This window comes from Pseudomonas purpurea, assembly GCF_039908635.1.
GTDB classification, from domain to species: domain Bacteria; phylum Pseudomonadota; class Gammaproteobacteria; order Pseudomonadales; family Pseudomonadaceae; genus Aquipseudomonas; species Aquipseudomonas purpurea.
Genome location: NZ_CP150918.1, coordinates 3,917,672 through 3,973,131, shown reverse-complemented (window position 1 = coordinate 3,973,131; position 55,460 = coordinate 3,917,672). Strand labels below are relative to the sequence as shown.

51 protein-coding genes and 9 pseudogenes (2 of these 60 running past the window's edge) are annotated in these 55,460 nt (G+C 59.9%); 29 read left to right on the top strand and 31 right to left on the bottom strand.

Annotated features, from left to right (window positions below; genetic code table 11):
* Positions 1–1,094, bottom strand: the start of a protein-coding gene (locus tag AABM54_RS17785; RefSeq protein WP_347901316.1) for an ABC transporter permease. It extends 1,411 nt beyond the left edge of the window; only the first 1,094 of its 2,505 coding nucleotides appear in the window; it begins with the start codon at positions 1,092–1,094; its stop codon lies beyond the left edge, outside the window.
* Positions 1,094–1,777, bottom strand: coding sequence for an ABC transporter ATP-binding protein (locus AABM54_RS17780; RefSeq protein WP_347901314.1), 684 nt, complete (start codon positions 1,775–1,777; stop codon positions 1,094–1,096). The genes AABM54_RS17785 and AABM54_RS17780 overlap by 1 nt, the downstream gene beginning before the upstream one ends.
* 10 nt (positions 1,778–1,787) lie before the next feature.
* On the opposite strand from AABM54_RS17780, the gene AABM54_RS17775 reads away from it, so the two are divergent.
* From AABM54_RS17775 to AABM54_RS17765, 3 genes and pseudogenes are all read left to right on the top strand, one after another.
* The gene (locus AABM54_RS17775) at positions 1,788–2,393 is read left to right on the top strand and encodes an arylesterase (protein WP_347901312.1); all 606 of its coding nucleotides are present in this window, start codon (positions 1,788–1,790) and stop codon (positions 2,391–2,393) included.
* 58 nt (positions 2,394–2,451) lie between these two features.
* Entirely contained in the window at positions 2,452–2,745 is a 294-nt protein-coding gene (locus AABM54_RS17770) for a hypothetical protein (protein WP_347901311.1), read from the top strand.
* A 97-nt stretch (positions 2,746–2,842) separates the two neighbouring features.
* Positions 2,843–3,809, top strand: a pseudogene (locus AABM54_RS17765) (L,D-transpeptidase family protein).
* Between the two features lie 128 nt (positions 3,810–3,937).
* Here the strand turns inward: AABM54_RS17765 and oprI are convergent.
* Positions 3,938–4,189, bottom strand: coding sequence for an outer membrane lipoprotei OprI (gene oprI, locus AABM54_RS17760; RefSeq protein WP_003183784.1), 252 nt, complete (start codon positions 4,187–4,189; stop codon positions 3,938–3,940).
* A 611-nt stretch (positions 4,190–4,800) separates the two neighbouring features.
* Here oprI and AABM54_RS17755 point away from each other — a divergent pair.
* Entirely contained in the window at positions 4,801–5,082 is a 282-nt protein-coding gene (locus AABM54_RS17755) for a GNAT family N-acetyltransferase (RefSeq protein WP_093422070.1), read from the top strand.
* A gap of 68 nt (positions 5,083–5,150) precedes the next feature.
* Here AABM54_RS17755 and AABM54_RS17750 read toward each other — a convergent pair whose 3' ends face one another.
* Positions 5,151–6,227: a 3-deoxy-7-phosphoheptulonate synthase gene (locus AABM54_RS17750; RefSeq protein WP_347901310.1), complete on the bottom strand. Its 1,077-nt coding sequence runs from the start codon at positions 6,225–6,227 to the stop codon at positions 5,151–5,153.
* A gap of 132 nt (positions 6,228–6,359) precedes the next feature.
* Positions 6,360–6,803 (bottom strand): PilZ domain-containing protein, encoded by a 444-nt coding sequence (locus AABM54_RS17745; RefSeq protein ID WP_347901309.1) that lies wholly within the window; start codon positions 6,801–6,803, stop codon positions 6,360–6,362.
* Between AABM54_RS17745 and AABM54_RS17740 the strand changes: the two genes are divergently transcribed.
* The 5 genes and pseudogenes from AABM54_RS17740 to cysB all read left to right on the top strand — a co-directional run bounded on the left by AABM54_RS17740 (position 6,802) and on the right by cysB (position 10,751).
* Positions 6,802–7,188, top strand: a complete 387-nt coding sequence (locus AABM54_RS17740; RefSeq protein WP_347901307.1) for a thioredoxin family protein — start codon at positions 6,802–6,804, stop codon at positions 7,186–7,188. The two genes, AABM54_RS17745 and AABM54_RS17740, sit on opposite strands and share 2 nt — an antisense overlap.
* Positions 7,185–8,149, top strand: a pseudogene (locus tag AABM54_RS17735) (putative 2-dehydropantoate 2-reductase). The gene AABM54_RS17740 and the pseudogene AABM54_RS17735 overlap by 4 nt, the downstream one beginning before the upstream one ends.
* Positions 8,150–8,173: 24 nt before the next feature.
* A complete protein-coding gene (locus AABM54_RS17730; RefSeq protein ID WP_347901305.1) occupies positions 8,174–9,079 on the top strand; it encodes a 5'-nucleotidase in 906 nt (301 codons plus the stop codon).
* An 83-nt stretch (positions 9,080–9,162) separates the two neighbouring features.
* A complete protein-coding gene (locus AABM54_RS17725; protein ID WP_347901303.1) occupies positions 9,163–9,663 on the top strand; it encodes a universal stress protein in 501 nt (166 codons plus the stop codon).
* A gap of 113 nt (positions 9,664–9,776) precedes the next feature.
* Complete coding sequence (cysB, locus tag AABM54_RS17720; RefSeq protein WP_123342067.1) at positions 9,777–10,751, top strand: HTH-type transcriptional regulator CysB; 975 nt, start codon at positions 9,777–9,779, stop codon at positions 10,749–10,751.
* Here the strand turns inward: cysB and AABM54_RS17715 are convergent.
* Entirely contained in the window at positions 10,748–11,230 is a 483-nt protein-coding gene (locus AABM54_RS17715) for a GreA/GreB family elongation factor (RefSeq protein ID WP_347901302.1), read from the bottom strand. The two genes, cysB and AABM54_RS17715, sit on opposite strands and share 4 nt — an antisense overlap.
* Before the next feature lie 2 nt (positions 11,231–11,232).
* Positions 11,233–11,628, bottom strand: coding sequence for a hypothetical protein (locus tag AABM54_RS17710; protein WP_347901300.1), 396 nt, complete (start codon positions 11,626–11,628; stop codon positions 11,233–11,235).
* 121 nt (positions 11,629–11,749) lie between these two features.
* Between AABM54_RS17710 and earP the strand changes: the two genes are divergently transcribed.
* Positions 11,750–12,883 (top strand): elongation factor P maturation arginine rhamnosyltransferase EarP, encoded by a 1,134-nt coding sequence (gene earP, locus AABM54_RS17705; protein ID WP_347901298.1) that lies wholly within the window; start codon positions 11,750–11,752, stop codon positions 12,881–12,883.
* A gap of 48 nt (positions 12,884–12,931) precedes the next feature.
* Positions 12,932–13,501, top strand: a complete 570-nt coding sequence (locus AABM54_RS17700) for an elongation factor P (RefSeq protein ID WP_160388943.1) — start codon at positions 12,932–12,934, stop codon at positions 13,499–13,501.
* Positions 13,502–13,577: 76 nt separating this feature from the next.
* Here AABM54_RS17700 and AABM54_RS17695 read toward each other — a convergent pair.
* The 3 genes and pseudogenes from AABM54_RS17695 to AABM54_RS17685 all read right to left on the bottom strand — a co-directional run bounded on the left by AABM54_RS17695 (position 13,578) and on the right by AABM54_RS17685 (position 15,959).
* A pseudogene (locus AABM54_RS17695) lies at positions 13,578–13,998 on the bottom strand (organic hydroperoxide resistance protein).
* A gap of 329 nt (positions 13,999–14,327) precedes the next feature.
* The gene (locus AABM54_RS17690) at positions 14,328–14,789 is read right to left on the bottom strand and encodes a MarR family transcriptional regulator (RefSeq protein WP_347906240.1); all 462 of its coding nucleotides are present in this window, start codon (positions 14,787–14,789) and stop codon (positions 14,328–14,330) included.
* A 213-nt stretch (positions 14,790–15,002) separates the two neighbouring features.
* Positions 15,003–15,959, bottom strand: coding sequence for a LysR family transcriptional regulator (locus AABM54_RS17685; protein WP_347901295.1), 957 nt, complete (start codon positions 15,957–15,959; stop codon positions 15,003–15,005).
* 106 nt (positions 15,960–16,065) lie between these two features.
* Between AABM54_RS17685 and AABM54_RS17680 the strand changes: the two genes are divergently transcribed.
* Positions 16,066–16,815 carry a sulfite exporter TauE/SafE family protein gene (locus AABM54_RS17680; protein ID WP_347901292.1) on the top strand — a complete coding sequence of 250 codons (750 nt, stop codon included), beginning with the start codon at positions 16,066–16,068 and terminating at the stop codon, positions 16,813–16,815.
* Here the strand turns inward: AABM54_RS17680 and AABM54_RS17675 are convergent.
* Positions 16,805–17,660 (bottom strand): annotated as a pseudogene (locus AABM54_RS17675) (LysR family transcriptional regulator). The gene AABM54_RS17680 and the pseudogene AABM54_RS17675 sit on opposite strands and share 11 nt — an antisense overlap.
* A gap of 97 nt (positions 17,661–17,757) precedes the next feature.
* Here AABM54_RS17675 and AABM54_RS17670 point away from each other — a divergent pair.
* Entirely contained in the window at positions 17,758–17,979 is a 222-nt protein-coding gene (locus AABM54_RS17670) for a DUF1127 domain-containing protein (protein ID WP_347901291.1), read from the top strand.
* 64 nt (positions 17,980–18,043) lie between these two features.
* Positions 18,044–19,273 (top strand): winged helix-turn-helix domain-containing protein, encoded by a 1,230-nt coding sequence (locus tag AABM54_RS17665; protein WP_347901289.1) that lies wholly within the window; start codon positions 18,044–18,046, stop codon positions 19,271–19,273.
* A 104-nt stretch (positions 19,274–19,377) separates the two neighbouring features.
* Here AABM54_RS17665 and AABM54_RS17660 read toward each other — a convergent pair.
* Positions 19,378–20,725: pseudogene (locus AABM54_RS17660) on the bottom strand (class II 3-deoxy-7-phosphoheptulonate synthase).
* 156 nt (positions 20,726–20,881) lie between these two features.
* Here AABM54_RS17660 and AABM54_RS17655 point away from each other — a divergent pair.
* Positions 20,882–21,637, top strand: coding sequence for a spermidine synthase (locus tag AABM54_RS17655; RefSeq protein WP_347901288.1), 756 nt, complete (start codon positions 20,882–20,884; stop codon positions 21,635–21,637).
* 139 nt (positions 21,638–21,776) lie between these two features.
* On the opposite strand, the gene AABM54_RS17650 is transcribed toward AABM54_RS17655, so the two are convergent.
* Positions 21,777–22,568 carry a crotonase/enoyl-CoA hydratase family protein gene (locus AABM54_RS17650; protein WP_347901287.1) on the bottom strand — a complete coding sequence of 264 codons (792 nt, stop codon included), beginning with the start codon at positions 22,566–22,568 and terminating at the stop codon, positions 21,777–21,779.
* Positions 22,569–22,988: 420 nt separating this feature from the next.
* Here AABM54_RS17650 and AABM54_RS17645 point away from each other — a divergent pair, with 420 nt between their 5' ends.
* Positions 22,989–24,662 (top strand): DEAD/DEAH box helicase, encoded by a 1,674-nt coding sequence (locus tag AABM54_RS17645; protein ID WP_347901286.1) that lies wholly within the window; start codon positions 22,989–22,991, stop codon positions 24,660–24,662.
* A gap of 188 nt (positions 24,663–24,850) precedes the next feature.
* On the opposite strand, the gene AABM54_RS17640 is transcribed toward AABM54_RS17645, so the two are convergent.
* Positions 24,851–25,618: a class III extradiol ring-cleavage dioxygenase gene (locus tag AABM54_RS17640; RefSeq protein WP_347901284.1), complete on the bottom strand. Its 768-nt coding sequence runs from the start codon at positions 25,616–25,618 to the stop codon at positions 24,851–24,853.
* 103 nt (positions 25,619–25,721) lie between these two features.
* Here AABM54_RS17640 and AABM54_RS17635 point away from each other — a divergent pair, with 103 nt between their 5' ends.
* A complete protein-coding gene (locus AABM54_RS17635; protein WP_347901283.1) occupies positions 25,722–26,378 on the top strand; it encodes a thiopurine S-methyltransferase in 657 nt (218 codons plus the stop codon).
* A gap of 64 nt (positions 26,379–26,442) precedes the next feature.
* Here the strand turns inward: AABM54_RS17635 and htpX are convergent, their stop codons facing one another.
* Complete coding sequence (gene htpX, locus AABM54_RS17630) at positions 26,443–27,333, bottom strand: protease HtpX (protein WP_347901281.1); 891 nt, start codon at positions 27,331–27,333, stop codon at positions 26,443–26,445.
* A gap of 314 nt (positions 27,334–27,647) precedes the next feature.
* On the bottom strand, positions 27,648–28,859 hold the full coding sequence (locus tag AABM54_RS17625; protein ID WP_347901279.1) for a pyridoxal phosphate-dependent aminotransferase: 1,212 nt from the start codon (positions 28,857–28,859) through the stop codon (positions 27,648–27,650).
* A gap of 224 nt (positions 28,860–29,083) precedes the next feature.
* Here AABM54_RS17625 and msrB point away from each other — a divergent pair, with 224 nt between their 5' ends.
* The 3 genes from msrB (at position 29,084) to AABM54_RS17610 (ending at position 30,681) form a co-directional block, all read left to right on the top strand.
* Entirely contained in the window at positions 29,084–29,479 is a 396-nt protein-coding gene (gene msrB, locus AABM54_RS17620) for a peptide-methionine (R)-S-oxide reductase MsrB (protein ID WP_347901278.1), read from the top strand.
* A gap of 258 nt (positions 29,480–29,737) precedes the next feature.
* Positions 29,738–30,223, top strand: a complete 486-nt coding sequence (locus tag AABM54_RS17615; RefSeq protein WP_347901276.1) for a glutathione peroxidase — start codon at positions 29,738–29,740, stop codon at positions 30,221–30,223.
* Entirely contained in the window at positions 30,220–30,681 is a 462-nt protein-coding gene (locus tag AABM54_RS17610; protein ID WP_347901275.1) for a MarR family transcriptional regulator, read from the top strand. Before AABM54_RS17615 ends, AABM54_RS17610 begins: the two co-directional genes overlap by 4 nt.
* Here the strand turns inward: AABM54_RS17610 and AABM54_RS17605 are convergent.
* A complete protein-coding gene (locus AABM54_RS17605) occupies positions 30,665–32,986 on the bottom strand; it encodes a response regulator (protein ID WP_347901274.1) in 2,322 nt (773 codons plus the stop codon). The genes AABM54_RS17610 and AABM54_RS17605 overlap by 17 nt on opposite strands.
* 166 nt (positions 32,987–33,152) lie before the next feature.
* Here AABM54_RS17605 and AABM54_RS17600 point away from each other — a divergent pair, with 166 nt between their 5' ends.
* Both AABM54_RS17600 and AABM54_RS17595 read left to right on the top strand, forming a co-directional pair.
* On the top strand, positions 33,153–34,043 hold the full coding sequence (locus tag AABM54_RS17600; protein WP_347901273.1) for an ATP-binding protein: 891 nt from the start codon (positions 33,153–33,155) through the stop codon (positions 34,041–34,043).
* Entirely contained in the window at positions 34,040–34,522 is a 483-nt protein-coding gene (locus AABM54_RS17595; protein WP_347901271.1) for a GAF domain-containing protein, read from the top strand. Before AABM54_RS17600 ends, AABM54_RS17595 begins: the two co-directional genes overlap by 4 nt.
* Positions 34,523–34,670: 148 nt before the next feature.
* Here AABM54_RS17595 and AABM54_RS17590 read toward each other — a convergent pair.
* The 8 genes and pseudogenes from AABM54_RS17590 to AABM54_RS17555 form a co-directional block, all read right to left on the bottom strand.
* A pseudogene (locus AABM54_RS17590) lies at positions 34,671–36,449 on the bottom strand (HAMP domain-containing protein); the annotation flags it as partial.
* Positions 36,450–36,625: 176 nt separating this feature from the next.
* The gene (locus AABM54_RS17585; RefSeq protein WP_347901270.1) at positions 36,626–40,267 is read right to left on the bottom strand and encodes a transporter substrate-binding domain-containing protein; all 3,642 of its coding nucleotides are present in this window, start codon (positions 40,265–40,267) and stop codon (positions 36,626–36,628) included.
* Positions 40,268–40,275: 8 nt separating this feature from the next.
* On the bottom strand, positions 40,276–40,902 hold the full coding sequence (locus tag AABM54_RS17580; RefSeq protein ID WP_347901269.1) for a response regulator transcription factor: 627 nt from the start codon (positions 40,900–40,902) through the stop codon (positions 40,276–40,278).
* Between the two features lie 262 nt (positions 40,903–41,164).
* Positions 41,165–41,578 (bottom strand): response regulator, encoded by a 414-nt coding sequence (locus tag AABM54_RS17575; RefSeq protein ID WP_347901268.1) that lies wholly within the window; start codon positions 41,576–41,578, stop codon positions 41,165–41,167.
* 250 nt (positions 41,579–41,828) lie between these two features.
* Positions 41,829–43,157, bottom strand: a complete 1,329-nt coding sequence (locus AABM54_RS17570) for a deoxyguanosinetriphosphate triphosphohydrolase (protein WP_347901267.1) — start codon at positions 43,155–43,157, stop codon at positions 41,829–41,831.
* 222 nt (positions 43,158–43,379) lie between these two features.
* Entirely contained in the window at positions 43,380–43,724 is a 345-nt protein-coding gene (locus AABM54_RS17565) for a hypothetical protein (RefSeq protein ID WP_347901266.1), read from the bottom strand.
* Positions 43,721–44,104, bottom strand: coding sequence for a phage holin family protein (locus AABM54_RS17560; RefSeq protein ID WP_347901265.1), 384 nt, complete (start codon positions 44,102–44,104; stop codon positions 43,721–43,723). Before AABM54_RS17560 ends, AABM54_RS17565 begins: the two co-directional genes overlap by 4 nt.
* A 1-nt stretch (position 44,105) precedes the next feature.
* A complete protein-coding gene (locus tag AABM54_RS17555; protein WP_347901263.1) occupies positions 44,106–44,420 on the bottom strand; it encodes a YqjD family protein in 315 nt (104 codons plus the stop codon).
* Positions 44,421–44,743: 323 nt separating this feature from the next.
* Here AABM54_RS17555 and AABM54_RS17550 point away from each other — a divergent pair, with 323 nt between their 5' ends.
* On the top strand, positions 44,744–45,952 hold the full coding sequence (locus AABM54_RS17550) for an ammonium transporter (protein ID WP_347901262.1): 1,209 nt from the start codon (positions 44,744–44,746) through the stop codon (positions 45,950–45,952).
* A gap of 58 nt (positions 45,953–46,010) precedes the next feature.
* Here AABM54_RS17550 and AABM54_RS17545 read toward each other — a convergent pair.
* Positions 46,011–47,971: pseudogene (locus AABM54_RS17545) on the bottom strand (cation:proton antiporter).
* Positions 47,972–48,183: 212 nt separating this feature from the next.
* Between AABM54_RS17545 and AABM54_RS17540 the strand changes: the two are divergent.
* From AABM54_RS17540 to AABM54_RS17530, 3 genes and pseudogenes are all read left to right on the top strand, one after another.
* Positions 48,184–48,420 carry a glutaredoxin family protein gene (locus AABM54_RS17540; protein ID WP_347901261.1) on the top strand — a complete coding sequence of 79 codons (237 nt, stop codon included), beginning with the start codon at positions 48,184–48,186 and terminating at the stop codon, positions 48,418–48,420.
* Positions 48,421–48,670: 250 nt separating this feature from the next.
* Positions 48,671–48,991 carry a transcriptional regulator gene (locus AABM54_RS17535; RefSeq protein WP_347901260.1) on the top strand — a complete coding sequence of 107 codons (321 nt, stop codon included), beginning with the start codon at positions 48,671–48,673 and terminating at the stop codon, positions 48,989–48,991.
* Between the two features lie 77 nt (positions 48,992–49,068).
* Positions 49,069–49,960 (top strand): annotated as a pseudogene (locus tag AABM54_RS17530) (pseudouridine synthase).
* 50 nt (positions 49,961–50,010) lie between these two features.
* Here the strand turns inward: AABM54_RS17530 and AABM54_RS17525 are convergent.
* Positions 50,011–50,232 carry a YgdI/YgdR family lipoprotein gene (locus AABM54_RS17525; protein WP_347901259.1) on the bottom strand — a complete coding sequence of 74 codons (222 nt, stop codon included), beginning with the start codon at positions 50,230–50,232 and terminating at the stop codon, positions 50,011–50,013.
* Positions 50,233–50,309: 77 nt separating this feature from the next.
* Entirely contained in the window at positions 50,310–50,912 is a 603-nt protein-coding gene (gene mobA, locus AABM54_RS17520; protein WP_347901258.1) for a molybdenum cofactor guanylyltransferase MobA, read from the bottom strand.
* A gap of 81 nt (positions 50,913–50,993) precedes the next feature.
* Here mobA and moaB point away from each other — a divergent pair, with 81 nt between their 5' ends.
* The gene (gene moaB / locus AABM54_RS17515) at positions 50,994–51,533 is read left to right on the top strand and encodes a molybdenum cofactor biosynthesis protein B (protein ID WP_347901257.1); all 540 of its coding nucleotides are present in this window, start codon (positions 50,994–50,996) and stop codon (positions 51,531–51,533) included.
* Positions 51,534–51,555: 22 nt separating this feature from the next.
* Positions 51,556–52,743, top strand: coding sequence for a gephyrin-like molybdotransferase Glp (gene glp / locus AABM54_RS17510; RefSeq protein WP_347901256.1), 1,188 nt, complete (start codon positions 51,556–51,558; stop codon positions 52,741–52,743).
* 63 nt (positions 52,744–52,806) lie between these two features.
* Here the strand turns inward: glp and AABM54_RS17505 are convergent, their stop codons facing one another.
* Complete coding sequence (locus tag AABM54_RS17505) at positions 52,807–53,115, bottom strand: hypothetical protein (RefSeq protein ID WP_347901255.1); 309 nt, start codon at positions 53,113–53,115, stop codon at positions 52,807–52,809.
* Positions 53,116–53,451: 336 nt separating this feature from the next.
* On the opposite strand from AABM54_RS17505, the gene yegS reads away from it, so the two are divergent.
* The gene (gene yegS / locus AABM54_RS17500; protein WP_347901254.1) at positions 53,452–54,369 is read left to right on the top strand and encodes a lipid kinase YegS; all 918 of its coding nucleotides are present in this window, start codon (positions 53,452–53,454) and stop codon (positions 54,367–54,369) included.
* On the opposite strand, the pseudogene AABM54_RS17495 reads toward yegS, so the two are convergent.
* Both AABM54_RS17495 and AABM54_RS17490 read right to left on the bottom strand, forming a co-directional pair.
* Positions 54,353–55,013, bottom strand: a pseudogene (locus tag AABM54_RS17495) (response regulator). The gene yegS and the pseudogene AABM54_RS17495 overlap by 17 nt on opposite strands.
* A protein-coding gene (locus tag AABM54_RS17490; RefSeq protein ID WP_347906237.1) for a sensor histidine kinase crosses the window boundary here: on the bottom strand, positions 55,010–55,460 show its 3' portion. The gene runs 443 nt beyond the window's last position; only the last 451 of its 894 coding nucleotides appear in the window; the start codon falls outside the window, past its right edge; the stop codon is at positions 55,010–55,012. Before AABM54_RS17490 ends, AABM54_RS17495 begins: the two are co-directional and overlap by 4 nt.

Sequence of the window (55,460 nt, the reverse complement as noted above, 5' to 3'; positions counted from 1 at the left end):
GCGACCAGCCCGGTGCCGATCCCGGCAATGGCGGGCAACAGGCCACCGGGTGGCACGGCCGTCGGCAACAGGTCGTGGAGCAGGGCAAACAGTCCCAACTGCGCCAGCCAGCCGAGGAGGGCGCCGCTCAGGCTCGCCATCAGGCCCAGCACGGTCAGTTGCAGGCTGAACAGCAGCATGGTTTCGCGGCGGGACAAACCCAGGCAGCGCAGCAAGGCACTGGCGTCGAAGCGTCGCGTTGCAAAGCGGTTGGCCGAGAGCGCCACTGCCACGCCGCTCAGCAGGACGGCGACCAGGCTGGCCATGTTCAGGTAGCGCTCGGCCTTGCCCAGTGCTCCACCGATCTGCCGGTTGCCGTCACGAGAGTCCTGCAACCGCTGGTTCGCCGCGAGGCCTGGCTTGATCAGCTCTCGATAGGTTTCCAGCGCCGGTGCTGCACCGCGCCACAGATCGCGATAACTGACCCGGCTGCCGGGCTGCACCACGCCAGTCGCCGAAAGGTCTGACAGGTTGATCAGTACGCGGGGTGTGAGGCTGTAGAAGTTGCCGGCGCGATCCGGTTCATAGGTCAGCACCCGCGAGAGCTTCAGGGTTTTCATGCCGACGTCGATGCTGTCGCCGATCTTCAGGTTCAGCGCCGTCAGCAGGCGCGCCTCGGCCCAGGCTTCGCCGGATTGAGGGCCGCCGCCGGACTCTTCTGGCGCAAAGGGTGCAGCGGCGCTTTTCAGTTCGCCGCGCAGTGGATACACCTCGTCCGCAGCCTTGATGCTCGACAACTGGATACCGTTGTCGGTGGCAATGACGCTGGAGAACTCGACGACCCGGGCATGTTCAAGCCCCAGCTCGGTGCCGCTTCTGATCTGTTCCGGGCGCGCGGGTGAGCTGCCTTCGAGTTGCAGGTCGGCGCCCAGGAACTCGGTGGCGCGCAACAGCATGGCGCCATTGAGGCGGGCGCCGAAGTAGCCGATGGCGGTGCTTGCCGCTACCGCCACCAGCAAGGCGAAGAACAACACTCGCAACTCACCGGCGCGGGCGTCGCGCAGTAATTGGCGCAGGGAAAGACTGAAAAGACGCAACAGCGGCAACCGTGCCATCAAGGCTCCAGGGGGGCGACCAACAGGCCGGCTTCAAGGCGGATCAGGCGCCGGCAGCGATGCGCCAGGCGTTCATCGTGAGTGACCAGCACCAGGGTCGTGCCGCTTTCCTGGTTGAGTTCGAACAGCAGGTCGCTGATGTGCTCGCCGGTATGGGTGTCGAGGTTGCCGGTGGGTTCATCGGCAAACAGCACATCGGGTTCGGCGGCAAAGGCCCGGGCAATTGCGACCCGCTGTTGTTCACCGCCGGAGAGCTGGCGCGGTGAATGGCTCAGGCGCTGGCCCAGGCCGACGCGGCGCAGTAACTCGGTGGCACGTTCGCGGGCGTCTTTGCGGCCATCGAGTTCCAGCGGCAGCATGACGTTTTCCAGCGCATTGAGGCTGTCCAGCAATTGAAAAGACTGAAAGACAAAGCCGACATGCTCGGCGCGGATGCGCGCCCGCTGGTCTTCATCCAGTGTGCTCAGGGCCTGGCCCGCGAGGACGACTTCGCCGCTGCTCGGCAGGTCGAGGCCGGCCAACAGGCCCAGCAGGGTGGATTTTCCGGAACCGGACGCGCCAATAATGGCCAGGCTGTCGCCCTTGTTCAGTTCCAGGCTGAGTTCGTGCAGGATGGTCAGTTCACCTTCCGCGCTGGGAACCACTTTGCTAAGGTTCCGCGCAGTGAGAATGCTTGCGCCCATGGAGAGTCCGATGCGTGTGTGGTTTTTGAGTGCTGGCCTGGCCTTGATGTGCATGGCCCAGAGCGCAGCGGCGGGTACAGTCCTGATCGTTGGCGATAGTATCAGCGCGGGTTTCGGCCTGGATACCCGGTTGGGGTGGGTGTCGCTGCTTGAGCAACGGCTCAAGCACGAGGGATTCACCGATCAGGTGGTCAACGCGTCCATCAGTGGCGACACCAGCGCAGGCGGTCAGGCGCGGCTGCCGGCGCTGCTCGTGGAGCATAAGCCTGCGCTGGTTATCCTCGAGCTGGGAGGCAATGACGGGTTGCGTGGTCAACTGCCAACGCAATTGCAACAAAATCTTGCATCGATGATCGACAACTCCCGCGCCAGTGGAGCGAAGGTGCTGTTGCTGGGCATGCAGTTGCCGCCCAACTACGGGGTTCGTTACACCAAGGCGTTTGCCGAGGTTTACAGCAACCTGGCCGAGCAGAAAAACGTGTCGTTGGTGCCGTTTTTTCTTGAGGGCATCGGTGGTCATCCCGAGTTGATGCAGGCCGACGGGCTGCACCCGACCGCCGCCGCTCAGGGCCAGTTGCTGGAAAATGTCTGGCCGACACTAAAACCGCTGCTTTGACGCTTTTCTAGCGGCAGTCTTTCGGCTAAGGTGGCGCCCCCCCGATTTGGAGCCCCCGATGCCGCGTTCTGCCTGGTCCCTGTTTGCCTATCAACTGATCGAGCCTGACGAGCAGTTGGATCTGTTCGCCTGCCAGGAAGTCCGGGTGCATCTGGTGACGCGTCAACTGGAGCTCGGCGGTTCGGCCGACCGTACGTTGTGTGGCACCTTGCTGCCGGCTCAGCCGCGCTGGTCGAGCGTTGACCGGACGATCTTTCAGGACCAGCGCCTGTGCTCGCTGTGTCGGGCGATCCTTGAATCGCAAAAGCGCGGCACCTCGCCGATCTGGCCGGAACTGCGCTTCGAGCTTTGACTGCGGGCGCGCGCGTCCATCCGCTGCCTCCCCGATTCCACAGGCGGCGGTGTACAATCGCGTTTTTTACCCGTTAATCATGCGAAGGATTTTCCGGATGTTGCCGCGTTTTCCTGCCGTCACCCGCTGCCTGTCTCTTGCCGCCCTGTGCGTGGCAGGTCCCGTTGCCGCACTGGAGTTGCCTCTACCGCCACCGGGCGAAGACATTGTCGGTCAGGTGCAAGTGATCAAAGCCAAGTACGAAGACACCTTCGCTGACCTGGGTACCACTTACGATCTGGGTTATCTGGAAATGGTCGCGGCCAACCCCGGTATCGATCCGTGGCTGCCGGGCGCAGGCACCGAAGTGGTGTTGCCGACCCGCTTCATTCTGCCGCCGGGGCCCGCGCGAAGGCATCGTGATCAACCTGGCCGAGTATCGTTTGTATTACTACCCCAAGGGCCGGAATGTGGTGTACACCTTCCCGCTGGGTATCGGTCGTGAGGGGTGGGGGTCGCCCATCGCGCACACCAGCATCGTCGCCAAGACCCCGAACCCGACGTGGACGCCTCCGGCCTCGATCAAGGCCGAGCACGCCGCCGATGGCGACCCGTTGCCGAACGTTGTGCCGGCAGGCCCGGACAATCCGTTGGGGCCGTTCAAGTTCACCCTGGGGACGCCGGGTTACCTGATCCACGGTTCGAACAAGAAGTTCGGCATCGGCATGCGCACCAGCCATGGCTGCTTCCGTATGTTCAATAACAACGTGCTGGAAATGGCGGGCATGGTGCCGGTGGGCACGTCGGTGCGCATTCTCAACGACCCGTACAAATTCGGCGTCAGCGGTGGCAAGGTTTACCTCGAGGCGCATACACCGCTGGACGACAAGGGCAACCCGTCGGTGGTCGACAAACACACCGCTGTCATCAACGCCATGCTCAAGCGCGAAGACATCACCAACAACTTGCGCATGAACTGGGATGTGGTGCGCGACGTGGTCGCCGCAGAAGATGGCCTGCCGGTAGAAATCGCCGTGCCGGGTACGGCGCCAGTGGTCTCGGCGGCGCCAATAGAGCTGCAGTAGTAAGCCGTCAAAAGCGACCCGCCGAGGCATGACTGCTTCGGCGGGTTTTTTTATGACCGACAGAAACCCCGGGCAAAAAAAAGCCGACCCAAGTAATGGGTCGGCTTGATAACAATCCCGAGGGACTATTACTTGCGGCTAGCTTTTTCCAGCATGCGCAGAGCACGCTCGTTAGCTTCGTCAGCAGTCTGTTGTGCTTTTTGAGCAGCAGCCAGAGCTTCATCAGCTTTACGATACGCTTCGTCTGCACGAGCCTGGGAGCGAGCTGCTGCGTCTTCAGTTGCAGTCAGACGAGCTTCGGTTTCTTTGGAGGCGCTGCTGCAACCGGTAGCCAGAACTGCGGCCAAGGCCAGAGCAGAGAATTTCAGAACGTTGTTCATCGTGTTCCCCTTCAAGGACTTTCTATTAATAGCTATCTCTTCAGAGTGAGGAAATAGCCGGCGTACATACTACCCATTACTTGTAGTAAGTAAACTGACGTAGCGCAAGATGCAAAAAAAATTGTAGGCGTTGAATCTTTTTCGGGCAACTTTTCAGTGCGCTGTATAAAAAATATTCAGTTGTGAACCCCGTCCTGAGCAGGCTGCCGGATACCCGAGGCTAGTTGCTGGTAGTGCCTGAAGTCGATCTATATTGATTCGTCTACACTTTTGTTCAGATTCTGCGTAGCGCTTCACGTATCTTTGTCGATGTAGAGGTGACTTTAACAAAGGGCGCTCGTCTTAAGTCTCAACATCCGGCAATGTTCAGGCAATCGACCGAGGGGAAAGTCCGGTCGGGCCGCTTCTGTGTGACCCCGGGCTGCATCGGCATGACGAGCGCGTCTTGAGCATTTGCGCCAATGGCGCCTACTATTTGATACGTGCTCGGGTAACGCGAGATCAGTACGGCTCTTCTCGGTGTCCAGTCAGGCACGGGGTGGCGTAGAGGTTCCTTCGCCGGAAAAACATCGGTAAGGTAGGGGTCAATTCAAGACCCGCGAGGAGTAGTGATGAGCGAGGCGTTGTCCATCCACCATGACCAGGCTGGTCATCAGTTCGAGACCAATGTGGACGGTCATCGTGCCTACCTGACCTATATGGACCTGGGTAAGCAAACCCTGGACATCTATCGCACGTTCGTGCCCAACGCGTTGCGTGGCCGAGGCATCGCCGCTGCGTTGACCGAGCAGGCGCTCGAGTACGCGGAACAGATGGGTTACACCGTCATCCCTTCGTGTTCCTACGTGGAGCGTTACATGGAGCGCCATCAGCGCCACGCTGCCAAGCTCTGATCAGGGTCACCGAACACAATAAAAAAACGCCGGGCTAAGCCCGGCGTTTTTGTGTGCGCTGAATGCGATCAGGTGCGATCACGCTTAGGCAGCACATCCTTGAGCTTGGCATGCATGCTGCGCAAGGTGTTTTCAGTGGCCGACCAGTCAATGCAGGCGTCGGTGATCGACACGCCGTATTGCAATTCGGTGAGGTCTTTGGGGATGGCCTGGCAGCCCCAGTTCAGATGACTCTCGACCATCAGGCCGATGATCGACTGGTTGCCTTCGAGGATCTGGTTGGCCACGTTCTCCATCACCAGCGGTTGCAGTGCCGGGTCTTTGTTGGAGTTGGCGTGGCTGCAATCGACCATGATGTTGGGCTTGATCTTGGCCTTGTTCAGCGCTTGTTCGCACAGCGCGACGCTGACCGAATCGTAGTTCGGCTTGCCGTTGCCGCCGCGCAGCACCACGTGACCGTAGGCGTTGCCCTTGGTGGTGACGATCGAGACGCCACCTTCCTGGTTGATGCCCAGGAAGCGGTGAGGGCTGGAGACCGATTGCAGGGCGTTGATGGCAACGGTCAGGCCACCGTCGGTGCCGTTCTTGAAGCCGACGGCCGAGGACAGGCCCGAAGCCATTTCACGGTGCGTCTGGGATTCGGTGGTGCGGGCGCCAATGGCCGACCAGCTGATCAGGTCCTGCAGGTATTGCGGGGAGATCGGATCGAGCGCTTCGGTGGCGGTCGGCAGGCCCATTTCAGCCAGGTCCAGCAGCAACTGACGACCGATGTGCAGACCGTCCTGGATCTTGAACGAGTCGTCCAGGTACGGGTCGTTGATCAGGCCTTTCCAGCCGACGGTGGTACGCGGCTTCTCGAAATACACCCGCATGACCAGGTACAAGGTGTCGGACACTTCTGCGGCGAGGGCCTTGAGGCGCTCGGCATATTCGTGTGCAGCCTTGATGTCGTGGATCGAGCAGGGCCCGATGACGACGAACAGGCGGTGGTCGGTGCCGTCCAGAATATTGCGAATCACTTCGCGACCCTTGGTCACGGTGCGCAGGGCGGCATCGCTCAGGGGAATATCACGCTTGAGCTGATCGGGAGTGATCAGGGTTTCGTTGGAGGCGACGTTTAGGTCATTGATCGGTAAATCAGCCATCGTGTTACTCGTCAGGTCACGGGTGCCGGCCGCCAGCGATCCCCGCGCGGCGGAGCACAGCATGATTTAAGCGCAGCGGGGAGCCGAACCTTAGCGCGTTAACCGGTTGCTCGACAATGGGCAGGCGCGGGTTTAATCCAGCGCCGGCTGCGTAAACGCCTTGCGAAGCGTGTCGTGGGAGAACTCGTCGGCGTGTTGCTGCACCCATTCAAGGGCCAGGACCTGGGCATTCTGCTGTTCAGCCTGGGGCTCGTGCAGGCGGCAGTAACGTTCGATCTGGCAGACTTGCTCGCCCATCCGGGCGCTGAACAGGGTCTGCTCATCGATGAATGCGATGCCGACCAGATAGCTGTGCTTTCGTCGCAGGCACCAGGCCACATAGCCTAGATAACACACCGTTTCGCTGAGGGTCGGTATGCGCACTTCCAGTGCCGTGCCTTTTCGCCAGGCGCGGTGGTAATTGCATGCCACGCCGCCGAGGCTGATAGTGTGCAGCCGCTGTCGAGAAATGCATTGATGCTTGAGCAGCGTTAACTCGACAGGCACATCGTCAGGATGAGGAAGAAAACGTCCCATGAATGCGGACTCCGGGTGTCGGTCAATCGACATTGTTTCCCCCAGTATAGTGGCCGAAATGCAACTGACCGATTTCGACGCCGATCAACGGCTGCTGGCGATGAGCGGTGTGTCACTGGTGATTTTCACCGGCGATGGTTGCGCCAGTTGTCGTTGGGCGCACCGGCACTTGCCGGGGCTGGCCCTGGCAGTCGATCGTTTGTGCTGGATCGATGTCGGGCACAACGGTGGCGTGGTTGCGCGTTATGAAGTGTTCCACTTGCCGGCGCTGTTCGTGGTACGCGACGGTGAGTTTTATGGTGCCTTGCAAACACGCCTGACTCAATCCCGACTCAATGAAGCCGTCGCGCAGGCGCTTGCCCGACCCGCAGAGGAATTGCCATGAAGGATGCCGCTGTTTCCAGACCCACTATTGGCATGATCGGCACCGGAGCCATTGGTGGTTTCTACGGTGTGATGTTGGCGCGTGCCGGGTTCGATGTGCACTTTCTGTTGCGCAGCGAGTTTTCTGCGGTCGCCGAGCGCGGCCTGAAACTCGAAAGTGCCGTGCACGGCTCGTTGAATCTGAACCCGGTGCAGGGGCCTATGCGTCGGCCCAGGACATGCCGCCCTGCGATTGGCTGCTGGTGGGCGCCAAAACCACCAGCAACACCGAACTGGCCCCAGCCATCATTCAGGCCGCAGCCTCGGGCGCCAAAGTGCTGGTGCTGCAAAACGGCCTGGACGTCGAAGACAGCCTGCGTACCTTGCTCCCCGACTCGCTGCATCTGCTGGGCGGCTTGTGTTTTATCTGCGTGCATCGCGCCGGTCCCGGCGTGATCGAGCATCAAGCACTGGGGGCGGTGAACATCGGTTATCACAGCGGTCCGGCTCAGCTTGACGAGGCGGCGCGTCAGGCGATTGTCGAGGAGGGTGCGCAGTTGTTTCGCACCGCTGGTCTGGAGTCCCAGGCCATGGCCAACCTGCAACAGGCGCGTTGGCAAAAACTGGTCTGGAATGTTCCCTACAACGGGTTGTCGGTGTTGCTCGGTGCGAGCACCACGCCGTTGATGGCCGATACCGACAGCCGCGCGTTGATTCAGGCGCTGATGGCTGAAGTGGTACAGGGCGCTCAGGCCTGTGGTTATGAGTTGCCCGTCGGGTACGCCGAGCACCTGTTCAAGGTGACTGAACGCATGCCCGATTACTGGCCGAGCATGTACCACGATTTCGTGCACAAGCGACCGTTGGAACTGGCGGCGATCTACGCCCGCCCCTTGGCCGCGGCCAAGGCCCACGGTTGCGAGTTACCAAGAATTGAAGCGTTGTATCAGGCGTTGCGCTTTATTGATCGGCGCAACGCCTGAGTCGATCTGTCGAGGGAGAATGAAATGGCAAAGGCGTTGACTGACAAACTGGTGCTGGCGATTTCTTCGCGGGCTCTGTTTGACTTGAGCGAGAGCCACAAGGTGTATCTGGCGAGCGGTGTCGAAGCCTATCGGCAGTATCAGATCGAACACGAGGACGAGGTTCTTGCGCCGGGGGACGCGTTTCCTTTGGTGCAAAAACTCTTGAACTTGAACGCCAGCCTCGGACGAGCGAGGGTCGAAGTGGTGCTGGTTTCGCGCAACAGCGCCGACACCGGCCTGCGGGTTTTCAACTCGATTCACTCTTACGGGCTGGCCATTTCCCGCGCGGCATTTGTCGGTGGGCGCAGTCCGTATCCGTATTTGAAAGCCTTCGATTGCGACCTGTTTCTCTCCACCCACGCCGACGATGTGCGCAGTGCACTGGACGCTGGGTTTGCAGCCGCGACCATTTTGTCGGGGGGCGCGAGCCGTGCGGCCAGTGAAGAATTGCGCATTGCGTTCGACGGTGACGCGGTGCTGTTCTCCGATGAATCGGAGCGCATTTATCAGTCGGGAGGCCTTGAGGCTTTTCAGGCCAGCGAACGTGAGTCGGCCCGCGAGCCGTTGCGCGGCGGGCCGTTCAGGGGCTTTCTGGAAGCGCTCAATTTGTTGCAGCGCGAGTTCCCCGAGGATGCCTGCCCCATCCGCACGGCCTTGGTGACGGCCCGTTCGGCGCCAGCGCATGAGCGGGTCATTCGCACATTGCGCGAGTGGGATATTCGTCTTGACGAGTCTCTGTTCCTGGGCGGCCTGCAGAAGTCGGCGTTCCTCGAAGCCTTCGCGGCGGACGTGTTTTTCGACGATCAGACCGGGCACTGCGAGCTCGCTCGCGAGGTGGTCGCGACCGGTCACGTTCCTCATGGCATCAGCAATGAACTGAAGGTTTAAGCCCCGTGGCACGGGACGCCGAACTCGTCGCGGCACTGCTAAGCTGAATCAATCTCCGCCATCTTGGCACCCGAGGAGGTCACATGATTCGTTCGATGTTGTACGCCACTGACCTCGGCCTGTACGCGCCTTATGTGATGCAGCATGCCTTGGCATTGGCGCGAACATTCAAAGCCGATTTGTATGTGGTGCACGCCGTCGAACCCATGGGGTTGTTTGCCGAGTCGGTGCTGCAAAGCTACCTCGACGAACAAGCCTTGAGCGAGTTTCACAGCGAGGGGCTGAACACCGTGATGGCCAATATCGAGCAGCGGGTGCTCGACAGTTTTCGTGAAGAGTTGGGGGAGGGGCAGCAGGACCTGGCGCTGATCCAGTCGGTGAGGGTGTTCCAGGGCGATCCGTCGCAAGTGATTCTTGAACAGGCGCAGAAACTCTCGGTGGATTTGTTGATCGTAGGGAGTCACAGCCATGGGGCGGGTGGGGAAACCCCGTTGGGGCGTACCGCATCGCGGGTGCTGCAATTGGCCCAGGTGCCGGTCTATCTGGTGCCGTTGGTGCAGCGTCGGCGTTACGGAGACAGTTGATGCATGAATACTGGCCTTTTGACAAAAAAGTTCTAGATTTATTATTCAAACCATTAATATAGTTATATACCGTCGCTGATGCCCGTGGCGTCTATCTGCTTTGAGGGATTCATATGAAGCTTCAACAATTGCGCTACATCTGGGAAGTGGCGCACCACGACCTCAACGTTTCGGCTACTGCCCAAAGCCTGTACACCTCGCAGCCGGGCATCAGCAAGCAGATCCGTCTGCTGGAAGACGAATTGGGGGTCGAGGTTTTTGCGCGCAGCGGCAAGCACCTGACCCGGGTTACCCCGGCCGGTGAGCGCATCATCACCACCGCTGGCGAGATTCTGCGCAAGGTCGAAAGTATCAAGCAGATCGCTCAGGAGTTCTCCAACGAGAAAAAAGGCACCCTGTCGATTGCCACCACGCACACCCAGGCACGTTATGCGTTGCCGCCAGTCATCAGCAGCTTCATCAAGCAATACCCGGACGTTGCCCTGCACATGCATCAGGGCTCGCCGATGCAGATCGCCGAAATGGCCGCCGACGGCACCGTCGATTTCGCCATCGCCACTGAAGCGCTGGAACTGTTTGGCGACCTGGTGATGATGCCGTGCTATCGCTGGAACCGCTGCGTGGTCGTGCCTCAGGGCCACCCGCTGACCAAGCTGCCGAAACTGACCCTCGAAGCGCTCGCGGAATACCCGATCGTGACGTACGTGTTCGGTTTTACCGGCCGTTCGAAACTCGACGAAGCGTTCAGCCACCGTGGCCTGACCCCGAAAGTGGTGTTCACCGCCGCCGACGCCGACGTCATCAAGACTTACGTGCGCCTGGGCCTGGGCGTGGGCATCGTTGCGAAAATGGCGGTGGACACCAAGCTCGATAACGACCTGGTGGTGCTCGATGCCAGCGAACTGTTCGAGTCCAGTGTGACCAAGATCGGTTTCCGTCGCGGCACTTTCCTGCGCGGCTTCATGTGCGACTTCATCGAGAAATTTGCGCCGCACCTGACTCGCGAAGTCATGGCCAAAGCCATCCAGTGCCACAACAAGCAGGAGCTGGAAGAACTGTTCGACGGCGTTGAACTACCGGTTCACTAAACCACCTCGGTGACAGCGAACTGTTGCCGGGTGCCCGCCACGACAATCTCCACCTCGTCCCCCTCGAACTTGCCCAGCAGGCTTTTGCCCAGCGGCGAGCGAGGGGTGATGACGGTAATCAACTGCCCCACCAGATACACCTTCAGCCCGGCCGCATCCGGCCCCAGAAACAGCCATTGCTGACGACCTTCATCGTCTTCCAGGCCCAGCAGCGTGCCGACCTGAATGCCCTGTTGCTCGTCGTAAGGCCGCAGGGTGAGGTTCTGGCAAAGCACCAGCGACTGCCTGATTTCTTCCACGCGTTTGGCCTGGCCGGCCGCCAGGTACGAGGCTTCCAGGCCCAGGGTGTCGTACTTGTTTTCGGCGATGTTTTCTTCGTGGGTCGCGGTTTCGTAAGCGGTTTGGGCCGCTCGCTGAGCGACCTCCAGATCGGCCTGGAGTTTTTCGAGAATCAGTTGGTGGACGCTGTGCTTGTTCATGATCAATCGCAAAATTGCAGGACGTTGGCGCGGGATTTTTCGCTGGGGGCGGTCTGGTCCTGTTGCAGCCAGAACTGGCACTTGGCATTGGACAGATTGCGTGGGTTGCTACGAGCCTGATCGAGGGTTTGCTGCTGTTCGTTCTTGCGCAGGTTTTCCTGGTACTGCTCGAACATCGGGTTGGGCGCGACGGGCTCCACGACCGGTGGCTTGGCCAACTGCTGAACGGCTTCGGCCACGGGCGCCAGTTGCGGGGCGAACACAAAGCGGGCAGCCAGCCAGCAGGTCAGGGCGATGGCCAGGAAACCCAACCATAAACCCAAGGCAATGCTGACGGTCAACTGGATGGCATTGACGTTGATACGCAACGGGCGGCGGGGAGTCGAGCGGTACGGCATGGCGGCATCCTGCTGGAATGTGGGCAAGCGGCGATTGTCGCATGAAGATTAATCGGCGTCGGCCCTTCTGCACGCAACGATTTATGCGGACAATTGCAGCCTTTGTCTCATGGAGCCCGGAATGAAAGTCACCTGGGATATTTTCTGCACGGTTGTCGATAACTATGGCGACATCGGCGTGACGTGGCGCCTGGCCCGGCAATTGGTGGCCGAGCACCCGTACGCGGTTCGGTTGTGGGTCGACGATTTGCGGGCGTTCGAACGTATGTGCCCGGAAATCGACATCGCGGCCAGCCAGCAATGGCAGCAGGACGTCGAAGTGCGTCAATGGCCGGCCGACTGGCAGCCAACGCCTGCGGCCGATGTGGTGATTGCAGCGTTCGCCTGCCAATTGCCCGCCGCCTACATGGAGGCCATGGCCGAACGCCCAAGCGTTCCGCTGTGGCTGAACCTTGACTACCTGAGCGCCGAAGACTGGATCGTCGGCTGTCATGGCTTGCCCTCGGTGAAGTACAAGCAGGTCCAGAAGTACTTCTTCTTCCCGGGCTTTCAGGCCGGCACCGGCGGTTTGTTGCGTGAGGGCGGATTGCTGGAACAGCGTGAGGCATTTCAGCGCAGCGCGAAGCAGCAGCAGGCGTTCCTGCAAGGGTTGGGGATTATCCCGGCTGCGGGTGCGCGGCTGATCTCGCTGTTTGCCTACGAGAATGCCGGGCTGGCCAGTTGGCTGGAGGTGCTGGCCGCTGACGTGCGGCCCACGCATTTGCTGGTGCCGGAGGGCAGGGTGCTGGGCGATGTCCAGGCCTGGCTCGGGTCCGGACCCTTGACCGTCGGCACTGTGCATGTGCGTAACAATCTGACCGTGCAAGTGCTGCCATTCGTCCGGCAAGACCAGTACGACCGCTTGTTGTGGTGCTGCGATTTCAACGCGGTACGCGGCGAAGACTCGTTCGTCCGGGCGCAATGGGCCGCTCGGCCCTTGCTGTGGCATATTTATCAGCAGGACGATGACGTCCATCTGGAGAAGCTCGACGCCTTTCTCGCGCTCTACACCCAAGGGCTTTCAGCGGCGGCCAGCGAGGCGTTGTGCGGTCTGTCGCGAGCGTGGAATACCGGCGGCGAGATGGCCGAACACTGGCTGGCGGCGCAGGAACACTGGCCGGAACTGCAAAAACACGCCCAGGCATGGTGTCTGGAACAAGCCTTGCAGGCGGATCTTGCCGCAGCGCTGGTGCAGTTTTACCTAAATTGGATATGATACGCGGCCTAGATTTTTGTAAATCCCATCCAAATTCGGATATTCGCAATGAAAACTGGTAAAGAACTGAAACCCGGTACGGTGATCCGTCTCGAAAACGACCCTTGGCTGGTTCAGAAAGCTGAATTCACCAAGTCCGGTCGTAACAGCGCGATCATGAAGACCAAGCTGAAAAACCTGCTGACCGGTTACAAGACCGAGATCGTTTACAGCGCCGACGACAAACTGGACGACGTAATCCTCGACCGCAAAGAAGCGACCCTGTCCTTCATCAGCGGCGACACCTACACGTTCATGGACACCACTGACTACACCATGTACGAGCTGAACGCTGAAGACATCGAGTCTGTTCTGCCTTTCGTTGAAGAAGGCATGACCGATGTTTGCGAAGCGATCTTCTTCGAAGAGCGTCTGGTTTCCGTAGAGCTGCCGACCACTATCGTGCGTCAGGTTGACTACACCGAAGGTTCCGCTCGCGGTGACACTTCCGGCAAGGTGATGAAGCCTGCCAAACTGAAGAACGGTACCGAGCTGTCGGTTGCTGACTTCATCGAAATCGGCGACATGATCGAGATCGATACCCGCGAAGGCGGTTCTTACAAAGGCCGTGCTAAATAAGCGCAGTTTTTGCAGGAAAGAAAAAGCCCGACCTTTGAGTCGGGCTTTTTTATGCGCGTCTGGAAAGTGCGGGTGCTCAGACGGTGACGTGCAGGCGCACGTCCACATTGCCGCGTGTGGCGTTGGAGTACGGGCAGACCTGGTGCGCGGCGTCGACCAGGGTTTGTGCATCGACCTGCTCCAGGCCCTGGCAGGCTGACGTGCAGGTCGATGTCCAGACCGAAACCGCCAGGAATCTGACCGATGCCGACATGGGCGGTGATCGCGGCGTCATCCGGAATTTTGCGCTTGGTCTGGCTGGCGACGAATTTCAGTGCGCCGATGAAGCAGGCCGAATAACCGGCTGCGAACAATTGCTCGGGATTGGTCGCTGCGCCGCCCGCACCGCCCAGTTCTTTGGGGGTGGCGAGTTTGACATCGAGGATGTTGTCGCTGGAAACGGCGCGACCATCACGGCCACCGGTGGCGGTTGCAACAGCGGTGTAGAGAGTTTGCATGGTGTGAGCCTCATTCGCGATTTGTTTTGCGCTAAAAGCTTGCGCGCTAAGTAGCTGCGAAATAAATGTAGCTCGCTAATATATTGTGCGCAATATAAATTTTGAAAAGGGTATGCCGAAGGCCTGTTGGCAGGCGAATGCATGTGGCTGTAAATGTTGATCTGGCGCTGTCGCGGTGGGTTCATCAGCAACCGGTGTGGAAGCGGGCTGCGCTGGGCGGCGATCCGACGAAGGCGGTGTGTCAGTCAACATGGATGTTGGAGCTGACGTTCGCGAGCAAGTGAACGTCGCCCGGCCCTTCCTGCAGGGGATTTCTGCGGGTTGGAAGATCAGAGGCTGTCTTGCAGGTGGCTGCGCAACACCAGCAGATCGGCTTGCAGCTTTTGCAGTTGCTCCAGGGTCTGACCGCTGGCGCCAAGGATGCACTGCGGAATGTCGCGGGCCTGGTCACGCAGGGCGCGGCCCTGTTCGGTGAGTTCGACGATGACCACGCGTTCGTCTTCACGGCTGCGGGTGCGACTTAGCAGGCCTTCGGCTTCCAGGCGTTTGAGCAGCGGCGTCAGAGAGCCGGGATCGGTCAGCAGGCGCGTGCTGATTTCACCGACGGTCAACCCGTCCCGCTCCCACAACACCATCATCGCCAGGTACTGCGGATATGTCAGGCCCAGCGCTTGCAACAGCGGTTTATAGACCTTGGTCATCAGCAGCGAGGTGGAGTGCAGGGCAAAGCACACCTGATTGTCCAGCAGCAGGTGGTCGCAGGTGTCCGGGGTAGTGCTTTCGGTGGTCATATTCGGGCCTTGAACGGTGATCGTCATGAATCTAGGTTCTGTACGAAAACTGCCTGCGTGTCGATCATGCTGCGTTAAAAACAGGCTCGGAATGCTCATTTACAACCCGTAAACTCCGTTTCCTCGCCTGTTTTTGCCTTGCCTGATCGCCACTCGGCGACTTTTCGTACAGACCCTAGCGGGCGAGTGTTTAATGCGCCAGATAATTTTCGGTTATTGCCGGCCCAGGTCGCTTTGCAGCGCCAGGTCCCAGGGCGGTATCGGGCTGAAGCGGCTCTTGAGGTATTCCAGCAGCAAACGGCTGCGCGAGTTGATCTGTTGTTCGAGGCGCAGGGCGTAGATGCCGGTGGTTTCCGGTTGGGGCAGGCCGTTGTCGCAAAACAATGGCAGCAACTCGCCGCGCAGCAAGTATTCGCTGCACAGCCAGGTCGGCAGGTGGGCGATGCCCAGGCCGGCGAGGGCGCCGTAGAGCAAGGCTTCGGCATTGTTGGCGCTGAGGCGGATCCGTTGGGGGCGATGCAACTGCATCTGGCCGTCCAGCTCGAAACGCCAGGCGAAGGGCGGCGCCAGGCCATCCCAGTCGAGGCCGTCGTGTTGGCTCAGTTCGCTCGGCTGGCTCGGCACGCCTCGGTGCTTGAGGTACGCGGGGCTGGCACACGCAATGCGCACCATGCTGGCCAGCGGCGTGGCCACCAGCCGGGTGTCGGCCATTTGCCCGGCGCGCAGTACCAGGTCGACCTTGCCCAGGTTCGACCCCTGCATGTCGACAAAACTGTCGATCAGGTGCAATTGCACGTCCAGCCCCGGATAGGCCACCAGGAAATCGGCAATCACCGGCGCCAGATGCCGTCGGCCAAACGCGGCGGGGGCGTCGATGCGGATCAGACCTTCCGGGGCGCTGCTCAAGGACACCGCTTCGGCACGGGCCAGACGCAACTCGGCGACGATGCGCTGCGCCCGTTCGGCAAATGCCAGACCGGCCGGCGTGGCGCGCACCGCGTGAGTGCTGCGGATGAACAACTGGCTGCCGACGGCACCTTCCAGGCTGTCGATGCGCCGGGCAACGGCTGAGGGCGTCAGTGGATGGCGGCGGGAGGCCGCCGAGAAACTGCCGGTTTCCAGGACATCGAGGAACAGCCCCAACTGATCAGTGAGTACGTTTGGATTCATGAGTGTCTGCTTATGCGAAAAACGCACAGCCATTGTGCGGTGCTGTGCGTTTCCCCGCCAGCGTCGACTGCGTAGGATACGGGGCTTGGCTGATGAGGAAATGTCTGTGATTGAGTTAGTCATGTATCTGGCGCTGGGCGCCGCGTTAGGCACCGTTGGTGGGTTGTTCGGAATCGGCGGCGGCTTGGTCGCCATTCCCGTGCTCGGCGTGTTGTTCGGTCTGGATCAGCAAATCGCCCAAGGCACTGCGTTGGTGATGGTGGTGCCGAACGTGATGCTGGCGCTGTGGCGTTATCACCAGCGCAACCGCATCGAGCTGCGACACGCATTGCCGCTGGCGTCGATGGGGTTCTGTTTTGCGTGGATCGGTTCGATCTGGGCGGTGGGCATTGATGCACAGGTGATGCGCATCGGCTTCGTGGCATTTTTGATCGCCCTGTCGGCCTACAATCTGGTGCGGATGTTCATGGCCAGTGCGCCTGCTTCAGCGCAGATGCGTTACTCATGGCCTTGGCTGGGCGTGCTCGGCGCGGCGTCGGGCGCCATGGGTGGACTGTTTGGTGTCGGCGGCGCGGTGGTCGCAACACCGGTGCTGACCAGCCTGTTCGGCACCACGCAGGTGGTCGCCCAAGGGTTGTCGCTGGCGCTGGCGCTGCCAAGTACTGGCGTCACCCTGGTGACTTACGCAGTGCACCAGCAAGTGAGCTGGGGCATTGCACTGCCCATGGCACTGGGTGGGCTGCTGAGTATCAGTTGGGGTGTGAAGGTTGCCCATGCCCTGCCGGAGCGTGTGCTGCGCGGGTTGTTCTGTGGTTTTCTGGTGCTGTGCGCGGTAATGCTCGCGTTTAAAGTTTGAAGCCGTCGACGATGTGCTCGGCCAGGCATTCGGTGATCGGCGAAGGGTTGTTCAGGTTACGCACCAGCATGATGCTGGCTTCGGGCAGCAGTGGCAGGCCCTCGGCCTCGCCCAGAATACGCATGTCCGCCGGGATCAGGCTTTCCAGCTGTGCGGTGACGGCCAGCCCGGCGCTGACCACGGCCATCAGTGCCGACAGGCTCGAACTGTTGTAGGCAATGCGGTAATCGCGGCCCAAGGTGTCCAAGGCGTTGCAGGCCCAGATCCGGCAGAAACAATCGCCGTTGAACATCGCCAGAGGCACCGGCGATTGTTCAACCGGGTTGAAGCACTGGGCCTGGGCCCCAGACAAAACGTTCCTTGCGCAACAACTGGCCGACCTCGCTGCCGGGTTCCCGGGTGACGATGGACAGGTCCAGGTCACGGCGCAGCAGCAGTTGTTTTGATGGCTCGCAATGCACCTCGATCTGGATCAGCGGATAAGCCTGGGCGAAGCGCGAGAGGATGCCCGGCAGGAAGCGCATCACGTAATCATCCGGCGTGCCGATGCGCACGATGCCGACCATGTGTGGCTCGCGCAGGGTGTTGAACACCTCGCTGTGCAGTTTCAGGATTCGCCGGGCGTAACCGAGCAGCACCTGGCCCTCGGCGGTCAACCGAACCTGGCGACCGTCTCGCTGAAACAGCTGGCGTTGCAGCACGTCTTCTTCCAGCCGCTTCATCTGCATGCTCACCGCCGACTGTGTGCGGTTCACCAGTTCGCCTGCGCGGGTGAACCCGCCCTGGTCTGCGATAGCGACGAAGGTACGCAGCACTTCGGTATCGATACTCGGGTAGCTGCTCAATTCATCAATCTCCGAGATGTGTTGCATAAGAAACATTCGTTGGATTGATCTTAGCCTCGACGCGAGACTTGAGCCATCCACAACGGAGGGCAAGACGATGAAAGGTCAAACAGGTTATGTATTGGCGCACCGGTTCTCGTTCCATGGTTTCTCGCTGCGTCACGTGTGGGAGAAAGTCAGCGGCTGGTACGAGGTCCATCGCGAACGTGAGCTGCTGGCCAGTCTGAGCGACGAAGCCCTGAAGGATATGGGGCTGAGCCGTGCCGATGTCGAGCATGAAGTCGTGCGCCCCTTCTGGGATGACCCGATGCACAAATGAGTACCGAGCCGCTACACAAGACGCTTCACATTGAGGTAGTTTGCGAGCAGACAAGGAGAAGCCCATGCCCGCACAACTGTCCTTATCCCTCAAACAGGCTCGGCGTCTGGCGCTGGCAGCCCAGGGTTTTTCCGGGCGCCAGCCGCCAGGGACGATCAAGCCCGCTCAGCTCAACCGCTTGATTGAGCGCCTGGGCATTCTGCAAATCGACTCGGTCAACGCTCTGGTGCGTTCGCACTACCTTCCGCTGTTCTCTCGCCTGGGTCATTACTCTGCTGAGCTGCTCGACCAGGCTGCCTGGAGTTCGGGGCGGCGGCGTACGTTGTTCGAATACTGGGGGCATGAGGCGTCGCTGTTGCCGTTGTCGATGTACCCGTTGATGCGCTGGCGCATGCAGCAAGCGGCGCAGGGCAACGGGATTTATCAGCAACAGGCACGCTTCGGTCGTGAGCAGCAGGACACGATCCGCCGCGTATTGTCATCGGTCGAGGAACTGGGTGCGCTGGGCGCCGGTAGTTTGTCGACTCGCCAGGAGCGTGCCGGCCCTTGGTGGGACTGGAGCGCGGAAAAGCATGCGTTGGAATGGTTGTTCGCCGCGGGTGAAGTGACAGTGGCGGGGCGGCGCGGTTTCGAGCGTCTGTATGACTTGCCGGAACGGGTGATTCCCGAGTCGATTCTCCAGCAACCGCTGCTCGGCGAAGCTGAGGCGCAACGCGGTTTGCTGTTGCATGCGGCCGGTGCGCTGGGCGTTGCTACCGAAAAGGACCTGCGCGACTACTTTCGTTTGAGCCTGACCGAGTGCCGTAACGGACTGGCCGAGCTGGTAGAAAATGGCCAGTTGCTGACATGTGAGGTGCAGGGCTGGAAGTCGCTTGCTTACTGCCTGCCGGACCCGAAGGTGCCGCGCAAGGTCGAGGCCAGTGCGTTGCTGTCACCATTCGATTCGTTGATCTGGGAACGCAGTCGGACCGAGCGCTTGTTTGATTTTCGCTATCGGCTGGAAATCTACACGCCGCCGGACAAGCGGGTGTACGGCTATTACGTGCTGCCGTTTTTGCACCATGAGCGGATTGCCGCACGGGTCGATCTGCGGGCGGAGCGGGCGTTGGGGCGGTTGGCGGTGCATGCGGTGCACGAAGAGGAGTCGGGGCTGGATGATGGGGGAATGATGGCGTTGGCGGTCAATTTACGGCAGATGGCGGACTGGCTGGGGCTGGAACAGATTCAGCTCAATTGCCCAAGGGCCAGTGCGGCGCGGTTGCGGGTGGCATTGACTCAGATTGATAGTGATTGAGCTGGCGCCTTCGCGAGCAAGCCCGCTCCCACAGTTGACCGAGCTGTCCAAACGGACGCGGTCTAATGTGGAAGCGGGCTTGCTCGCGAAGGGAGCGCCGCGATTTAACGGCGGACTTGCTTCAGGGTTTCAGCGATCAAAAACGCCAATTCCAGGGACTGATCGGCATTCATCCGTGGGTCGCAATGGGTGTGATAACGATCCGACAAACCGTCTTCGGTAATCGGCCGTGCACCGCCGATGCATTCGGTGACGTTCTGCCCGGTCATCTCGATGTGGATACCGCCGGCATACGTGCCTTCGGCTTCGTGGACCTGGAAGAACTGCTTCACCTCGCCGAGGATCTGTGCAAAGTCGCGGGTCTTGTAACCGCTGCTGGCCTTGATGGTGTTGCCGTGCATCGGGTCGGAACTCCAGAGCACCTTCTTGCCCTCGCGCTCCACGGCGCGGATCAGTTGCGGCAAATGGTCGCCGACCTTGTTGGCGCCCATGCGCGCGATCAGGTTCAGGCGGCCCGGGTCGTTGTCCGGGTTGAGCACATCGATCAGGCGGATCAGGTCGTCGGGGTTCATGGTCGGGCCGACCTTGACCCCGATCGGGTTGTTCACCCCGCGCAGGAATTCGACGTGAGCCCCGTCCAACTGACGGGTGCGGTCGCCGATCCACAGCATGTGGGCCGAGCAATCGTAGTAATCGTTGGTCAGGCTGTCGCGGCGCACGAAGGCTTCTTCGTAATTGAGCAACAGTGCTTCGTGGGCGGTAAAGAAGGTGGTTTCGCGCAATTGCGGCGAACTGTCCATGCCGCAGGCACGCATGAACGCCAGGGTTTCATCGATACGGTTGGCCAGGTGGCTGTATTTCTCGGCCAGGGCCGAGTTGGCGATGAAGTCCAGGTTCCACTTGTGCACTTGGTGCAGGTCGGCAAAACCGCCCTGGGCAAAGGCGCGTAACAGGTTCAGGGTGGCGGTGGACTGGTGATAGGACTGGAGCAGGCGTTCCGGGTCCGGTACGCGGCTCTTTTCGTCGAAGCCGATGCCGTTGACGATGTCGCCACGGTAGGGCCGGCAGCGTCACACCGTTGATGGTTTCGTCATTGGACGAGCGCGGCTTGGCGAATTGCCCGGCCATGCGCCCGACTTTGACCACCGGGCAGGCGGCGGCGAAGGTCATCACGATTGCCATTTGCAGCAGCACCTTGAAGGTGTCGCGGATTTTCGCTGCCGAGAACTCGGCGAAGCTTTCTGCGCAATCGCCGCCCTGAAGCAAAAACGCCCGGCCCTGAGTCACCTCGGAAAACTGACGACGCAACTCCCGGGCTTCGCCGGCAAACACCAGTGGCGGATAACTGGCCAGGCTTTGCTCGACGGCGTGCAGATGCGCCGCGTCAGGGTAGTGGGGTTGTTGCTGGATCGGCAGGGCGCGCCAGCTGTCAGGGCTCCAGGGTTGGCTCATCATGGACTCTAGTGTTTAACGGTCGGGTAGGCATGTTAGCAGTAATTAATGCGTGACCTGTTCCCGTCGCTTCGCGGACAATCGCGCCTTTGCTGCACTGAGCGCAACGAATGATTGCGTTGTCGGGGATCGTCCCGGCAACGACCAGGAGACGAAATGACTGAGGAGCGCGTCGAGCATCTGCTCGCCGAGGTGCACGATGAATTCGGCATGATTCGGGTGTTTGAAGTGGCGGATTACCGCTTTCTCGAATTTGGTGACGCTATCGAGCAAAGTTGCGTGTTCACCGCCGACCCGAGCTGGCTGGAGTACGACTACACCCGGGCCATGCTGATTGGCGCGTTGTGCCATGAGCAGCCCGAAAGTGCGCTGTTCCTCGGGCTGGGTGCCGGCACCCTGACCCAGGCGTGCCTCAAGTTCCTGCCACTGGAAGACGTCGAAGCCATCGAGCTGCGCCCGGACGTTCCGCGCCTGGCCATCGAGTACCTGGGGCTGGACGATGATCCGCGTTTGTACATCCGCGTCGGCGATGCCCTGGAGTTACTGGAGACGGCCGAGCCCGCGGACCTGATTTTTGTCGACCTCTATACCGATGTGGGGCCGGGTGTCGGGCATCTGGCCTGGGGGTTCCTGGAAAACTGTCAGAAGCGCCTGAATTCGGGTGGCTGGCTGGTGATCAACCAGTGGGCGACCGATGACGGCAAGCCACTGGGCGCAGCATTGTTGCGGGGGCTTTTTCATAGGCATTATTGGGAACTGCCGGTGAAGGAGGGCAACGTGATTCTGATCGTGCCCTGCGAACTCGACCAGGAACTGGACATGCAGGCGTTGACCGAACGAGCCGAAGCATTGGCGCCGCGCCTGGGCTATTCGTTGCAAGCGTTGATCAAGGCGATTCGCCCGGCGACTTGAAGTCTGGCGAGCTTCTGTGGCGAGGAGCGCTTGCTCCCGCTTGAGTGCGCAACACTCACAAAATCTGCATGGATTGCCTGGATTTTGGGGGCCGCTGCGCAGCCCTGCGGGAGCAAGCGCCCTCGCCACAAAGGTAATGTCAGCAGCCTTTGAAGATTCCGGGGCGTTTTTCGATCATCGACCGCACGCCTTCCTTGGCATCTTCACTGGCCAAAAGCTTCTTCACCAACGGCGGTAACCCCTGCGCCGCCACCGTCTCACCTTCAAGGCGCGCCTGGCGTGCGGACTGTAACGTTGCCTGAACCCCCAGTGGCGCTTGCCGGGCGATTCGCTCGGCCAGCTCAATCGCTCGCGGCAGCAGGTCTTCGCTGGCCATCACTTCCTGCACCAGCCCCAGGTGCAAGGCTTCATGGGCGTCGAACTCGTCACCGGTCAGCAACCAGCGCATGGCATTGCCCCAGCCGGCAATCTGATGCAGACGCAGGGTGGCGCCGCCGAAAGGAAAGATCCCACGCTGGACTTCCATCTGGGCGAAGCGGGTGTTGCTGGCACACAGGTTAATGTCGGCGGCGAGCATCAGTTCGATGCCAATGGTCAGGCAGTAGCCCTGAACCGCGACGATCACCGGTTTACTGACCCTGGGGCCGGCGAAAACGCCCCACGGATCGCAACCGCCAATCGGAGCTTTCCAGCCCTTGGCCAGTGCGGCACTCACGTTCATCAGGTCCAGCCCAGCGGTGAAATGCTCACCGTGACCGAATACCACGGCCACACGAGCTTCGCTGTCGGCTTCGAATTCGCCATACGCCAGGCTCAGTTGATCGAGCAGGTCGAGGTCGAATGCGTTGCGCTTGGCCACCCGATCAAGGCCTATCAACAGGATGTGCCCGCGCCGTTCGCGGCTGACACGGCTTGAATCTGGCTGATTCATGGGGCATTTCCTCGTGGGTAAAGGAAGTCTCGGACCGAAGGTCGGCGCCTGAAAGGTGAACCGTTTAAGCCTGATGACCAACAGGGCCGGGCTTTTAAAAAATAGACGGCTGCACGATTATCCGCAAAGCCTGTGACACTCCGGTGTACACAGGCTTTCTTAGATAAAAAAAGCTCCCTTTTTTGGCGAATTCCGGTATAGTGCGCGCCGGTCTTTAGCCAGGCCGCGTTCAGGTAGCGCAATTCCCCGAAGTCAGCTTCGGCTGCACGTCCGCACAGCGGGCTCTTCCTAGACGATTCTTTTCATTCATTCGTTTTCGCAAATCCCCGCCGACAAAGCAGCCAGGGCGACTCTTGAGTCTTACACGGCATGCGCAGCTTTGGAGCATGGGTCTTTGCGGATGCACTTAGAGGCAGACCCATGACCCAGGAAACCGGCGGCTTCGCCGCTTTTAATCTTAATCCGAATATTCTTGCAGCCGTCATCGCGACTGGCTACGAAGAGCCTTCGGCTATTCAGCAGCAATCGATCCCGATCATTATGGCCGGTCACGACATGATTGGTCAGGCGCAAACCGGTACGGGTAAAACCGCTGCGTTCGCCCTGCCGATCCTGCATCGCATCGATCCTGCTAAGCGCGAGCCGCAAGCCCTGATCCTGGCGCCAACCCGTGAGTTGGCGCTGCAAGTAGCAACCGCTTTCGAAACCTACGCCAAGCAAATGCCGGGCGTTACCGTTGTGGCCGTTTACGGCGGCGCGCCTATGGGCCCACAACTGAAAGCAATCCGTAATGGCGCACAGATCGTTGTTGCCACTCCGGGCCGTCTGTGCGACCACCTGCGTCGTGACGAAAAAGTACTGGCGACCGTGAACCACCTGGTTCTCGACGAAGCTGACGAAATGCTCAAGCTGGGCTTCATGGACGACCTGGAAGTTATCTTCAAGGCCTTGCCAGCAACCCGTCAGACCGTATTGTTCTCGGCGACCCTGCCGCAGTCGATCCGTGCCATTGCCGAGCGCCATCTGCGCGATCCGCAACACGTGAAGATCCAGACCAAGACTCAGACCGTTACCGCGATCGAACAGGCTCACCTGTTGGTTCACGCTGACCAGAAGACCTCGGCTGTATTGAGCCTGCTGGAAGTTGAAGATTTCGACGCCCTGATCATGTTCGTGCGCACCAAGCAAGCGACCCTGGACCTGGCCAGTGCCCTGGAAGCCAAAGGCTACAAAGCTGCTGCGCTGAACGGTGACATTGCCCAGAACCAACGTGAGCGCGTGATCGACTCCCTCAAGGATGGCCGTCTGGACATCGTTGTGGCGACCGACGTTGCTGCTCGTGGCCTGGACGTTCCGCGCATCACTCACGTGTTCAACGTTGACATGCCGTACGATCCGGAATCCTACGTTCACCGTATCGGCCGTACTGGCCGTGCCGGTCGCGAAGGTCGTGCACTGCTGCTGGTGACTCCGCGTGAGCGCCGCATGCTGCAAGTGATCGAGCGTGTAACCGGTCAGAAAGTGGCTGAAGTTCGCCTGCCGGACGCTCAAGCCGTTCTCGATGCGCGCATCAAGAAACTGACCAACAGCCTGTCGCCGCTGGTGGCTGATGCCGAGTCGACTCACGGTGATCTGCTGGACCGCCTGACTGCCGACATCGGTTGCACCCCGCGTGCACTGGCTGCTGCGCTGCTGCGCAAAGCAACCAACGCTCAAGCACTGACCCTGGCTGCGATCGAGAAAGAACGTCCACTGGTACCGAACAACGCTCCGCGCGGTGATCGTCCAGAGCGTTCCGGTGATCGTCCGGACCGTGGTGATCGTGAGCGTCGTGCGCCGATCCCATTGGCCGAAGGTCGTGCTCGTTGCCGTACCGCGCTGGGTGCGCGTGATGGTATCGCTGCCAAGAACCTGCTGGGCGCTATCCTCAATGAGGGTGGCCTGGCGCGTGAAGCCATCGGTCGCATCCAGGTGCGTGACAGCTTCAGCCTGGTCGAGTTGCCGGAAGATGGTCTTGAGAAACTGCTGACCAAACTGAAGGACACTCGCGTTGCCGGTAAGCAGTTGAAACTGCGTCGCTATCGCGAAGATTGATCCGCCCTTGGGCTGATTGATCGCACATAAAAAATCCCCGACTGGTTCGGGGATTTTTTTGGCCTGCTGTTTTGTGTCTGGCTGGAGATCGGTGTCGCGCCCTTCGCGAGCAAGCCCGCTCCCGCACTGGAATGCGTTTCCCCTGTGGGAGCGAGCTTGCTCGCGATGGGGGCAACTCGGTCTATCTGTCAGCCAAACCGATAGATGTCCATCCCCAGCGCGCCCATGGTGAAGCCCTGATGGGCGATGCTGAACTCACCCCCGGCACCACGCGCAAAGTACAACGGCAGCAAATGCTCATCGCTGGGATGGCTGCGCACGGCGTTCGGCGCTTGCTGGCGGTAGTCGTGCAGGGCGGCTTCGTCGTTTGCGGCGAGTTTCTCGATCATCCAGTCGCGAAACGCCTTGGCCCAGGGCTCGACGCTTTCCGGGCCGGCATGCCAGTCCAGTTCGCGCAGGTTGTGGGTGATGCTGCCGGAACCGATCAGCAACACACCTTGTTCACGCAGGCTGCTCAAGGCCTGGCCGACACGGGTTTGCAGCGCCGGGCCGAAGCGGCTGGGCAGCGAAACCTGAACCACCGGAATGTTGGCTTGCGGGTACATCAACGACAAGGGCACCCAGACGCCGTGATCGAATGGCCGTTGGTCATCGATGCGTGCGGTCAGGTCATCGGCTTGCAGTAACCCGACGACCTTGGCCGCCAACTGGGGATCACCGGGGGCCGGGTATTGCACGGCGAACAGTGCCTTCGGGAAGCCGCCGAAGTCATGCCAGGTTTCGGGGTGGGCGTTGCCGGTGACCAGTAGTTCCTGGTTTTCCCAGTGCGCCGACACCACGACAATGGCTTTGGGTGTTGGCAGTTCGGAGGCCAGGCGCGCCAGCGCCGGTCCACTGGCACCGGGTTCCAGCGCGAGCATGGGTGAACCGTGAGAAATGAACAGGCTAGGGAGCATGAGGAAGGTCCTGAGCGTTAAGATGGCCCCATCTTCAGTCAGATCAATGATCTAAATCTAATATAAGTTTTAGCCCATATTGATCGAATTTTCAGGGTGAATCATGCAGCCGGAATTTTGGGAAAAACGTTGGGCGCTTAACCAGATCGGGTTTCATCAGCCGCAGGTGAACCCTTATCTGCTGCGATACTGGCCCGCACTGGGCTTTGCGCAAGGCTCGCGGGTGCTGGTGCCGTTGTGCGGCAAAAGCCTGGACCTCGTATGGCTGGCCGGGCAGGGGCATCGGGTGCTGGGCGTTGAGCTGTCCGAGAAAGCCGTGGAGGACTTTTTCCATGAGCAACAACTTACGCCGCACATCAGCGTGCGAGGGGCCTTCAAGGTCTATCAGGCAGGCCCGATCGAGTTGTGGTGCGGTGATTTCTTTGCCTTGAGCACCGCGGACGTCGTCGATTGCGTGGCGCTCTATGATCGAGCAGCGTTGATTGCCTTGCCGCCCTCGATGCGCGAGCAGTATGCCGCACACCTGCTTCAGATCCTGCCCGAGCCGTGTGAGGGATTGCTGATTACCATGGACTACGATCAGTCGCAGTTGCCGGGGCCACCGTTTGCCGTGCCGGACGATCAAGTCCAGGCGCTACTGGGGGCTCGCTGGCAGCTGGAAGTCCAGGAGGCGCGGGATATCCTGGGTGAAAGCTGGAAGTTTCTTCAGGGCGGCGTCACGCGGCTTGATGAGCGTGTGTACCGTCTGCGCAAGCACTGATCGATTTTCTTGCGGATGCAAAAAGGGCGACTTGCGTCGCCCTTTTTGGGTGTTTCATCGAGTGTTACTGGCCGAGGCGGCGCAGTGCATCGATACGTTCTTCCAGCGGTGGGTGGCTCATGAACAGGCGAGCCAGCCCTTGTTTCATGCCACCGTTGATGCCGAAGGCGCTCAGCGTGCTCGGCATGTGCACCGGCAAGCCCTGCTCCGAGCGCAGGCGTTGCAGGGCGCCAATCATTGCGCTGCTGCCCGCCAGGCGTGCGCCGGCCTCGTCGGCACGGAATTCGCGTTTGCGCGAGAACCACATGACGATCGCGCTGGCCAGGAAGCCCAGTACCAGTTCCGCGAAAATGGTCGCCACGTAGTAGGCGATGCCCCGGCCTTCTTCGTTCTTGAAGATCACCTTGTCGACGAAGTTGCCGATGATCCGTGCAAAGAACATCACGAAGGTGTTCACCACGCCCTGTACCAGGGCCAGGGTGACCATGTCGCCATTGGCCACGTGGCCGATTTCGTGAGCGAGCACGGCTTTGACTTCATCGGGCGAAAAGCGTTCGAGCAAGCCCTGGCTGACCGCAACCAATGCGTCGTTCTTGTTCCAGCCGGTGGCAAACGCGTTGGCCTCGTACGCCGGGAAGATCCCGACTTCAGGCATTTTGATCCCGGCTTCGCGGGACAGTTGCTCGACGGTCTGCATCAACCATTGTTCATGGCGAGTGCGTGGCTGGCTGATGATCTGGGTGCCGGTGCTCATCTTCGCCATCCACTTGGAGATGAACAGCGAGAACAGCGAGCCGACGAAACCGAACACCGCACAGAAGATCAGCAGCTGCTGGAGGTCAAGGTCAACCCCGTTGGCCGCCATGAACCCGTCGACGCCAAAAAGGCTCAGGGTGATGCTGGCAATCAGCACGACCGCCAGGTTAGTGGCCAAAAACAGCAGGATGCGCATCATGGTGGTAGAAGTCTCCTCAAGCTAAATATGTAGCGTACTGCGGGGTATATAAGGTGCGGCACCGGGCTATTCAACCGGGTGACTATTTCAAACTGTGTCCTACAGCGGGTTTTCAGGTGCTTGCAGGGGGTTTCCGACAACCGTCAGGCTGATTCTGGACAGGCTCGGCAGCATGCGGGTCCCGCGAACATGGGCTGAACCGACCAATGCCCCATGGAAATGAGCGCGGAGCGCATCAGTGCAGGTGAGGGGAGAAGATGTGTTGCTGAATTGATCGCTGTGGGATTCTTTGCGAATCCCACAGGGCTTGGGGCTTACTGCCGATAGGATTTCAGGAAGTTACCGATGCGGCCGATTGCCATGTCCAGTTCGTCGACACGCGGCAGCGTCACGACACGGAAATGGTCAGGCCATGGCCAGTTGAAGGCTGTGCCTTGTACCACCAGCAGTTTTTCCGAGAGCAGCAGGTCGAGCACGAACTTCTCATCGTTGTGGATCGGGCAGACTTTCGGGTCGATCTTCGGGAAGGCGTACAGCGCGCCCATCGGTTTGACGCAGCTGACGCCGGGGATGTCGTTGAGCAGTTCCCAGGTGCGGTTGCGCTGTTCCAGCAGGCGACCTTGCGGCAGCACCAGGTCATTGATGCTCTGGTAGCCACCGAGTGCGGTCTGGATCGCGTGCTGGCTTGGCACGTTGGCGCACAGGCGCATGTTGGCCAGCATGTCGATGCCTTCGATGTAGCTCTGGGCGTGATGCTTGGGACCGGAAATGGCGATCCAGCCGGAACGGAAACCCGCCACGCGGTAGGACTTGGACAGGCCGTTGAAGGTCAGGCACAGCAGGTCCGGCGCCAGCGAGGCGGTGCAAATGTGCACGGCATCGTCGTACAGAATCTTGTCGTAGATCTCGTCGGAGAACACCACCAGGTTGTGCTGGCGCGCCAGTTCGAGCATGCCCAGCAGCACTTCACGCGAATACACCGCACCGGTCGGGTTGTTCGGGTTGATGATCACCAGGGCCTTGGTGTTCGGGGTGATCTTGGCCTTGATGTCGGCCAGGTCCGGGAACCAGTTGGCTTGCTCGTCGCACAGGTAATGCACCGGATTGCCGCCGGCCAGGCTGACGGCGGCGGTCCACAGCGGATAGTCAGGGGCCGGGACCAGCACTTCATCGTTATTGTTGAGCAGGGCCTGCATCGACATCACGATCAGCTCGGAGACGCCGTTGCCCAGGTAGATGTCCTCGATGCCGACGCCTTCGACCTGTTTCTGCTGGTAGTACTGCATCACGGCCTTGCGGGCGCTGAACAGGCCTTTGGAGTCGCTGTAACCTTGCGCGGTCGGCAGGTTGCGGATGACGTCCTGGAGGATTTCATCGGGTGCCTCGAAACCAAACGGTGCCGGGTTGCCGATGTTCAGCTTGAGGATGCGATGACCTTCCTCTTCCAGGCGTTTGGCGTGCTTGAGCACTGGGCCGCGAATGTCGTAGCAGACGTTGGCGAGCTTGTTCGATTTGCTGACCTGCATGGCGATGTGTTCCCGAAAATGAACGATCCAGACGGCGCATGAACTACCGTACTGGGAATCCTGCGTCCTCGCGTCGGCCTGAAACCTGGGTTACAGCGCTGAAAATCCGTTTGAATGCGTGTAACGCGGCTGCCAGACTGGCGTCTAACGAGGCGCAATCATACGTGCCGCCTGATCCGTGGAAAAGGTACAGATCGGGCTTTTTCAGTTGCAGAGGTATGACGATGGAAAAGTTGGAAAAAACCCTGGAAGAATGGCGGGCCATGCTCGACCCGGAGCAGTACAACGTTTGCCGTCTGAAGGGCACCGAGCGGCCGTTCTCGGGCAAGTACAACGGCACCAAGACCGATGGCGTCTATCACTGCATCTGCTGCAACGAGCCGTTGTTCGACTCCAGGGCCAAATTTGATTCCGGTTGCGGCTGGCCGAGCTTCTACGCGCCGATTGGCGAGAGCGCGATGGTCGAGATCCGCGATGTCAGCCACGGCATGATTCGCACCGAAGTGGTTTGCGCCAAGTGCGACGCGCACCTGGGCCACGTGTTCCCGGACGGTCCGCCACCCACTGGCTTGCGTTATTGCATCAACTCGGTGTGCCTGGACCTGGTGCCGCGCGGCTGAACAACGAATGAGCGACCTGCTGACAGGTCGCTTTTTTTGAGGTTGTTAAATTGCGTGCAATTCAATTGCGCACTATGTTTAGGGTCTGTACGAAAAGTCGCCGAGTGGCGATCAGGCAAGGCAAAAACAGGCGAGGAAGCGGAGTTTACGGGTTGTAAATGAGCATTCCGAGCCTGTTTTTAACGCAGCATGATCGACACGCAGGCAGTTTTCGTACAGAGCCTAGTCATTCCCGATCCTTCGAATGGAGTTCGTCCCATGACCGATAAACTGCTGAGCATTCCTTGCACCACCATCAAGGGTGAGCAAAAGACCTTGGCCGACTTCGCCGGTAAAGCGGTGCTGGTGGTCAATACCGCGAGCAAGTGCGGCTTCACCCCGCAGTACAAGGGGCTTGAGGAACTGTGGCAGAGCTACAAGGATCGGGGACTGGTGGTGCTGGGCTTTCCCTGCAACCAGTTCGGCAAGCAGGAGCCAGGCGACGAAGGGGCCATTTCCGAGTTCTGCGAGTTGAATTTCGGTGTCAGCTTCCCGCTGTTCAAGAAAATCGAGGTGAATGGCAGTGATGCCCATCCGCTGTTTGTGCAGCTGAAAAAGCGCGCACCGGGTGTGCTGGGCTCCCAGGGCATCAAGTGGAACTTCACCAAATTCCTGATCGGCCAGGACGGCAAAGTGGTCAAGCGCTTTGCACCCGCGACCAAGCCGCAAGACTTGACCCGTGAGATCGAAGCGTTGCTGAAATGACGTTGCTGTCAGCCGATTCCCTGAGGCTCGACAGTCAGCTCTGCTTCAAGCTGTACGCCACCTCCCGGGCGGTGATCCGCGCCTACAAGCCGATGCTCGATCAGTTGGGCCTGACTTACCCGCAATACTTGGCCATGCTGGTGTTGTGGGAGTGGCAGGACTGCTTGCCTGAGCAGCCCACCGTCAAAGCGCTGGGTGAACGGTTGTCGCTGGACTCCGGGACGCTTACGCCGCTGCTCAAGCGTCTGGAGCAGATGCAGTTGGTGCAGCGCCAACGCTCGATACGTGACGAGCGAGAGGTGCACCTGTGCGTTTCTCCGGCCGGGTTGGCACTGCGCGAACGCGTGGTGCCGCTCAAGGCGAGCCTGTTATGCGACAGCGGTGTCGATCTGGATCGCCTGGATGTCCTGCGTCAGGGGCTTGATCAATTGCTCGGACAGATCAAAGCGCAGTTGTAGTCGGCACCCACTGGTCCAGCAGGGCGGCCAGCTCTTCGCGGCGAAACGGCTTGGCCAGGTAATCGCTCATGCCCGCGGCACGGCAACGTTCGCGCTCTTCGGGCATGGCATTAGCGGTCAGGGCGACGATGGGCAAGTCTGGCCAACGGCCGCTGCGGCGGATTTGCCGGCTCGCTTCGTAGCCATCCATGACCGGCATGTTGCAGTCCATCAACACCAGGTCGAAGGTGCTGTGTTCCAGCTGATCCAGCGCCTCGCCACCATGAGACGCCACCCGCACGTCACACCCCAGTTTACCGAGCATGCCTTTGGCCACCAGTTGGTTGACCGGATTGTCCTCGACCAGCAGGATCCGCCCGCGACGCACTGGCGCGATGCTTTCCAGTTGGGCGTTGTTGATCGTGGTGACTTCCGCCTGCAAGGCGCGGCGCAAGGTCTGGTACAGCGCGTTGCGGGCCAGCGGGCGTGCCTGTTGCTGCAACGGTGCCAGGGCGCTGGCTTGCTCGCTGGGCATGAAGCTGCCGTAAGCGGTGACCAGCAGAATCGGTGCGTCCAGCGTCGGGCGCAGAGCAAACAGGCACTCCGGACAGTCAGTGATCAGCACATCGGGATTGAGGCCGAGCAACGACTCATCGACGCTTCGCTGTTGATAATCCAGCCCCCAGCCAGGCAATACGCCGCTCAAGAGTTCGGCCAGACCGCTGCTGGCACCGGTGATCGCCAGGACCTTGCCGCGCAGCGGTGCCGGGGTAATGGCGGGCGTGTGACACGGCAGCGGCAGATCGGCGCAGAACTGGCTGCCAAAACCGGCCTCGGAGCTGATGGTCAGGCGCCCTTGCATGGCTTCGCAGAGGTTGTAGGTCAAGGCCAGGCCCAGCCCGGTGCCACCGAACTGACGGGTAATACCGGCCCCTGCCTGGGTGAATGGCTGGAAGATCTTGACCTGGGCGTCCTGAGCGATGCCGATGCCGGTGTCGCAGACTTCGATTCTGACTCCGTCCTCGTGGGTGCGCAGGCGAACGTCGACACGCCCGAAACGGGTGAATTTGAGCGCGTTGGACAGCAAGTTGCTGACAATCTGCCGGACCCGTGTCGGATCGCCCAGCACCAGTGCCGGGAACTTGGGATCGATCAGGCAGGCCAGTTCAACGCTCGGCGCGGCGTTCTGCGACAGCAGGTTGGCGGTGTCTTCGATCAGTGAACCGAGATCAAAGGGAATGCGTTCGAGCTCCAACTGGCCGGCGTCGAACTTCGACAGGTCGAGAATATCGTTGAGCAGTTCCACCAGCACCTTGCCCGAGTCATGGGCGATCGACAGTTGTTGCTGCTGTTCGGCGTTCAGCGGGCCGTCCAGCGACAGCGCGATCATCCCCAGCAAGCCGTTGAGCGGGGTGCGGATCTCATGGCTCATGTTGGCCAGGAACACCGACCGCGCCTGGGCCATGTCGAGGGCGGTCTGACGGGCAACTTCCAGCTCTTCGTTGGATTGGGTCAGGCGGTTGTTGATCGCCTTGAGTTCGGCGGTGCGGGCCGAAACGATGTTTTCCAGTTGTTCGAGGTAGTCGGTCAGGCGGTTTTCGGCATTGCGTCGCTGCTGGATTTCGGTGGCCATGTTTTCGAATTGCTGGTTGGCGACCTTCACCAGTACGCCGATTTCGTCGTGTTCATGCCCGGCAGGAAACTCCAGGGGCGCCTGCTCAGCGCTGCGTGGGTCGCGGCTGCTGAGTTCGCGGATCACCCGCACCAGCGGCTTGGTCAGCATCACGTAAAACAGTGCCAGCAGAATCCCGGTCAGAATCAGGCTGCGAGCGAAGCCGTTGAGCAGCGTGACTTCGGACCGGCGCAGGAAACGGCTGCCGAACGCATAGGTGTCGACATCCAGTATCAGGGTCCCGAGGGACTCTTCGGGCAGGTGGTCGAGGTAGAGCCGGTCCTTGAACTGGCGGTTGGAGCCAAACAGGAAGTCGCTGATGACCCGGTAACCGCTTTGCAGCTCCGGGCGCTTGACGCTGGCCAGGACCGTATTGTTGTTGTCGATCAGTTGGGCGCTGATCACGACGGGTGAACGCAGCAGGCCGAGCGTCAGTTCCTGGGCGAGTTCGGCATCGATGTTATAGGCGATGCGTGAAGCCGGGTTGTGGCTGATTTCCAGCAGCGAGAGTATTTCCCGGTTGATGGAGGCGTCTTCGCTGGCATAATCGATGCCGATTTGCAGGAGGCTGAGCAGGGTTCCCAGAATGAAACCGACCAGCACAGTAAGCCTGGCTTGTTTGTAAGACAGGCGATTGGTGAACTTGATATCCATGAGGTGCTGAACCACTTCCGTTTCCCTTCCCGGCGAAGCATAGCTGAACATGAGTGGATTTCGGCACGCTCTGGTGGCCGTCCCGGGGTGGGATCACCGAGTGTAGCGTCCTGCGTTTTGTCGTTTACCCTCCCATCATTACCGTGAACCTGCCTGAGGAGAAGTCGTGGATTCTCGATTGAATGCTTTTCTTGAACGTGCCGATGCTGTTCTGGCGCGTATCGAGCCGCTGTTGCCGGCCCCGCGCCAGGTTATCGACTGGACGCAATGCCTGGCGGCACGCTGGCAGCGTGAGGGGCGCAGCGGTTTTCTCCTGCCGCTGGAGGTCAACCTCGGCATGCGCCTGAGCGACCTGATCGGGGTCGACCGGCAGCTTGAGCAACTGGGCCGCAACACCCGGCAGTTTCTGGACGGCATGCCGGCCAACCATGCCTTGCTCTGGGGTTCGCGCGGTACCGGCAAGTCATCGCTGGTGCGGGCGTTGCTGGCCGAGCATGCCAGTCATGGCTTGCGACTGATCGAGATCGAGCGCGATCACCTCGCGGACCTGCCACGCGTCGTCGAACAGATCGCGAAGTTGCCGCAGCGCTTTGTGCTGTTCTGCGATGACCTGTCGTTCGAGGCGGGCGAGGGCGATTACCGGGTGCTCAAAAGCGTGCTCGACGGCTCGCTGGAACAGGCACCGGACAACGTGCTGCTGTACGCGACCTCCAACCGGCGTCATCTGGTCCCGGAAAAAGAGAGCGACAACGAAAACTGGAAACGGGTCGACGGCGAACTTCATCCCAGCGAGGCGGTGGAAGACAAGATCGCGCTGTCGGACCGCTTCGGGTTGTGGCTGTCGTTCTATCCGTTCACCCAGGAGCATTTTCTCGATGTGGTCGAGCATTGGGTGGGCGAGCTCGCAGGCAAGGCCGGTTTGGCATGGCAGCGTGACGAAGCGCTGGAGATCCAGGCAGTACGCTGGGCCACCGGACGCGGGAACCGCAACGGCCGTTGCGCGTATCAATTCGCCCGCTATTGGGTAGGGCTTAAATTGCTGGAGCACAAGGCATGATCGATTTGAAAATCAGCGGTGCAGGGCTGGACGGTTACGGTTTGCTCTGTGCGCAACTGGAGTCGCTGCTGGCCGATGAGCGTGACTTCATCGCCAACGCGGCGCAGTTTTCAGCCTTTCTGTTCAACCAGTTGGACGACCTGAACTGGGCGGGTTTTTACCTCAATCGTAATGAGGAGCTGGTCCTTGGGCCGTTCCAGGGGCAGATCGCCTGTGTGCGAATTCCGTTCGGGCGCGGCGTGTGCGGTGCGGCGGCGGCGAGCCGGCAAACCCAACGGGTCGAGGACGTGCATGCGTTCGCCGGGCATATCGCCTGCGACAGTGCTTCCAACAGTGAACTGGTGGTGCCCTTGATCAAGGACGGCCGATTGATTGGCGTGCTGGACCTGGACAGCCCGTCGCTGGCGCGTTTTAGCGCTGAGGACCAGGCAGGGATCGAACAGTTGGCGGCGATTTTCCTGCGTTTGACCGCGTGCTGATCAGTCCCACAATCCGGATGTTTCAAGTCGGGTGTCAGGGCCCATTGCGTTGATCTGCGCCGGGTCGAGGTTCGCTGGACAATGCTGCATAAGCGTTTGAGCACTTCGAAGCAGGGACGGATTTCGTGTCTGCGGCCGGTCATGGGCCCATCAGGTGTTTTTGCCTGGCTTGCGGGCGCTGGCTTTCGATGCCCGGCACCGCCGCGTCGCAAATAGCCTGGATGAAGGCGACCCGGTCGGGCCGCAGTTTTTCAAGGTCGGCCAGGTGGCCACTGTCGGCCAGCAGCAGGGCGAGGATGCCGACGGTTTCGTTGTGGCGATTGCGCAGGCGAATGCCGATCAGGTGCACGCTGGGGCATTTCAGCGCCAGCAACACGCTTTGCAGGTCTGCCGTTTGTTCGAAACCCAAGGTGGTTACGACGCTGTCGCTGTTTGCCAGTTGTTGAAGCCATGGCGGGCTTTGGGCGTCTTTGGGGTCATGGGTCTGAACGTGGAAGGACGACAGGGTTTGCGATTGACCGTTGATGATCAGTCCGTGGGGTTTGAGGGGGCTGCTGTCGGTGTCTCGCAGGTAAATCAGCCCGGCCTCGGCCTGGCCGATTTTTACGGTTTCGAACAGCACACGCTGCAGCAAGGGTTCGAATCGGGTCTCGGCAGAGAGGCTGGCGGTGATCTTGAAAAAGCTTGCCAGGGTGTCTTTCATGCGTGCCATGGAGACGCTTAACTGGTCGACTTCCAGCACCGGGGAGCGGCGCGTCACCGGGTGGTTGAAGTCGAAGCTGCGTATCGCATCGGCTTCCTGCACCAGCGCGCGCAAAGGCCTGACCAGCATGCGCGAGGTCAGCCAGCCAAGGGGCAAGCACAGCAACAGTGTAGTCAAGGTGATCAGCGCGCCCTGCCAGCGCATTCGATAGGCATCCACCAACAACTCGTCTTCAGGCACCAGCAGCGCCAACTGCAAACCCCGTGGGCCACCTTCCTGAATAGTGCTCTGGGCGACGATCCACTGGCGGTTGCCGACTTGCAGGCGATTGCCACCCGAGGGGCGTTTGAGCAGGGCATCGAGGGCGGGGCTCAAGTCCCTGGCCTTGATCAGGCGGGCGGTCTGGTCGTCGACGATCAGCCGGCTGCTGTCAGGGTAGGCCACCGCATTGCCGTCGCCATCCACCAGTGCAATTTCGGTGCTGGGCGTAACAAGGTGTTTGGCCAGGGTTGCGGACAACTCGGCCAAGGTCAGGTCGGCTCCGATGATGGCGTCATGGCTGCTGCGTCGCGCCAGTGTGGTGCCGACGTTGTGGGTGGAGAAGAAGATGTAGGGTTCTGTGGTGATCGGGTCCGCATCGTTGCGAGCGGCTTGGTACCAGGGGCGCGTGCGTGGATCGTAGGCCTCGCTGGTGATGTCCGCGTGGCCGATGAGCGTCAGGGTCGGGTCATAAAACAGTGATTGGGCATGCGCTTGCAGGGTGTTGCTGTCGCGTTCAATGCTCCAGACCTGATAGGCCGCGTTGTCAGGGGCACCGAGGGCGTGTTTCAGGGCCGCGGTGCGCAACGGCCGGACCATGAAGAAATCACCGTCGGGGTAGCCCAGGTACAGCGAGGCGAGGTCGGGGTTGTCTTGAAGCGACTGGCTGAAGGGTTTGAGCAACGCCAGTCGATGTTCAAGGTCAGGTGCCTGGGTGGCCGGGTTGTCCACCAACAGGTTAAGTAGGTGTCGTATCGGTTCATAGGTGGTGTGCAAGTCGAGCCGTACGTCCTGATCGACCCGTTCGAACAGTTTTTCGCTGCTGGAGATAATGATCTGAGTGGTTTGCCGATAATTGAAAATGCCCAGCACCACGCCAGTCAGCAGCAGCAAAAAGGTAAACACCACGCTGATATGGACGTGCAGCGCAAACCGGCGTTTGTCCTGGCGCAGTGGGCTGGGCATGGCAGGTCACTCCTTGGTTGCTACGCACTGCTCGGCGATCAAGCATAGTCAAGGCGTGATCGGGCGACGTGCGGATTGACCTTCAAAGGGGTCGCATTGTTTTTGTGTTGGCCAATGATGGCCCTTTGATGTGAAGGTGTCAGCCAGGTTTATGTGAATGTTATCTGTCGGTCGTGTCATGCCCCCGAGGTCGTGAGCTGCGGATCGATCACGTATTGGCTCAGCGCCTGTTCCAGTTCGAGCAGGGCGCTCTCGATTTCCAGGCAACAGGCCTCGATGTCTTCCTTGGCAAAGCCTTCGTGACTCGCGCGCTCAAGGGCTTCACAACCTTCAATCAGCCGGGATGCCTGAGCGATTCGGGCCGCGCCCTTGATCTTGTGTGCAACGTCGATAAACGCCTGGCGTCCGTGGGCGTGGGACAGGGCGAGCAGTTCCTGGCGGTCCAGCCGATTGCTGCTCAGCAACTGCGTGTACAAGCGCTGGATCAACAGCGGGTCGCCGCCTGTCAACAACTCCAGGCCCTCCAGGTTGAAGGCCGCATTGCGAGGTGTGGGCACCAAGGCCTCCAGGCGTTGATTCAACGCACCGAGGCTGAGGGGTTTGAACAGGCAATCGTCCATGCCTGCCTGTTTGCACCGCGTCTTCTCTTCGGGTTGAGCATTGGCGGTAAACCCGATGATCGTGCAGGGCGCCAGTTGTGCCAGTTGCTCATGGTCGCGGATCGCACGGGTCAGTTCGTAGCCATTCATGACCGGCATGTTGCAGTCGGCGAGCACCACGTCGAACGGATTGCTTTTCCAGACCTTCAAGCCTTCTTCGCCGTGGTTGGCGGTGACAAACTGGTGCCCGAGATAACTCAGTTGTTGGCACATCAGCATGCGGTTGGCGGGGTGATCGTCGACGATCAATACATTCAAACGCACCGATGCCACGGGCGGCGTGGTCTCTGCGTTGCCGGTGGTCGGGGCCTGCGGGAGGGAGGGGATCGATAAGGACACGTTGACCTGAGTGCCGACCCCAGGCGTGCTGCTGAGCGTGAGCGTGCCGCCCATCATTTCACACAGGTTGCGGCTGATGACCAGCCCCAGCCCTGCGCCACTTCTGGCCAGTTGCCCTGAGTTGTCGGCTTGCGCAAAGGGCTGGAACAGCCGTTGCAAATCCACCTCACTGATGCCGACCCCGCTGTCATGGACCTGGACTTCCATCCGCAACTTGTTGGGTTCGTCCATCGGGGTCAGGCGGGCCTTGATGCAGATTTGGCCATGCTCGGTGAACTTGATGGCATTGCTGATCAGGTTCGAGAAGATCTGTTTGAAGCGCAGCGGGTCCGTCAGTACGTCGGTGTGCGGGCTGTCAGGGCTGAACTCGAGCGTCAGGTCGAGGTTTTTTTGCCGGGCCAGCCCCTCGAAGACGCGAACCACGGTCTGCAAGGTTTCGCGCAGATTGACGCGCTCAGGGGCCAGGCTCATGTGGCCGGACTCGATCCGGGCAATGTCTAGGATGTCACCAATCAGCCCCAGCATGTCCTTGGCCGAGTGATACGCGACTTCGATGGCAGGGCGATCCAGAAGCCCCTGGTCGGCACCGATGAGCGACAGCTCAAGCATGCCGATCACCGCGTTCATGGGCGTGCGGATTTCATGGCTCATGGTGGCCAGGAACGTACTCTTGGCGCGGTTGGCATCGTCGGCCCGTTCCTTGGCCGTTCGCAGGTCATCGAACAGTCGTCGTCGTTCGCTGATATCGATCCACCCGCCGATGATGCCTTGCACCTCGCCGGTGGAGTCCCGGTAGGGGAGGATCCAGTGGTAGATCGTCAGTGCCTTGCCGGCAATGTGCAGCGGCCGATCCACAATCAGTGGCGTACCTTCTGCCATCACGCGTTGATAATCGGCCTGATAATCCAGGGCCTCGGATGCATTGTTCATGGCGCCTTGCACGACAGTCTTGCCAATGACTTCTTCGCGTTTGGCCGAGAAGGCTTGCAGGTAGCTGTCGTTGCAGCTTTGCAGCAACCCCGCACGGTTTCGCACGTAAATGGGGTGAGGGGTGCCATTGACCAGCGCACGCATGAATTCGAACTGATCGTTCAGCGCACGTTCGGCCATCTGGCGCTGCTTGATCTGCCGACGCATGTAGGTGTTCCAGCTCAGCAACACCGCCAATATGAGCGTCGCGCCGATCACGATCTGGTAAATCAGGCGGCGGTAGTTGCGCCACGGGCTGTCGGAAACGGCGCTGTAGCCTCGCCAGCGGCTATTGATAATGCCCAGTTCGTCCGGCGCAATGCTTAACAGCGCCTTGTCGAGGATCGAGTTCAACTCCGTGGCACTGCGGGAGGTGGCCAGGGAAAACGCGGCCTGGCGGGTGCCGATGGTCGCGCTGATCTGCAACTTGTCCCGGAACACTTGAGAGGCCGTGAAGTAGTTGGCGATCACCAGTGAGTTGACCGCCCCTTCTGCTTCGCCTTGGGCCAGGAGTTCCACCGCACTGAATGTATCGGCGGTTTCAATCAGGCGAATCCCTGGAAACTCGGTGCGCAAGAACGGCACCAGCGGATTGCCTTGGGCTATCGCGAGGCGTTGGTCCTTAAGCTGTTCAAGGCTGGTCGCGCTGGCCGGGGATTTGCGCGTCAGCAGGACGTAGGAGTTCTCAAGGTAGGGGCGACTGAAGTTCAGTTGAGCTTCACGCTCCGTACTGGGCAGCATCGCGGCGATGATATCGGCCTGGTGTTGCGTTACCTGATCAATCATCTTGCTGTCGCTGCGGCTGCGCTGGATCTCGAAGCGCAAGCCCGTGCGCAGACGGATCAGCTCCAGCAAATCGGCAGTAATGCCTCGGAAGTTGTCATCGGCATCGAAAAATGTCAGTGGTGCATAGGCTTCGTTGACGATCACGCGTACCACGGGGTGTTGTGCCAGCCAGCGTTCTTCGCGCGTGCTCAATTGCAGTTTGTGATCGGTGAGCAGGATGTCGCTGCCGGCACTCCAGCGCTTGGCAATCTTTTCCTTTTCGAGGCTGGTCACCCGTTTCAGGGTGGCATTGATGATGTCCAGCAACTGCGGGTTGTTCTTGTTGACCGCGAAGCTGAATCCGTAGGCTTCATGCTTGCCAAAGTTGGCCATGCGCACGTTGTTCAGGTAACCCTTGTTGATCATGTAGTGGGTGGAAATGGTATCGCCGAGGAACACATCGGCCTGATCGAAGGCCACCGCGTTGAGCGCGTTTTGATAGGACGGGTAGGACGTGATGATTGCCTTGGGGTAAAGCGTCTTGACTTCATCCAGCGGCAAGTAGTGATACACCATGCTCAGGCGCAGCCCCGCGAGCCCGTCGCTCAGGGACCGGGTTTCTCCTTCACGCGTGACCAGAACCGGCTGGTCTACCGCATAAGGCGTGGAAAGCAGAATGTGCGGGTTGCGTGCTTCAAAACCGTTGGCGGTCCCCAGCAGGTCCACATCGCCGTTTTCCAGCGCCTGAATGGCTGCATCACGGTTCGCAAAGCGCTGGACCTTGATCGGCAGGCCGACCATTCGCGCGAGGATGCCTGCGTAATCAGCGGTCAACCCTTCGTAGTCCCGACCGCTGAGGGTCAAGTCGAACGGTGGATAGTCGGGGGCGGAGGTGCCCAGTTTCAACACCTGTTGGGTATCCACCCATTGTTGCTGACTCGGGTCCAGGTGAGTGTCCATGGGGCCTGGGGCGGAACGGCTAAGCAGGGAGTAGTTCTCGATTCCGGATTCTGCTGCGTTCAGGGCGGTGCTCAGGCATAAACCTGCGCTCAAAATAATCAGATAGTCCTTTAAACGCCTGGGCATCCTGTCTCTCACACTAGCGCGTTGCGTTTGGCCATCTCGATAAGTTCTACCAGGGATTGGGCCTTGAGTTTCTGCATGAGTCTTTTTTTGTAGGTGCTCACGGTCTTGTTGCTCAGAAACATGCCTTTGGCAATTTCCTTATTGGTGCGGCCCTGGGCAAATAGTTGCAGTACCATCAGTTCTCGGTCATTGACCGACTTGAACAGGTCCAGTTCAATAGAGCGTTCATCGTCACCGCGTACCGGGTTCAATGCTTCGCTCGGGAAATAGTTGTAACCAGACAGTACGGCTTTAATGGCGCTGATCAACTCGCTGAGGTCTTCCTGTTTGCAGACATACCCCGAGGCGCCGGACTGCATGCAGCGAATACCAAACAGTGTCGGGCACTGAGCGGTTAATACCAGTGTTTTGAGCGGGACGTTCATGGCGTTGAAACGGGCGAGAACTTCCAGGCCGTCCAGTTTGGGAATGCTGATGTCGAGGATGATCAGGTCGGGCATGCATTCACGGACCATCTGCATTGCATCGACCCCGTTATCGGTTTCGCCAACAACTTTATACCCTTCATGCTCTAACAACATGCGGACTGCCAGGCGGATGACGGGGTGATCGTCGACAATAAAAACTGAGTTCATAATCAAATCCCATACGAGCGCAAATAAAGCGCGCACCTTAGCTCAGTTAAGTGAGGTGGGCATGGACTGACCGGGCGATAGCTGCAATATAGGATTGTTCCTACAATTAAAAAGGCAGTGGATTACGTTTGAATCAGGTTTGTGTAAAGAAAGTTAGTGGGTTGGGGGCGTAATTTTCGGGTGGGAAGTTTATGTTTTTCTGTTTGTTTGTCGTTGGGGTTTCTAGGTGGGTGACTGTTTAAAATATTTTGTTGTATGCGTGCTACTGGTCCGTCTGGAGAGTGGCTTTTTGATAAGTGGTCAACAGGTTTTTAAGTTCCGGTTGTTTCAGGGGCTTGGCCAGATAACCCAGTAGGGGTAATCGAAGTTTGCTTGCAGCCACTTTCAAAGTGTCCAGTTCGACCGTTGTCAGGCTACTCAATATAATGGCTTGCTTGATGAGCCCGCGCTGGGCGGCGAGCCCGATCAACTCAAGGCCGCGTAGATCAGGCAGGCATTGATCACACAATAAAATATCGAAAGGTCGCCGCGCCTGAATCATCAGCTGCAGCGCGTTTTCAGCATTGTTTGTGGTTGTCAGTTGGCCGAACCCAAAGCTCTCAAGCAGGTATTGCGTGGCTATCAACTGGAAAGGGTGGTCCTCCACCAATAAAATGCGTAGATCGTGTTCGAGCATAGGGCCTTCCATGCAAAACGCTCGCCTCCACGGAAAGTAAAAGCAGGTGTTGGTTTAACGACGTTGTACCCACATGCTGTTAACGAGCGCGGGTGTCCAGCCCTGGATTATTTCGTGTGATTGCAGTGCTGGCGATCAGTCTGCTCTGTGAGGGATGTAGGGGGATTCTCCAAGCGTTAAACAGCCCCAAGCCTAGAGGTTTTTTCGGCCCGCCACAGCAGAACACATTGCTGTGGCGGGTCTGTTTTTGCTATCGGCTGGAGCGCCCGGTCAATTCCAGCGCCATTTCACTGGCATAGCTGTCGGTCATGCCGGCGATGAAGTCGATCATCCGTAGAAACGAGTTGTGTAACGAACCTTGTGGGTCGGGTGCGTTGTTGCCCAACAGGTCCAGGATACGTCGGTTCTTGAACGATGGCGTTGCACCGCCGTGTTGCTCCAGTGCCGCGCCGCAGAAGGCATTCAGCAGGATTTCCAGGGTGGTATAGGCGCCGATTTCATGCAGCGTCTTGCGCTTGTCCTGAAAGATTTTCTTGCGGGCAATGTCCTTGGCGTTCAGCACGCAGCGCTTGGCCGGACCGTGCATATGCTCGACCAAGTCGCCTTGCAGGGTTCCGGCCAGCAGTGCGTCCTGCTGTTCGACGAAGGCACGGGCCGCGGCGTTGGTCAGATGCTCGATGGCTTTACCCCGCAGGATCGCCAGTTTGCGTCGCCGCGAATCACCTGGGCCCAGCAAGCGGTAGGTTTCCGGGAGGTCATCGCCCACCAGCCCGAGCAACAACGATTCCACTTCGGCGTAGTCGAGCAGGTCCATTTCCAGGCCATCTTCGAGGTCGATCAGCGCGTAGCAGATGTCGTCGGCGGCTTCCATCAGATAGACCAGCGGATGACGCGCCCAGCGCTGTTCCTCAAGCTGGGGAAGACCCAGTTTGTGAGCGATCTGCTCCAGCAGCGGCAGCTCGCTTTGATAGCAGCCGAACTTGTGCTTTTTGTAACCCAGCGAGTCCGCGTGGCGTGCTGTCCACGGGTACTTCAAATACGTGCCGAGGGTCGCGTAGGTCAGGCGGGTGCCGCCGTCGAACTGGTGATATTCCAGTTGCGTGAGGACTCGGAAACCCTGCGCGTTACCTTCGAAGTTCAGAAAATCGTGACGCTCGACATCACTCATCCCGTCCAGCCAGCCGCGCCCGGCAGCTTGCTGGAACCAATGGCGAATGGCGTCTTCACCCGAGTGGCCAAACGGCGGGTTACCGATGTCGTGGGCCAGGCAGGCCGATTGCACGACCATGCCCAGATCGCTCGGTTCGCACCAGTCGGGCAGGGCGTTGCGAATGGTTTCGCCCACGCGCATGCCCAGCGAGCGGCCCACGCAGCTGACTTCCAGCGAGTGAGTCAGCCGGGTGTGGATATGGTCGTTGCTGGTGACCGGATGCACTTGGGTTTTACGCCCCAGGCGGCGGAAGGCACCGGAAAAAATGATGCGGTCATGATCTTTGTGGAAAGGGCTGCGGCCAAGTTCTTGTGGGCTGTGCAGCGCTTTTCCAAGGCGTTCGCGAGTAAGCAGGGTTTGCCAATCCAAGGCTGGTTCCTCTCCGTCAGGTGACTGATGCCCTAGCTTCCCGGTTCGCGCCACCGGCTGCAAGCTTCACCACGACCCTGGCGCATCAATATCGATCGGCAGCAGGTTCAACTGCCCGACCGTCAGGCAATACGGGTTGAGGGTGGCGGACAGGAGCGAACCCCTCGATCAAAGAGGTTCGTACCTTGGGGTTTCGCAAGCCTGTAGCCAGACCGACGTCGGCTAGTCTTTTTTGCGTGACGCACCTTGCATCGCCAGTTTGATCAGCGGCAACAGGCTGGTGCCCAGGCGAATCAGGCGAGCAAGACCGCTGATGCCGCCACCCTTGGTGCCCTTGCCGGTGAGAAAACCCAGCAAGGTCACTGCGGCGACACCCCAGAGCGGAGCGTGCTTGATGCCGAAACCTTCCTGCCAACTTTGGCCAAGGCCGCGCAGGCGTTCCAGCGGTTGCAGCAATTGCCGGGATTCATGACGGATTTCCTGACGGTGCATCTCCATGCGCAAGCGAATCAGAGCCTTGCGCATGTCCCGTCGGGAGCTGTTTTGGGGGATCTCGGGCAGGTTCATGGCAGCAGGCGCTCCCGATCGTTGGCCAGCTCTTCCAGGGTGCCATGGAAGGGCGATGACTCATCGAAGATCGCCGCTTTCAAGCGCAGGGCGCAGAACAACGCGGCCAGGGCATAGAAGACGCACAAGCCGATAATGCCCGTCAGTCGATAGGTGTCCCACAGCAGAATCAACACCAGTGCCGACAAACCCACCAGCAACAGCAGGGCAAACACCAGCGCCAGGCCTGCAAACAGCAGCAGGCTTACGGTGCGGGCCTTTTGTTCTTGCAGCTCGATGCCGAACAATTCCACATGGCTGTGCAGCAAGCCCAGGAACGCAGCACCCAGGCGCCGCGCCGATTCGCTTGAGCCGCCGGTTCCGGATTCACCGATTGCCATATCAGCGCCGCGTCGCCAGCAGGCCGATCAGGAAGCCGACACCGGCCGCGATCCCGACAGACTGCCAAGGATTGGCCTGTACATAGTCTTCGGTGGCGGTGACGGCCGCCTTGCCGCGTTCACGCAAGGAGTCTTCGGTCAGTTGCAGGGTTTCGCGGGCACGCACCAGGCTTTCGTGGATCTGGCTGCGCAGTTCATCGGCCTGATCACCCGCCAGTGTGGCGGTGTGTTCCAACAGCCGTTCGGTGTCACTGACCAGTGTCTGAAAATCTTCCATCAGGATTTCTTGAGCAGTCTTTGCCGTTTTGCTGGCCATGGTGATCTCCGTATTGGCTGGGTGAAACGTTCGAGTATGAGCCTTGCGCGAAGGTTCAGTGGAAATGACTGGTACAGCTTTTGCTACGCCGTGGTGCGCCAGTGAATGTGGTTGCGCTGAAGTCGGGCGTGTAGCGCGAAACCTTAACCCAAAACCCTCAAACCTGCGGAATTCTGCGTGCGGTTATTTGCCTCGCAACGGGTTCTGCGCCAAAGCGGTTCATCGACAGGCATGCCGTTGATGCGGCGGGCGCCAAGCTGGTGCGCCCATAAGGCCTGCGAACTGCTTTGGTGCTTTTTATTGCCATAAGGGCTGCCCTCTCCATGGAAAATTTGCAAAGTGCTGTGGACACACTGGTTCATGGTTCCAACACCCTGTTCATCCTCATCGGTGCCGTCATGGTGTTGGCCATGCATGCCGGTTTTGCCTTTCTGGAGGTGGGAACCGTCCGACAAAAAAATCAGGTCAACGCCTTGTCGAAAATCCTCAGCGACTTCGCTGTTTCGACCCTGGCCTATTTCTTTATAGGCTATTGGATTTCCTATGGGGTGAGCTTTCTGCAACCGGCGGCGGTCATCAGCGCGGACCATGGTTATGGGCTGGTCAAGTTCTTCTTCCTGCTGACCTTTGCCGCGGCCATTCCGGCCATCATTTCCGGTGGCATCGCCGAGCGCGCCCGCTTTGTGCCTCAGTTGTGCGCAACGGTGTTGATCGTGGCGTTCATCTACCCGTTTTTCGAAGGCATGATCTGGAACGGCAACTTCGGCTTGCAAGCCTGGCTGCAAGCGCGTTTTGGCGCCGGGTTCCATGATTTTGCGGGTTCTGTGGTGGTGCATGCCATGGGCGGTTGGCTGGCGTTGGCGGCGGTGCTGTTGCTCGGCCCGCGCAATGGTCGTTATCGCGAGGGGCGGCTGGTGGCGTTCGCGCCTTCGAGCATTCCGTTTCTGGCGCTGGGTTCATGGATCCTGATCGTCGGCTGGTTCGGCTTCAACGTGATGAGCGCGCAAACGCTGCAAGGCGTCAGCGGATTGGTGGCGGTCAACTCGTTGATGGCGATGGTGGGTGGCACGGTGGCGGCGTTGATTGTCGGTCGCAACGATCCGGGTTTTCTGCATAACGGGCCGCTGGCCGGGTTGGTGGCGATCTGCGCGGGTTCCGATCTGATGCATCCGGTCGGCGCGCTGGTGACGGGGGCGATTGCCGGTGCCTTGTTCGTGTGGTGTTTTATTGCCGCCCAGAGCCAATGGAAGATCGACGACGTGCTGGGTGTCTGGCCGTTGCACGGCATTTGCGGTGTGTGGGGCGGAATTGCCTGCGGGATTTTCGGCCAGAGTGCATTGGGCGGGCTCGGTGGCGTCAGCCTGATCAGCCAGTTGATTGGCACGGCGCTGGGTGTCGTCGTGGCCCTGGCTGGCGGATTCGGGGTGTATGGCGCGATCAAGCACCTCCATGGCCTGCGGCTGAGCCAGGAAGAGGAGTATTACGGTGCCGACTTGTCCATTCACAAGATCGGAGCGGTCAGTCAGGATTGATGATCGGCGACCGCAGCCCCCAAGAGATATCGCCATGGGGCCGGCGGTCGCGATGGGGTTATTGCCCGGCCAGCAGCCGTGCCTCGCAGGCCTCGATGGCGGACAGGGTGCCGGACATCAGTACCTTGTCGCCGACTTGCAACAGGCCGGGCTTGTCCATCGGCAGGTCGGTGCCGTTGCGTTGAATCGACTGGACGTCGCCACCCAGTTGTTCCAGTCCCAGCTCACTGAGGTGCAGGCCACAAGCATGGGCGTCTGCCGCCAGGTTGACGGCGTGCATCAGCACTTTTGGCTGCCCCCGGTTGTCCAGCAAATTGGCTTGAGCTCCGTGATAAAAACCATGCAGCAGGCGATAGCGATTGTGCCGGACTTCGTTGACGCGCTCCTGAACCTGCGGTTCAGGCAGGCCAAGCATGATCAGCGCATGGGAGGCGAGCATCAGGCTCGACTCCAGCAACTCGGGCACCACTTCATTGGCCCCGGCCGCTTTGAGTTCGGCCAATTGGCTGTCGTCGCGGGTGCGCACCAGAATCGGCACGTGGGGATTGATCCGCCGCGCCTCCTTGAGCACGATCATGGCGATGTCGGTCTTGTCCACGGCGATGACCAGCAGCCGCGCGCGCTCAAGGCCCACGGCCGCGAGCAGTTCACCGCGCCGGGAATCACCATAGTGCACGCAGCTTTCGCCCGCGGCCGCCTCCTGGACCCGCACCGGGTCGTCGTCCAGCGCAATGAAACCTTGTGCTTCGCGGCGCAGAAAACGCCCGATGGACTGACCCACCCGGCCATAGCCACAGATCACCACATGCCCCTGCAACTCGGCATTTTGTGCAGTGATTTCGTCGAGTTTCGCCTCTTCGTTGGGTTTGCGATGCAGGTGGGCGGCAATGCGTGGCGCAGCGCGCAGCAACAACGGCGTCACCAGCATCGAGCAGAACGTTGCGGCCAGCAGCAGGCCGCTCAATTCGGTGGGCATCAACTGGCTCTGCTGCATCTGGGCCATCAGCGCGAAGCAGAATTCCCCGCCCTGGGCCAGTGCGAGGCCGCTGCGCCAGGCGGTTTCGCCATCGCTGCCCCGCCATTTGACCAGCGCCGCCACCACGCAGCCCTTGATCAGCAGCAGTGTCAGCGTCAGGCCGAGGATCAGCAGGCCGTGGCTGGCAAACAATTGCAGGTCGATCAACATGCCGATGCTGACGAAGAACAGCCCGAGCAGAATGTCGCGAAACGGGCGGATATCGGCTTCGATCTGATGCCGGTAATGGCTTTCTCCCAACAACATGCCCGCCAGGAACGCGCCGAGGGCAGGGGAGAGCCCGAGCAGGTGGGTCAGCCACGCGGTCAGCAGGACAATCACCAGCGCCAGCAGGACAAACAACTCGGCGGAGTGGGAGGCGGCGACTTCATGGAACAGTCGCGGCAACAACCAGCGACTGGCCAGCAGCAAACCGGCGAACAGCACCAGGGTTTTGGCCAGGGTAATCGGCAATGCCCAGTACCAGGGCCCTGGTCGCTGTTACCGGCGAACACCGGCACCAGGGTCAGCAGCAACACGGCAATGACGTCCTGGAACAGCAACACGCCAATCGCGTTCTGACCGTGGCTGCTGAAAATCTCGCCAAGGCTGGTCAACTCCTTGCTGACAATCGCCGTGGACGACAACGCCAACCCCGCCCCGAGCAGCAACGCTGCTGTGATCGGCATGCCAAACGCCATCAGCAGGCCGCCCAGCAACACACTGGAGCACAGCACTTGCAGGCTGCCGAGACCGAACACGACACGGCGTAACGCGAGCATCTTCGACAGGGAGAATTCCAGGCCCAGTGAAAACAGCAGGAACACCACGCCCAGTTCGGCGAGGTCCGGCAAGCCTTCGCTGTCGTTCACCCAATCGAACGCGGTCGGCCCCACCAGCAGGCCGACACACAGGTAGCCCAGCACAGGGGGTAACTTGAGGCGCCGAAACAGCGCAATCACCACCAGGGATGAGGCAAGGATGATCAACAGATTGGCAAACACGGAACACTCCATTTCGGGGTTTGAGACACGCAAGCGTAGAGGCAAAAAAAGCCGCGAGCATCGCTCAAATGGCTCGGGTGCAGAATGATGTACGTCAGGGTTTTGCGTATCGGGTTGGAATCGTCCTTTGCCCAGGGCCTCAGGGCCTTTGGCTCGACGGCTTTTCATGACGGGCCTAGAATAATCACCCTCTCTTTACTGGTTTGATTGTCATGCCTCCTGAATGCCAATTGTTCGGCACCCTTGGTTGCCACCTCTGTGAACTTGCCGAAGCGGAAGTCATGCCGCTGGTCGAGCATGGTTTGTTGGTGGAACTGGTCGACATTGCGGACAGTGAAGCTATGTTTGAGGCCTATGGCCTGCGCATTCCGGTCTTGCGCCGTGTCGATACCGGGGCGGAGCTGGGCTGGCCGTTCGATACCGAGCAGGTCGTGGCGTTCTTGCGCTGAGGGCTGCCGTCCCGCCCGTCGTGTTTCCCTCGTTCTGCGTTGGCGTGATTTCGATTATTCGTTTACTGTACGCATATACAGCGATTGCGTGCGTTTGCCTGGCCCTGAACGGAGGGCTGCTTTTCAGGGCTGGATGTCCATCTGCTTTACTCATGCCGACAATGGGCGTGAGTCGAGGCGATCTGGACGTCGGACAAGGCGGGTACAGCTGAAAGGCATCAAACGGACGATAAAACGAGAGGGATGCAGCATGGTCAATGTCGAACAACTGAAAAATAGTGTGAACCGGATGTCTATCGAGGTGGTGCGTGAGGCGGTCCTCGAATTACGTCTCGATGGTCTGGTCACGGAGGGGAAAACGCCCTTCAACAAAGTGCATTTCAATACCTGCTTTGCCGAAATCGAAGCGTTGTTCCAGCGCGCAGGCTATCACCGGCAACTGGACGTGGTGGGTTATCAGGGCTTGCTCTACGCGCTTTATGATCCGGGCCGCTGGGAGGCTGTCGATGTGCTGCGCTGGCTGAAGGAATTTACCGAGGCGGCCTCGCAACGGGCATTGGTGACGGCATGACTCGGGAGAATCTCTCCTAGGTTCACTTCGCCCCATGCGGGATAATGCGGGCCTGCTTTTTTCGTCAGAGTTTTCGAATGTCTTCTTCCCCTTTTTCTGCCGCACAGAACCAGGCCAGTACGCTTTACCTACCGCCCGGGGCGTGGTCGACCGTGCTCGATTGCCTGTGCGCACACTTCAGTGCCATCAGCCGTGCGCAATGGCTGGACCGTATCGCCAGGGGACGCGTTCTTGATGGTCAAGGCCATGCCATAGCGGTTGATCTGCCTTACAAGGAAGGGCTGCGCATTCACTACTTTCGTGAAGTGCCCGACGAAAAAGCCATTCCCGTGCTCGAGACGATCCTGTACGCCGATGAGCATCTGGTGGTGGCGGACAAACCCCATTTTCTGCCCGTCACACCTGCCGGTGAGTACGTGGAGCAGACGTTACTGCGTCGCCTGATCCGGCGCCTGGACAACCCGCATCTGGTGCCTTTGCACCGTATTGACCGGCACACGGCAGGGCTTGTGTTGTTCTCCGCCAACCCGCAAAGCCGTTCGGGCCTATCAGTCACTGTTCCCGACCCGACAAATCGAAAAGCGCTATGAAGCCATCGCCCGCGCCTTGCCGCAGTTGTCCTTTCCTCTGGTGCACAAAAGCCGATTGATCGATGGCGAACCGTTTTTTCGCATGCAGGAAGGTCCTGGTGTCAGCAATACCGAGACGGCTGTCGAGGTCAGGGAGAAGAGCGGCGACTTGTGGCGCTACGGGTTGTACCCCGTGACCGGGAAGAAGCATCAGTTGCGGGTGCACATGACGGCATTGGGAGCGAGTATCTGCAATGACCCGTTTTATCCCGAGGTTGTGAAGGATGCCGAGGATGATTACGCCAATCCCCTGAAACTACTGGCTCAGGGTCTGCGTTTTGTTGACCCGGTCACCGGGCAGGAACGCGAATTCGAGAGTGAAATCACTTTGCAGTGGTGATGTAAACGATAAAGCCCGCACGAGGCGGGCTTTATGTGTGTAGCCCAGGCTTACATATCTTTAACGGTGCGAACCTGATCTTTGTTGATGCGGGTTTGCTTGCCATCCAACTGTTCGAATTCATAGAAACCCGACTCGGAATCGAATTTTGGGGTGTCGACAGACTGGATTTCGCGACCGTCATTCAGAGTGATCACCGTTGGCGAAGCGCAACCGGCGAGGGTGGCGAGGCCCAGGGCAAGCATGAAAGTGGCGAGGGTCCGTTGAGTCATGGTGTGTCTCCGAAAATGATTACTTTTGGTTACTGACCTTGAGACGTATACATCGCGTGCAAGTTCCTTGGCTAGTGTCAATCTGACACGCTGTTATGCAGGTGTAACAGCTCCGGGGTGTTCAGATTGGCCAGTCGGGGATCATTTTCGGGGCATTGCAGGGCACTAGCTCCAAGGTTTCGCATGACCCGCCCAGGGCTGCGCTCGCCCTCGGCCCAGGCTTTCTCAAAGGCACTGGCCAGTGCAACAGGGATGACACAGAGCAAAGGCTCCCAGTGTTCGCCGTGACGCAGCATCAGGGGTTTTTCCGGTTGCCGGTCAGCGGTCTCGCGCATGGCGCTGAGCAGATCGGCATCTATGCGTGGCACGTCGCAGGGGAGTACCAGCAGATGCCCATGCCGGGCGGCTGCCAGGCCAGCGCGGATACCGGCCAAAGGGCCCGGGAAGTCACCGTCATCATCGTGGACCAACTGGTCGGCATAGGGCGCATAGCGTTCCGGATTGCGGTTGCAGGAGATGATCAGGTCGTTGGTCAAGCCGCGAGTCAGCCGATGCAGGTGTGCAATCAGCGGCTGGCCTTGCCACTCCAGCAGGCCTTTATCCTGACCGCCCATGCGTTGGCCGCGCCCGCCAGCCAGAAGCAGAATGGAGCACGGTGCAAGAACGGTGTCACAGGTCATTGGGCTTCTCCCGGAGGGCGGCTAAAAAAGGGGGCGCTGTGATATAACACCGGGCTGTTTCCCCTACAACTGGACGAGCCTATGAAAGCCAAGGCTGATGTACCTTTCGCACCGCTCAACATTGCGGTTCTGACGGTCAGCGACACGCGCACGCTGGAAACCGATACCTCGGGGCAGGTGTTCGTTGACCGCTTGAGCGCTGCTGGCCATAACCTGGCAGCTCGGGTGCTGCTTAAAGATGATCTCTACAAAATCCGTGCGCAAGTCGCGACCTGGATTGCCGATGATATCGTGCAGGTTGTGTTGATTACAGGTGGCACAGGGTTTACCGGCAGGGACAGCACACCTGAAGCGGTCAGTTGCCTGCTGGACAAACAGGTCGATGGTTTTGGCGAGTTGTTCAGGCAGATTTCAGTCGCGGATATCGGGACCTCCACCGTGCAATCCAGGGCCTTGGCCGGGTTGGCCAATGGCACGCTGGTCTGCTGCCTGCCGGGTTCGACCAATGCCGTACGCACCGGTTGGGACGGGATTCTGGCCGAACAACTGGACTCACGGCATCGCCCGTGCAATTTCGTGGCCCATCTGAAACAGGCGGCACCTTGTGAATCCCGCGGGTAAGCCAGGAAAATCGGGTGGGCTGATGCCGGTTGAGGTAGCCCTGCAACGGCTGCTGGAACTGGCCGAGGCCACGCCGATTGTCGAGCGCGAACGCTTGCCGCTGGCTGCGACAGCCGGTCGCGTACTGGCCGAGGACCTGGTATCAACCCTGGATCTACCCCCCTGGCCCAACAGTGCGATGGACGGTTATGCGCTGTGCGTGGCTGACTGGACCGGTGAGCCGTTAGTGGTCAGTCAGAAAATCTTCGCCGGGCAAGCGCCCGAGCCGCTGGTGCCTGGCACCTGCGCCAGGATCTTCACTGGCGCCCCGGTGCCTGCGGGTGCCGACTGTGTCGAAATGCAAGAAAACGCGGATTTGCAGGCCGATCAGCGAGTGCGTTTCACCCAAGTGATGCGCGCTGGGCAGAATATACGCCCTCAAGGCCAGGAAACGACCATCGGTGAGACGGTATTGCCGGCCGGTACGCGCCTGGGGCCCATAGAACAAGGGTTGGCGGCGTCTCTTGGCTGCGCAGACCTGACGGTGGTGCGCAGGGTGCGGGTGGCGGTGCTGTCGACTGGCGACGAGTTGATCGAGCCGGGTCAGGCGCTGGGCCCGGGCCAAATCTACAACAGCAATCGGGTCCTGCTGTGCAGCTGGTTACAGCGTCTGGGGTGCGAAGTCATTGATGCGGGAATCCTGCCGGATGATTTACCGACGACGCGTAGCCGTCTCGCAGCCCTGGGGGATGTGGATCTGATCCTGTCCTCGGGCGGAGTATCGGTCGGTGAGGCGGATTTTCTCGGTATCGCCTTGCGTGAAGAAGGTGAGCTTGCGCTCTGGAAACTGGCCATCAAACCCGGAAAACCGCTGACGTTTGGGCATTTTCGCGGTATGCCGGTGATCGGTTTGCCGGGCAATCCTGCGTCGACGCTGGTGACGTTCGCGTTGCTGGCGCGCCCTTATCTGCTGCGGCGCCAAGGTGTGAAAGACGTCGAGCCGCTGAAATTCCAGGTGCCTGCGGGATTTGTCTGGTCCAAGGCGGGCAATCGCCGGGAGTACTTGCGTGGGCGTCTGGATCAGGGGCGGGCAGTTATCTACAAGAACCAGAGTTCAGGCGTGCTGCGCAGCGCCGCTTGGGCCGAGGGGCTGGTTGAGGTGATGGAGGAGCGCACGCTGAGCGAGGGTGACCCGGTGAACTTCATTCCGTTGAGCGAGGTCCTGGGTTAGGGCCCGTTCACGGATGTGCCAGGCCCGGCGTTACCGTCGGGCTTGCGCGTTCGCCGATTGTATTCAGCGAGTCAGTAGCTGCACCAGTTGGTCGAACCGACTGTTGGCGATCCAGCCAGCCACCCCGATGATCACCACCGCCGCGCCTGTTGAGTAGGCGTTCCTGTGTTTGATGGACTTGAGGTCACTGCACACTTCATCCATGTCGCTTCGCAGGTGCTTGAGGTGGGTTTCCAGTTCCGAGATGCGATGCTCGATACCTGGTGCCCCACAGGGCTTTTCCCGTGGGGTACGTTCAGCCTGATGAGGGGCGTCATCGCGAACCAGTCGCGCGGGTAGGGCGGATGACAGCTTGAACTCAGGGCTGGGCATGATGCACACCGCTTCGATTTTTGAAGGTGGTGGACAATGGCGCCCCGGTGCTGATCGTTCGTGCTGAGGCCGTCCAGGTGTTTCCATACATGGGTTTGCACTTCCTTGTGGTGTGTGTGGTGACCGCGTTCACAAAGGTCTACGAATCACCCATGCCCGTCAATTGAGGGGATTCGTCTTCATTTGTAAGAAAAGTAGCCGTGCGCAAATCGCTTGTAGGATCTATGGCCCCTGGCTGAGTGGTGCTTGTTGCTAATGAGTTCTCCTCTGTTTGGCTCTTTCCGGTGGGTGTGAGGTCACATACCCCACAGGCATTCAATTGGATGGAGTGACACCATGAGCGAGCGCAAGGCACTGTTGATTTTGCACGGCAAGCAAGCACTCAACGAAGACGTCCGGGCGGCTGTCGAGAGTCGGCGTGAGCAAGGTTGGGAGTTGGCGGTTCGACTGACATGGGAGGCGGGCGATGCCCGGCGCCTGGTGGGTGAAGCGCTGGCGGCGGGTTATACGCAACTGATTGCCGGAGGTGGCGACGGCACGTTGCGTGACGTCGCCGAGGCCATGGCGCAGCACGCCACCGAGGCCAGTCTGGTGCTGTTACCGTTGGGCACGGCCAACGACTTTTCCCGTGCCGCAGGCATACCGCTGATGGTGGCAGAGGCGTTAGAGCTGCTGGACACTGCGGCTCATGCGATTGATCTTGGGGAAGTTGACGGCCATATGTTCTTGAACATGGCCACGGGCGGGTTTGGTAGCCAGGTGACGGCCAACACCAGCGAAGACTTGAAGAAAGTGCTCGGCGGTGCGGCGTACCTGTTTACCGGGTTGTCACGTTTCAACGAACTGCACGCCGCGTATGGCGAGTTGCAGGGGCCGGACTTTCATTGGCGTGGTGAACTGCTCGCGCTGGGTATTGGCAATGGTCGGCAAGCTGGAGGAGGGCACGTATTGTGCCCGCAGGCCCTGGCGGATGACGGCTTGCTGGACATCAGCATTTTGCCCGCGCCGCAGGAGCTGGCAGGGACGTTGAGGGACCTGTTGGCCGATGGTTGGGGCATCGACAATATGTTTGTGCGAGCGCGCCTGCCGTGGGTTGAAATCAAGGTGTCGGAAGGTCTGTACATCAACCTGGATGGCGAGCCGATGCAAGGTGAAAACTTGCGTTTCTCCATCCGCCCGGCGGCGCTGCGGGTGCACCTTCCGGGGGACTCACCCTTGCTGAGAGGCTCGATGAAACTCAGTCATCCAGGCTGATGATCTGTTCGCGCACGGCAAACAACACCAGGCCCCGCGACGTCGTAGATCTGCAAGCGCTTCATGATCTGTGAACGATGGGTTTCAACGGTCTTGATGCTCAAGCCCAGGCCGTTGGCAATTTCCCGCGTGGATTTGCCGCGTACGATCAGGCGCAGTATTTCCAGCTGACGGGCTGTCAGGTTGTGGGTGTCTGCTTGTTCCGGCTGGTTTTTCTGAGTGCGGGTCAACGCCTGGTTGATCACCGTGTGGGCAATGGCCGGGCTCAGGTAACGCTCATTGTTGCGCAAGGCTTCGAGCGCGTGTTCAAGCTCGGTGGCCGTGGTGTCCTTGAGCAGATAGCCATGAGCGCCGGACTCGAGGGCCTGCATGATCAGCGCCGGGTCCGTATGCATCGACAAGATCAGCACCTTGCTCTGCGGGTGGACGGCTTTGAGTTTTTCCAGCGCCTGCAGGCCGCTGGTTTCCTTCATGGAAATATCCAGCAGCACAATGTCCGGGCTGAGCGCTTCGACCATGCCTAGCAGTTGGGAGCCGTCATTGGCCTCACCGATCACGGCATAGCCTGGAATGTCCATGACCAGCGCACGTACGCCAGCCCTGATGAGGGAGTGGTCATCCACCAGAAGCAAATTACAAGTCAATGTAAAACCTTATTCGTACTGGCTCGTTCGCGAGCCCGGGGCGCCCAGGGGAAGAGTGCTTCGATTTGTGTACCTTTGCCGGGTTCGCTGGTCACGGTCAAGGTCCCGCCCAGTTGATCGATCCGTTCTGACATACCTGCCATGCCCCGCTGACCTTCCTGGCCGGGATTGGCCGCCGGGAAAAACCCCTGGCCGTCGTCGCTGATGAACAACGTCAACCCTTGAGGCAGGCGCTGGAGTTGGACCAGCAGGTTTTGAGCCTGGGCATGGCGAAGGATGTTGGTGATGGCTTCTTGCGTGATACGAAATGCCGCCACGGCCATCTCTTCGGGAATCCCGGCCAGCCGCTGCTTGCATTCCAGGCTCCAGTGCACTGGCGTATTGGCCAGCGTCTTGAGCATGTGCGCGCGCAAACTGGCTTCAAGCCCCAGGCTCGCCAACTGTCGG

Bases quoted from the DNA above. Each gene is read 5' to 3' on its own strand.
- AABM54_RS17780 (WP_347901314.1), bottom strand. From the start codon at position 1,777: ATGGGCGCAAGCATTCTCACTGCGCGGAACCTTAGCAAAGTGGTTCCC.
- AABM54_RS17775 (WP_347901312.1), top strand. From the start codon at position 1,788: ATGCGTGTGTGGTTTTTGAGTGCTGGCCTGGCCTTGATGTGCATGGCC.
- AABM54_RS17770 (WP_347901311.1), top strand. From the start codon at position 2,452: ATGCCGCGTTCTGCCTGGTCCCTGTTTGCCTATCAACTGATCGAGCCT.
- oprI (WP_003183784.1), bottom strand. From the start codon at position 4,189: ATGAACAACGTTCTGAAATTCTCTGCTCTGGCCTTGGCCGCAGTTCTG.
- AABM54_RS17755 (WP_093422070.1), top strand. From the start codon at position 4,801: ATGAGCGAGGCGTTGTCCATCCACCATGACCAGGCTGGTCATCAGTTC.
- AABM54_RS17750 (WP_347901310.1), bottom strand. From the start codon at position 6,227: ATGGCTGATTTACCGATCAATGACCTAAACGTCGCCTCCAACGAAACC.
- AABM54_RS17740 (WP_347901307.1), top strand. From the start codon at position 6,802: ATGAATGCGGACTCCGGGTGTCGGTCAATCGACATTGTTTCCCCCAGT.
- AABM54_RS17745 (WP_347901309.1), bottom strand. From the start codon at position 6,803: ATGGGACGTTTTCTTCCTCATCCTGACGATGTGCCTGTCGAGTTAACG.
- AABM54_RS17730 (WP_347901305.1), top strand. From the start codon at position 8,174: ATGGCAAAGGCGTTGACTGACAAACTGGTGCTGGCGATTTCTTCGCGG.
- AABM54_RS17725 (WP_347901303.1), top strand. From the start codon at position 9,163: ATGATTCGTTCGATGTTGTACGCCACTGACCTCGGCCTGTACGCGCCT.
- cysB (WP_123342067.1), top strand. From the start codon at position 9,777: ATGAAGCTTCAACAATTGCGCTACATCTGGGAAGTGGCGCACCACGAC.
- AABM54_RS17715 (WP_347901302.1), bottom strand. From the start codon at position 11,230: ATGAACAAGCACAGCGTCCACCAACTGATTCTCGAAAAACTCCAGGCC.
- AABM54_RS17710 (WP_347901300.1), bottom strand. From the start codon at position 11,628: ATGCCGTACCGCTCGACTCCCCGCCGCCCGTTGCGTATCAACGTCAAT.
- earP (WP_347901298.1), top strand. From the start codon at position 11,750: ATGAAAGTCACCTGGGATATTTTCTGCACGGTTGTCGATAACTATGGC.
- AABM54_RS17700 (WP_160388943.1), top strand. From the start codon at position 12,932: ATGAAAACTGGTAAAGAACTGAAACCCGGTACGGTGATCCGTCTCGAA.
- AABM54_RS17690 (WP_347906240.1), bottom strand. From the start codon at position 14,789: ATGACCACCGAAAGCACTACCCCGGACACCTGCGACCACCTGCTGCTG.
- AABM54_RS17685 (WP_347901295.1), bottom strand. From the start codon at position 15,959: ATGAATCCAAACGTACTCACTGATCAGTTGGGGCTGTTCCTCGATGTC.
- AABM54_RS17670 (WP_347901291.1), top strand. From the start codon at position 17,758: ATGAAAGGTCAAACAGGTTATGTATTGGCGCACCGGTTCTCGTTCCAT.
- AABM54_RS17665 (WP_347901289.1), top strand. From the start codon at position 18,044: ATGCCCGCACAACTGTCCTTATCCCTCAAACAGGCTCGGCGTCTGGCG.
- AABM54_RS17655 (WP_347901288.1), top strand. From the start codon at position 20,882: ATGACTGAGGAGCGCGTCGAGCATCTGCTCGCCGAGGTGCACGATGAA.
- AABM54_RS17650 (WP_347901287.1), bottom strand. From the start codon at position 22,568: ATGAATCAGCCAGATTCAAGCCGTGTCAGCCGCGAACGGCGCGGGCAC.
- AABM54_RS17645 (WP_347901286.1), top strand. From the start codon at position 22,989: ATGACCCAGGAAACCGGCGGCTTCGCCGCTTTTAATCTTAATCCGAAT.
- AABM54_RS17640 (WP_347901284.1), bottom strand. From the start codon at position 25,618: ATGCTCCCTAGCCTGTTCATTTCTCACGGTTCACCCATGCTCGCGCTG.
- AABM54_RS17635 (WP_347901283.1), top strand. From the start codon at position 25,722: ATGCAGCCGGAATTTTGGGAAAAACGTTGGGCGCTTAACCAGATCGGG.
- htpX (WP_347901281.1), bottom strand. From the start codon at position 27,333: ATGATGCGCATCCTGCTGTTTTTGGCCACTAACCTGGCGGTCGTGCTG.
- AABM54_RS17625 (WP_347901279.1), bottom strand. From the start codon at position 28,859: ATGCAGGTCAGCAAATCGAACAAGCTCGCCAACGTCTGCTACGACATT.
- msrB (WP_347901278.1), top strand. From the start codon at position 29,084: ATGGAAAAGTTGGAAAAAACCCTGGAAGAATGGCGGGCCATGCTCGAC.
- AABM54_RS17615 (WP_347901276.1), top strand. From the start codon at position 29,738: ATGACCGATAAACTGCTGAGCATTCCTTGCACCACCATCAAGGGTGAG.
- AABM54_RS17610 (WP_347901275.1), top strand. From the start codon at position 30,220: ATGACGTTGCTGTCAGCCGATTCCCTGAGGCTCGACAGTCAGCTCTGC.
- AABM54_RS17605 (WP_347901274.1), bottom strand. From the start codon at position 32,986: ATGGATATCAAGTTCACCAATCGCCTGTCTTACAAACAAGCCAGGCTT.
- AABM54_RS17595 (WP_347901271.1), top strand. From the start codon at position 34,040: ATGATCGATTTGAAAATCAGCGGTGCAGGGCTGGACGGTTACGGTTTG.
- AABM54_RS17585 (WP_347901270.1), bottom strand. From the start codon at position 40,267: ATGCCCAGGCGTTTAAAGGACTATCTGATTATTTTGAGCGCAGGTTTA.
- AABM54_RS17580 (WP_347901269.1), bottom strand. From the start codon at position 40,902: ATGAACTCAGTTTTTATTGTCGACGATCACCCCGTCATCCGCCTGGCA.
- AABM54_RS17575 (WP_347901268.1), bottom strand. From the start codon at position 41,578: ATGCTCGAACACGATCTACGCATTTTATTGGTGGAGGACCACCCTTTC.
- AABM54_RS17565 (WP_347901266.1), bottom strand. From the start codon at position 43,724: ATGAACCTGCCCGAGATCCCCCAAAACAGCTCCCGACGGGACATGCGC.
- AABM54_RS17560 (WP_347901265.1), bottom strand. From the start codon at position 44,104: ATGGCAATCGGTGAATCCGGAACCGGCGGCTCAAGCGAATCGGCGCGG.
- AABM54_RS17555 (WP_347901263.1), bottom strand. From the start codon at position 44,420: ATGGCCAGCAAAACGGCAAAGACTGCTCAAGAAATCCTGATGGAAGAT.
- AABM54_RS17550 (WP_347901262.1), top strand. From the start codon at position 44,744: ATGGAAAATTTGCAAAGTGCTGTGGACACACTGGTTCATGGTTCCAAC.
- AABM54_RS17540 (WP_347901261.1), top strand. From the start codon at position 48,184: ATGCCTCCTGAATGCCAATTGTTCGGCACCCTTGGTTGCCACCTCTGT.
- AABM54_RS17535 (WP_347901260.1), top strand. From the start codon at position 48,671: ATGGTCAATGTCGAACAACTGAAAAATAGTGTGAACCGGATGTCTATC.
- AABM54_RS17525 (WP_347901259.1), bottom strand. From the start codon at position 50,232: ATGACTCAACGGACCCTCGCCACTTTCATGCTTGCCCTGGGCCTCGCC.
- mobA (WP_347901258.1), bottom strand. From the start codon at position 50,912: ATGACCTGTGACACCGTTCTTGCACCGTGCTCCATTCTGCTTCTGGCT.
- moaB (WP_347901257.1), top strand. From the start codon at position 50,994: ATGAAAGCCAAGGCTGATGTACCTTTCGCACCGCTCAACATTGCGGTT.
- glp (WP_347901256.1), top strand. From the start codon at position 51,556: ATGCCGGTTGAGGTAGCCCTGCAACGGCTGCTGGAACTGGCCGAGGCC.
- AABM54_RS17505 (WP_347901255.1), bottom strand. From the start codon at position 53,115: ATGCCCAGCCCTGAGTTCAAGCTGTCATCCGCCCTACCCGCGCGACTG.
- yegS (WP_347901254.1), top strand. From the start codon at position 53,452: ATGAGCGAGCGCAAGGCACTGTTGATTTTGCACGGCAAGCAAGCACTC.